This window comes from Bacteroides sp. AR29, from assembly GCF_900217715.1.
GTDB lineage: Bacteria > Bacteroidota > Bacteroidia > Bacteroidales > Bacteroidaceae > Bacteroides > Bacteroides uniformis.
In genome coordinates this window covers 57,672-115,342 of record NZ_OBMS01000002.1, presented here as the reverse complement: position 1 = coordinate 115,342, position 57,671 = coordinate 57,672, and the positions used below count along the sequence as shown (strand labels likewise).

Sequence of the window (57,671 nt, the reverse complement as noted above, 5' to 3'; positions counted from 1 at the left end):
GCTTCATCAGATTTTTCCGGACATCAGCGCCGCCACCTTCAAAAGCCATCTGCGCAAGGGGCGGGAGATGAAGAGCCGGAACTACAACATTCTTCCCAACCGCAACCGGCGCATCTCTTACATTCAGTATAAGGAAGCCAAGCGGTTACCCGTATTCAAGATGAACAAGTACAGAGGGGGGTTCCACGAACAGATATACAACCAGCGTAAAAAGCCGTTCGGTTCTTTGGCAGCCCAAACCCTGGGCCGTCTCTATGCCGATACAGCCATGGGAGCCCGTAACGGCATTGAACTGGCCTTCGACACCCTGCTGAAAGGACGGAACGGTATTACCCACCGTCAGAAGGTGATGAACAAATACCTGAATATCGTAGACCTTCCCCCGGTAGACGGTTGTGACATCATATCCACCCTCGACGTAGGCATGCAGGACATCTGCGAAAAAGCCCTGGTGGACAAGTTGAAGGAAATCAATGCCAACGTCGGGGTAGCCGTACTGATGGAAGTGGCTACCGGAGAAGTAAAGGCCATTGTCAACATGATGAAAGCCGGAGACGGCAATTACTACGAAATGAACAGTAATGCCATCAGCGATATGTTGGAACCGGGCTCCACCTTCAAGACAGCCTCCATTATGGTGGCACTGGAAGATGGCAAGATAACCCCGGATACCGAGGTAGACACGGGCAACGGTATTATGAATATGTACGGCAGCAAGATGAGAGACCACAACTGGCACCGGGGAGGTTATGGAAAGATAGATGTGACACGTATTCTGGAAGTTTCTTCCAATGTGGGCGTCTCCTACCTCATCGACAAGCACTACAAGGATAATCCGCAGAAGTTCGTGGACGGTTTGAAGCGCATGAGCATCGACCAACCGCTTCATCTGCAAATACCCGGTGAAGGGAAACCCAACATCAAAGGGCCTAAAGAGCGTTATTTTGCCAAAACGACTTTGCCGTGGATGAGTATCGGTTACGAAACCCAGGTACCTCCCATAAACATACTGACCTTCTACAATGCCATAGCCAACAACGGGGTCATGGTACGCCCCAAATTTGTGAAAGCAGCGGTAAAGGACGGTGAGGTAGTGAAAGAATATCCTACGGAAGTAATCAATCCCAAGATATGCTCCGACCATACCCTGACACAAATCCGCGAAATCCTTCGGAAAGTGGTATCGCAAGGATTGGCAAAACCCGCCGGCAGCAAGCAGTTCTCTGTATCGGGCAAGACGGGTACGGCACAGATTTCACAAGGAGCCGCCGGATATAAGTCGGGACGGGTGAACTACCTTGTAAGTTTCTGCGGATATTTCCCCTCGGAAGCACCCAAATACAGTTGCATCGTTTCCATCCAGAAGCCTGGGTTACCAGCTTCAGGCGGTCTGATGGCAGGTAGTGTCTTCGGGAAAATAGCAGAAAGAGTTTATGCCAAAGACCTGCGTTTTGACATACGCAGTGCCATAGACAGTACCACCAATGTGATTCCTCCCGTGAAAGCCGGAGAGATGAACGAAGCACTCCTTGTACTGAATGATTTGAAAGTGCCCGTTCAGAAACAGTTCTCTGGACAAAAGAAAAAGGAACAGTGGGGACATACACAAGCTGCTCCGTCGGCAGTCATCCTGCAAGACCAGGAACCGGCCTCGGGCACCGTGCCCAGCGTGGTAGGTATGGGAGCGAAAGATGCTGTCTACCTTTTAGAGAGTAAAGGACTGAAAGTAAGGCTAAACGGCGTAGGACGGGTGAGGAACCAGTCCATAGCAAGCGGTAGCCGGATAGTGAAAGGACAAACCATAGCCCTGACACTACGTTAACATGAGAATAAACAAGATTTGGATATACACTATATATAATAAGGTATGAGATTAAGTGATTTGTTGCAAACAATACAGCCGGTCCGGATTACCGGAAGTACAAGCATGGAGATAACGGGGGTGAATATAGATTCCCGCCTGATAGGAACCGGACATCTGTTCATGGCCATGCGTGGTACGCAGACCGACGGGCATGCCTATATTCCGGCTGCCATCGATAAAGGGGCTGTTGCAGTATTGTGTGAAGAATTGCCGGAAGAGCTTAAGGCCGGCATCACCTACATTCAGGTGAAAGACAGTGAAGATGCCGTAGGGAAAGTGGCTACCACTTTCTATGGTGACCCTACATCCAAGATGGAACTCATCGGCGTGACCGGAACCAACGGAAAAACAACCGTTGCCACCTTATTATATAATACTTTCCGCTATTTCGGCTACAAGGTCGGACTGGTTTCCACTGTATGCAATTACATCGACGACCTGCCCGTACCGACCGAACACACCACCCCGGACCCGATAACCCTGAACCGCCTGCTCGGAGAAATGGCAGATTCCGGCTGCAAGTATGCCTTCATGGAAGTCAGTTCCCATTCCATTGCCCAGAAGCGCATCAGCGGTCTGAAGTTTGCCGGCGGTATTTTCACTAATCTGACCCGCGACCATCTGGATTATCATAAAACGGTGGAGAACTACCTCAAAGCCAAGAAAAAGTTCTTCGACGAACTGCCAAAAGGAGCTTTCAGCCTGACCAACCTGGATGACAAGAACGGACTTGTGATGACGCAGAATACCCGTTCGAAGGTATACACCTACTCTTTGCGTAGTCTTAGCGACTTCAAAGGCAAAGTCTTGGAGTCTCATTTCGAGGGAATGTTGCTCGACTTCAACAATCACGAACTGGCAGTACGTTTCATCGGAAAGTTCAATGCCTACAACCTGCTGGCGGTATTCGGTACTGCCGTATTGCTTGGCAAGAAAGAAGAGGATGTACTGGTTGCCCTCAGCACGCTGCATCCGGTAACCGGCCGCTTCGATGCCATCCGTTCACCGAAAGGCTACACCGCCATTGTGGACTATGCGCATACTCCAGACGCCCTGGTCAATGTATTGAACGCCATTCACGGAGTGCTGGAAGGAAAAGGGAAAGTGATTACCGTTGTGGGCGCCGGCGGCAACCGCGACAAAGGCAAGCGTCCCATCATGGCCAAAGAATCCGCCCGCTTGAGCGACCGGGTCATCATCACCTCCGATAACCCGCGCTTTGAAGAGCCGCAGGACATCATCAACGACATGCTGGCGGGACTGGATAAAGACGACATGCAGAAAACCATCAGCATCACCGACCGCCGCGAAGCCATCAAGACAGCCTGCATGCTGGCACAGCCGGGAGACGTGATTCTCGTTGCAGGCAAGGGGCATGAGAATTATCAGGAGATTAAAGGCGTGAAACACCATTTTGACGACAAAGAGATATTAAATGAAATAATGTGCTGATATGCCAATGTGCTAATTGCCATGCGTCATGTAGGATATTCATTCCTTTACCAGCAGATATACCAGACTATCAATTAGCATATTGGCACATTAGCACATTAAACAATTAAATAATTAACATCATGTTATACTATTTATTTCAATGGTTAGACAAATATGACTTCCCCGGTGCGGGCATGTTTGGCTATACATCCTTCCGTTCGTTGATGGCAATCATTCTGGCATTGCTCATTTCGAGTATCTGGGGAGATAAGTTCATCAATCTACTGAAACGCAAGCAGATTACTGAAACGCAACGTGATGCCAGCATCGACCCGTTCGGCGTAAACAAGGTGGGAGTACCCAGCATGGGCGGTGTCATCATTATTTTTGCCATACTCATTCCTTGCCTACTACTGGGCAAATTGAGCAATATTTATATGATATTGATGCTGATTACCACAATCTGGCTGGGGTCGCTGGGCTTTGCCGACGACTACATCAAGATATTCAAGAAGGACAAGGAAGGCCTGCACGGTAAGTTCAAAATCATCGGTCAGGTAGGCTTGGGACTTATCGTCGGACTGACTCTCTACCTCAGTCCGCAGGTGGTTATCCGCGAGAACATAGAAATAGAGAAACCGGACGGACAGATAGAAGTGGTGCATGCCGCCAAGGAAATCAAGGCAACACAGACCACCATCCCATTCTTCAAGAGCAACAACTTCGACTATGCCGACCTAGTGGGCTTCATGGGTGAACATGCCCAGACAGCAGGTTGGATACTGTTTGTGATTATCACGATTTTCGTAGTTACCGCCGTCAGCAACGGAGCCAACCTGAATGACGGAATGGACGGAATGGCGGCAGGGAACTCTGCCATTATCGGACTGACCTTGGGAATACTCGCCTACGTATCGAGCCACATTGAATATGCCGGCTACCTGAATATCATGTACATTCCCGGCTCGGAAGAACTGGTAATCTTTATCTGTGCCTTCATCGGTGCACTTATCGGCTTCTTGTGGTACAATGCCTATCCGGCCCAGGTATTCATGGGCGATACGGGCAGTCTGACCATTGGAGGAATCATCGCAGTATACGCCATCATTATTCACAAGGAACTGCTGATACCCATCCTTTGCGGTATCTTCCTGGTGGAGAACCTTTCGGTCATCCTGCAACGCCTCTACTACAAGGCAGGCAAGCGGAAAGGCGTGAAACAACGTCTCTTCAAAAGAACACCGATACACGACCACTTCCGCACTTCCATGAGCCTGATAGAGCCGGGATGCAGCGTAGTATTCACCAAACCGGACAAGCTGTTCCACGAATCCAAAATCACCATCCGCTTCTGGATTGTGACGATTGTATTGGCAGCGATAACGATTATAACATTAAAAATTAGATAACAAACAAATGAAGAACTAAGAATGAAGAATGAAGAATTTAGCTGTACATCATCTCGCTGCATAGCGATTCTTCATTCATCATTCTTAATTAAAAAAGTATGAGTAGAATTGTAGTATTAGGAGCTGGCGAAAGCGGCGCAGGCGCTGCCGTACTGGCCAAAGTGAAAGGATTCGACACGTTCGTCTCCGACATGTCCGCCATCAAAGACAAATACAAGGAACTGCTGGATAAATACGGCATTGCCTGGGAAGAGGGACACCACACAGAAGAGCTGATTCTGAATGCTGACGAAGTAGTGAAAAGCCCCGGTATTCCCAACGACGCTCCGCTCATTATGAAATTAAAGGAAAAAGGTACGCCCATCATCTCTGAGATAGAGTTTGCGGGACGGTACACTGACGCAAAGATGGTCTGTATCACCGGCTCGAACGGAAAGACTACAACCACCTCGCTCATTTATCACATCTTCAAGAGTGCAGGCCTGAACGTCGGCCTCGCCGGCAACATCGGCAACAGCCTGGCCTTGCAGGTAGCCACGGAGCAGCATGATTACTACGTCATTGAGCTGAGTTCCTTCCAGCTGGACAATATGTATAACTTCCGTGCCAACATTGCCGTACTGATGAACATCACACCAGACCACTTGGACCGTTACGACCACTGTATGCAGAAATATGTGGACGCCAAATTCCGCATCACCCAAAACCAGACACCGGAAGACGCTTTTATCTTCTGGAACGACGACCCCATCATCAAGCGCGAGCTGGACAAGCATGGCCTGCGCGCCCATCTCTACCCGTTCGCTGCCGTGAAGGAAGACGGGGCCATCGCATACGTGGAAGACGGTGAAGTGGAAATCAACGAACCGATAGCCTTCAATATGGAGCAAGAGGAGCTGGCGCTGCACGGCACACACAACCTATACAATTCGTTAGCCGCCGGCATCTCGGCCAATTTGGCCGGCATCCGGAAAGAATATATCCGCAAAGCCTTGTCCGACTTCAAGGGAGTGGAACACCGGTTGGAGAAAGTAGCCACCGTACGCGGCGTGAGCTTCATCAACGATTCCAAGGCTACGAACGTAAATTCCTGCTGGTATGCCCTACAAAGCATGACCGGCAAAACCGTACTTATCCTCGGCGGTAAAGACAAAGGAAACGATTACACGGAAATCGAAGACCTCGTACGCGAAAAGTGCTCTGCCCTGGTCTATTTGGGATTGCACAACGAAAAGCTGCACGCCTTCTTCGACCGTCTGGGACTGCCCGTAGCCGACGTGCAGACCGGCATGCAGGATGCCGTAGAAGCAGCCTTCAAGCTGGCAAAGAAAGGTGAAACCGTGTTGCTCAGTCCTTGCTGTGCCTCCTTCGACCTCTTCAAGAGCTATGAGGACCGCGGCGATCAGTTCAAAGCATGTGTCAGAGCACTATAAGATACAGATGCCGTAACAGTCCTATTACGAATTCCGTAACAAGAACGGCAACTTTTAATTCTTTAATTATTAATTTTTAATTTGCGAAGCATTGGATTTATTAAAGAGCATATTCAAAGGCGATAAAGTGATTTGGATTATTTTCCTTTTCCTTTGCCTCATCTCCATCACAGAGGTATTCAGTGCTGCCAGTACGCTGACCTACAAGAGTGGCGACCATTGGGGACCGATTACGCAACACAGCATCCTCCTGATGGTAGGCGCCGTCATTGTAGTACTGGTACACAACATCCCCTATAAATGGTTTCAGGTGTTCCCGGTATTCCTGCTTCCGATATCCATCGGACTGCTGGCTTTTGTGATGCTGATGGGATTCATTACCGGCGACCGCGTAAACGGCGCAGCCCGCTGGATGACCTTCATGGGTATTCAGTTCCAGCCGTCGGAAATAGCGAAGATGGCCGTCGTCATCGTTACCGCCTTTATCCTCTCGAAAGGGCAGGATGAAGACGGTGCAAGTCCGAAAGCCTTTAAGCGCATCATGATTATTACCTGCATTGTCTGTGGCCTTATCCTGCCGGAAAACTACTCGACGGGAATGCTGCTCTTCGGAACGGTCTACCTGATGATGTTCATCGGGCGGGTATCTGCCAGGAAACTGCTGATACTGGGAGGAGGGATTGTGGCATTCGTAACAGTCTTTGTCGCCTTCCTGCTGGCCACGCCAGACAAGACATTGGAAAATATACCGATGGGGCACCGCTTCACCACTGTAAAATCCCGTATTGCAGACTTTACCAACAAGGAGGAAGTTCCTGCCGCCAAATTCGACATCGACGGCGACGGGCAAGTGGCACATGCCCGTATTGCCGTAGCTACGAGCAACGTTGTAGGCAAGGGTCCGGGAAACTCCGTACAGCGTGACTTTCTGAGCCAGGCATTCTCCGATTTCATCTATGCCATCATCATCGAGGAACTGGGACTGGTAGGCGGAATAGTCGTTGTGTTCCTTTATGTCTGCCTATTGGTGCGAGTGGGCCGTATCGCCAAAAAATGCGACCGCACTTTCCCCGCTTTCCTCATTACCGGAATAGCCTTGCTGCTCGTCACGCAGGCGCTGTTCAACATGATGGTTGCCGTAGGTCTGGCACCCGTCACGGGACAACCGCTTCCACTCATCAGCAAGGGTGGTACATCCACTTTCATCAACTGTGCCTACATCGGCATGATACTGAGTGTCAGCCGCTATACAGCCAAGCTGGAGGAACAGCGGATGCATGATGCGCAAGTGCCGATGCTGATAGATGCCGGAAATGCCGAGAACCCGGAACAACCGGCCGATAGCGAAGCACAGACAGCCGCCGAGCCGACAGCAAAGGTACTGAACAGTGATGCGGAGTTTGAATAACAGCCTCTCCCCCAACCCCTCCCCCGTAGGGAGGGGAGAAAAGAATAATTGAGTAATGGAGAGCATGCCAATAATACAAAAATAAAAAAGAACAAGAATATGAGTAAAGAGGCGAACAACTATACAACCAAAAGTAACTCTACCCCTCTCCCTACGGGGAAGGGGGTGAGGCTTATCATCAGCGGCGGCGGTACCGGAGGACATATCTTTCCGGCCATCTCCATCGCTAACGCCATAAAAGAGTTGTGTCCCGACGCGGAGATTCTCTTCGTAGGTGCCGAAGGAAGAATGGAAATGCAGCGTGTTCCAGATGCCGGTTACCGGATTATAGGCTTACCCGTTGCCGGATTCGACCGTAAACATCTGTGGAAGAACTTCTCCGTACTGCTGAAACTGATACGAAGCCAGTGGAAAGCACGGAGCATCATCAAGGAGTTCCGCCCGCAAGTAGCCGTCGGTGTAGGTGGCTATGCCAGTGGTCCTACGCTGAAAATGGCGGGCATGATGGGTATTCCCACGCTGATACAAGAACAGAATTCCTACGCCGGTGTCACCAACAAGCTGCTGGCACAGAAGGCATGCAAGATTTGCGTGGCCTACGAAGGTATGGAAAAATTCTTCCCGGCAGAAAAGATAATCATGACAGGTAATCCGGTGCGCCAGAACCTGCTCGGACATTCCATCCTGCACGCAGACGCCGTAAAGTACTTCGGATTGAACCCGGAAAAGAAGACTATCCTCATTCTGGGCGGCAGTCTTGGAGCGCGTACCATCAACCAGACATTGACTGCCGGACTGGATGTCATTCGTACCCACCCCGACGTACAGTTTATCTGGCAGACTGGCAAGATATACATTGACCAAGTCAGAGAAGCCATTACAGCCACTACGGGAGAAGCCGTACGTAACCCGCATATCAGTGCCATTCCGAATCTGTATGTGACGGACTTCATTAAGGATATGGCAAACGCCTATGCCGCTGCCGATCTGGTGATTTCACGTGCCGGAGCCGGTTCCATCTCCGAGTTCTGCCTGCTGCACAAGCCGGTCATCCTGGTTCCCTCACCCAATGTGGCCGAAGACCATCAGACCAAGAATGCGCTGGCGCTGGTGGATAAGGATGCAGCTATCTATGTGAAGGATGTGGAAGCGAAAGAGAAGCTGCTGCCGGTGGCGTTGGAGACAATCGCTAACCCCGAGAAGCTGCAAGACTTGAGCAAGAATATCGCCAAGCTAGCGTTGCCGGACTCGGCGACAATTATTGCGAAGGAGGTATTGAAGAGCCTCTCCCCTTGTCCCTCCCCCGTAGGGAGGGGGGAATAGATAGTACTGCTATCGTTCTTTTTATAATATCATACTTTTGGAAGAAGAGTTTGAAGAAAAAATTTGAATATGAATAAAAATATAAGCAATAGTAACTCATCTCCCCTCCCTACGGGGGAGGGGCAGGGGGTGAGGCTTGAAGCCATTCGCTCCGTTTATTTCGTCGGTGCCGGCGGCATCGGCATGAGCGCTCTGATACGCTATTTCCTCTCTAAAGGAAAGACAGTAGCGGGCTACGACCGTACGTCGAGCGAACTGACAGAACGTCTGATTACGGAAGGAGCACAGATACACTACGAAGAGGATATCGACCTTATTCCGGAGGAGTGCAAAGACAAGGCAAGCACGCTCGTGGTCTATACCCCCGCCGTGCCGCAAGGGCATGCAGAACTGACCTATTTCCGTGAAAACGGCTTCAACATACATAAGCGCTCCCAAGTATTGGGCATCATCACCCGCAGCAGTAAAGGCCTGTGCGTGGCAGGTACGCATGGCAAGACTACCACCAGCACCATGGCTGCCCACCTGCTGCACCAGTCACACGTGGGCTGCACCGCCTTCCTCGGAGGCATTTCGAAGAACTACGGTACGAATCTGCTGCTTTCCGCCACCAGCCCTTATACCGTTATCGAAGCGGATGAGTTCGACCGCTCCTTCCACTGGCTATCGCCCTGGATGAGTGTCATTACTGCCACCGACCCCGACCACCTGGATATATACGGCACCAAAGAAGCCTATCTCGAAAGCTTCCGCCACTACACCACGCTTATCCAGCCGGGCGGCGCCTTGATTCTGCACAAAGGACTGGAAATGCAAGCCGACGTACAACCGGGCGTCACCACCTATACCTACTCGCGCAACGAAGGCGACTTCCATGCCGAGAATATCCGCATCGGAAACGGTGAAATCTTCATCGACTTCGTGGCGCCTGACACCCGCATCAACGATATTCAGTTGGGGGTTCCCGTCAGTATCAACATCGAGAATGGTGTTGCCGCCATGGCACTCGCCCATCTCAGCGGTGCCACCGACGAAGAAATCAAGCAAGGCATGGCAAGCTTCCGCGGAGTGGACCGCCGCTTCGACTTCAAGCTGAAGAACGACCGGATTGTATTCCTCAGCGATTACGCCCACCACCCTGCCGAAATAGCCCAAAGCGTGAAGTCCGTCCGCGAGTTGTACCAAGACAAGAAGATAACCGTCATCTTCCAGCCCCACTTGTACACCCGTACTCGCGACTTCTATCGTGACTTTGCAGACAGCCTTTCCCTATCCGACGAGGTGATTCTGACAGAGATATACCCTGCCCGCGAGCAACCGATTCCCGGCGTGACGAGTCAGCTGATTTATGACAACCTCCGCCCCGGCATCGAGAAATGCATCTGTAGGAAAGAAGACGTCCTCAGCCTCCTCGCCCAAAAGCACACCGAAGTATTGGTAGTGCTGGGAGCCGGAGACCTGGACAACTATGCGCCCCAAATCACCCAACTATTATCAGAAAAATATCATGGTTAAAAGGATTCTACTTTCTATCGTTCTGTTGCTTGTCATTGCTTACCTGGTAGTGGCTGTCACAGCTTTCAACCGCAAGCCCACCTCGCAGGTGTGCCAAGACGTGGAACTGGTGATAAAAGACACGGTATATGCCGGCTTCATCACGAAGAAGGAAGTAGCTACCCTGCTGGAAAAGAAAGGCATCAGCCCCATTGGGAAAGACCTGGAACGCGTGCGTACCAAGACCTTGGAGCGCGAACTTGCCAAGCATCCCCTCATCGACCAGGTGGAGTGCTACAAAACCCCGAGCGGCAAGCTCTGCATCGAAGTGACCCAGCGCACCCCCATCCTGCGCGTGATGAGCGCCAACGGCGAAAACTACTATCTGGACAACAAAGGTACCGTGATGCCCCCCGATGCAAAGTGCGTTGCACACCTCGCCGTTGTAACCGGAAATGTAGAAAAGTCGTTTGCCATGAGGGATTTATATAAGTTTGGTGTATTTTTGCAAAAGAATTCTTTTTGGAATGCACAGATAGAGCAAATTCACGTATTGCCCGGCAAGAACATCGAGTTAGTGCCCCGTGTCGGCGACCATCTTATCTATTTAGGCAAGATTGCCGGATTCGAGAAGAAGCTGAAACGTGTAAAGGCATTCTACGAAAGAGGATTGAACCAGGTGGGTTGGAACAAATACTCCCGTATCAGCGTTGAATTTGATAATCAAATCATCTGCACAAAGAGAGAGTAGAGAAAGGGATTTACTAATAGTCCTTCTTTATCAAAGCGCAGCAAATAGTAAATTGTAAATAGTAAAATAGTAAATAAATAGATATGGCAACAACAGATTTCATCGCCGCTATCGAGTTGAGTTCTTCCAAGATTTCCGGTATCGCAGGAAAGAAGAGCAGTGACGGAAGTATCCAGGTGTTGGCTTATGCACGCGAAGATGCATCCCCGTTTATACACAAAGGGGCCATCTACAACATTGACAAGGCCGCACAAGCGCTGACTTCCATCATCAACAAGCTGGAAGGCCAGTTGAACAACTCCATCGCCAAAGTATATGTAGGCATCGGCGGACAATCATTGCGCACGGTGAGGAATGCGGTAAGCCGTACGCTGGAGGAAGAGAGCATCATTTCGCAAGAACTGGTAGACGAGATTTGCGACGAGAACCGTGATGTACCTCTGGTAGACATGAGTGTGCTGGATGTAGCCCCGCAAGAATACAAGATAGACAACACGCTGCATGTGGAGCCCGTAGGAGTTGCCGGAAGATACATCACCGGACAGTTCCTCAACATCGTGGCGCGTGCCTCGCTGAAGAAGAACCTCGAACACAGCTTCGAGCAAGCCAAAGTGGAAATTGCCGACGACCTGCTCGTGGCTCCCACTGCGTTGGCCAAAGCCGTGCTGACCGAAAACGAGATGCGTTCAGGCTGTGCACTGGTGGACTTCGGTGCCGACACCACCACCGTGCTGGTCTATAAGAACAATATCCTGCGCTACCTCAGCGTACTGCCGCTGGGTGGAAACAACATTACCCACGACATCACTTCCCTGCAAATGGAAGAGGAAGATGCCGAGAAGCTGAAACTGCAATACGGTGATGCCCTCTACGAGGAGGAAGAAGACGCCGAGACCCCTGCCGTATGCACGTCGGAAGACGGCCGTACCTTTGAACTGGCCCTGCTGAACAATATTATCGGAGCACGTGCAGAAGAAATTCTTGCCAACGTATGGAACCAGTTGCAACTTTCCGGCTACGAGGACAAACTTTTCTCCGGTGTTGTATTCACCGGTGGAGGAGCCAATCTGAAGAATCTTGAGAAAGCCTTCCATAGAGTGAGCAAGATTGAAAAGGTAAAGACCGCCAAGTTCGTACAGACCACCGTCCACACACGCAGCGACGAGCCCAAGAAGGACGGCATGCACAACACACTGCTGGGCCTGCTGGCTGCCGGCAACGAGAATTGCTGCCTGCAAGAGGTGAAGCCGGTGCAGCAGCCTGCCTCCAATGTTCCTCCCAAACCGGTCGACATATTCGTTGACGACGAAGCGCTGAAAGAGCAGGAAGCCGCCGCACGCGCCGCCAAGGCACAGCGCGAGAAGGAAGAGAAAGAACGCAAGGAGCGTGAGCGCAAAGAAAGGGAGCTGCGCGAAAAGGAAGAAAAGAAGAAGAAAAAGAAAGAAGGCCCCAGCTGGTTCGAAAAGACTTTCAACAAGCTTTCCAACGAAATCTTCTCGGACGACGATATGAAGTAATAATGTGATAATGTGCCAGAAAATTAAGTTATTATGGAAGATATAGTACAATTCGATTTCCCGACCGATTCACCGAAAATCATTAAAGTAATCGGTGTAGGTGGAGGTGGCGGCAATGCCGTGAACCATATGTACCGGGAAGGTATACACGACGTGACGTTCGTACTGTGCAACACAGACAACCAAGCGTTGAAGGACTCTCCCGTGCCCGTGAAGTTACAGCTTGGAAAAGAAGGCCTGGGAGCCGGAAACCGCCCTGCCCGTGCCCGCAAGGCAGCAGAAGAGAGCATCGAAGACATCAAGAATATGCTGAACGACGGCACCAAGATGGTATTCATCACTGCCGGAATGGGCGGTGGTACCGGTACGGGTGCCGCACCCATCATTGCACAAACCGCCAAGGAAATGGACATCCTGACCATCGGCATCGTCACCATCCCTTTCCGCTGGGAGGGCGACAAGAAGATAGACCAGGCACTGGATGGCGTAGAGGAAATCAGCAAGCACGTAGATGCCCTGCTGGTCATCAACAATGAAAAGCTGAGCGAGATATACAGCGAGCTATCCGTAGACGACGCGTTTGACAAGGCCGACGACACCCTTTCGGTAGCCGCCAAGAGTATTGCCGAAATCATCACCCTGCATGGAAAGGTGAACCTCGACTTCAACGACGTGAAAACAGTGCTGAAGGACGGCGGCGTAGCCATCATGAGTACCGGCTACGGCGAAGGTGACAACCGTGTCAGCGAAGCCATCAAGAACGCGCAGCACTCGCCGTTGCTGAACAACAACGACATCTTCAACTCCAAGAAAGTACTCCTCAACATCTCTTACAGTGCACAATACAAGCTGATGATGAGCGAAATGGACGAGGTGAAGGAGTTCATGAACCGTTTCAGCCGCGACTTCGAAACCAAATTCGGTATGGCCATTGACGACAAGCTGGAACAGAAAGTGAAAATCACCCTGCTTGCCACTGGTTTCGGTATCCAGGACATCCACATGAAGGAAATGGACGACCGCATCACCCAGCGCACCGCCGAAGAACAGCAACGCCTTGCCGAGCTGGAGGAGGAAGAGGAACAGAGACGCAACCGCCGCGAAGTGTACTATGGCAAGGATGCCAATGCCCGTTCCCAGCGCAGCCGCCGTCGCCATATCTATCTCTTCAATCCCGAAGACATGGACAACGCCGACATCATCAGCATGGTAGAGAATTCTCCGACCTATCTGCGTGACAAAAGCACGCTGAACAGCATCAAGATGAAGGCAGAGCAGGAAGGGCAGCTCGCCACCGAAGCCGCGCAAGAGGCAGAAGGCGGTGCAGGGGGAGTCATCACCTTCTGATTTTTCCGTTCCCGATATGTAAAACCATCCTCCTCCCCTTCGGGGGAACAGGAGTAAACCTATAACAATATGGATTTATTTGAAAAAGTCAGCGAAGACATTAAAACAGCCATGAAAGCCAAAGACAAAGTGGCTCTCGAAACATTGAGAAACGTAAAGAAAGTATTCCTTGAAGCCAAAACCGCTCCCGGAGCCAACGATACCCTGAGCGATGCAGATGCTTTGAAGATTATCCAAAAACTGACCAAGCAAGGCAAAGACGCCGCTGAAATCTATGTACAGCAAGGTCGCCAGGACTTGGCAGACGATGAGCTGGCACAAGTAAAGGTGCTTGAAACCTATCTGCCCAAGCAGATGAGCGCCGAAGAACTGGAGGCAGCCTTGAAGGAAATCATAGCCGAAGTCGGCGCCACCAGCGGCAAGGACATGGGCAAGGTGATGGGTGTAGCCAGCAAGAAACTTGCCGGACTTGCCGAAGGCCGCGCCATCTCAGCCAAAGTAAAAGAGTTGCTGGGATAAAGAAATACACTTCCCCTATCATATAAGCCGTGCTTCAACAGAGGGACTCAGCGTCCAAAGTCTGTTGAACACGGCTTTTTACATACCAATCCATATCCTCCCCCACAAGAGATTATACGCTATCTATCAACGCATTATATTTACCGACCGTTTACCATAAGATGTAAAAGCCGTTACCTAATGATGTAACGACGGTTACCCTATATTGAAACGGTCGTTACCCTATATTGTAACGACCGTTACAGCTTATCGTAACGACCCTTACAGCAGTAAGTAAAACTCCCTACTCCTATAATAAAGGCAGCGCACACTTATTGGGCCGTTACATCGACGATAATCAATCAAAAAGCTCCTTCAATACCTCAAGTGATTTCAATACCGGGAAATCCGGCAGATGCAGACGATAATATTCATTCATAATGTTCAGGCAGCGGGTACGCTCCAACCGGTTCATGGTGAAAAGATGCATCGTTTCATAATTCATGCGCATCAGCTGTGTCAGGCGGGCCGCCTCCTCGGGAGCGATGTAATTGGAATGGAGCTGCGGACGCAAGGGAGTGAAACAAGCATTCTGCAAATCGAAGTAATCTCCGGCATGATAATCCTCCAGGTTGGGATACAAACCGAGAAAACGGGAAAGGCGCATCAGGAAGACCAGATGGAAATTGGCAAACCCCTCCCTGCATTCATCCAGCCAGATGACGGAATGATACAGATAAGCAAACAGCGGACGGTTCTCTGCCTCCTCCCGGACGGCGCGATAAAGGAATTCCGAAAGAAACAAAGCGATGGCAGATTTGTAGGGATCGTAGGGAAGCGTGGCGAAAGGATAAAGAGACTTCGCCTCCTTCACCTTATATATAGTGGCATTAGGACGGAAATCGGCTTCAAGTTCCACCAATGCCAGCGGCTGGAAGAGTACCGGCTTCACCGCCGCCTTGCGCGAACGGGGTATGGACACCATGAAGGAAGCCCTGCCAGCCACCTCCGTATAGATGTCTGCAATGAGAGATGTATCCTTATATTTCAAGGTATGCAGCACAATTCCCAGTGTTTTCTGTAACATTCCCGATTTCTTTATCTGGTTTCAATCTGATAACAAAGCTACAAAAAAAGCCCGAAAGAAGAGAAACAAAAGGAGAAGAATAAAAAAACAAGGTAAGGAGTGCAAAAAGCAAAATCACGTATTATACTGATTTTCAATAAACAAAACGCTAGCCTATGACAAAAAGCAACAAAAAGATATATTTTTTTCTTGCGAATGTTTTGGTAATTCAAAAATAGTTTCTACCTTTGCATCCGCAAACGAGAAATAAAGGCTCTTTGCAAGAGCGGAAACGCTCATCAAAGGATGGCCCGTTCGTCTATCGGTTAGGACGCAAGATTTTCATTCTTGAAAGGGGGGTTCGATTCCCCCACGGGCTACAAAATAAAAAAATAAACGAATTAAAAAAGATTAGTCGAGATGGCAAATCATAAATCATCACTGAAGAGAATCAGACAAGAAGAAACAAGAAGACTTCACAACAGATATTATGGCAAGACCATGAGAAACGCTGTTCGTAAGCTTCGTGCTACTACAGACAAAGCTGCAGCAACAGCGATGTATCCGGGTATCACAAAACTGTTGGATAAATTGGCTAAGACTAATGTAATCCACAAGAACAAGGCTAACAACCTGAAGTCAAAATTGGCTATCTATATCAACAAGCTGGTTTAAGTTGACTGTTACACAAAAGATATTACAAGGCTGGACTTTTTAGTCCGGCCTTTCTCATTTATACCTCTCTATTTACCTGCTTCCACACAAGTTTCTTTTCTGTGCTAAAAAGCTGTAAACTACCCGAATTTATCCGTTTGTTTAGCACCATATCCCGAGGATTTTCACTATATTTGCTCTGTTATTACAATAAGGAAAAAAGATTATGACTGAAGAACAGATTCACTCCAATAACGGGAGCTATTCTGCCGAAAACATCCAGGTACTGGAAGGTTTGGAAGCAGTGAGAAAGCGTCCCGCGATGTATATTGGCGACATTAGCAGCAAAGGACTTCACCACCTGGTGTACGAGGTTGTGGACAACTCCATCGACGAGGCACTTGCCGGCTATTGCGACCACATCGAAGTCACCATTAACGAGGACAACTCCATCACCGTACAAGACAACGGACGTGGTATCCCGGTAGACTATCACGAAAAGGAAAAGAAATCCGCACTGGAAGTTGTAATGACCGTACTGCATGCCGGAGGTAAGTTCGACAAAGGTTCCTACAAGGTATCGGGAGGTCTGCATGGTGTAGGTGTATCTTGCGTAAACGCCTTGTCTACACACATGACTACCCAGGTTTTCCGTAACGGAAAAATCTATCAGCAGGAATATTCCTGCGGACATCCGCTCTACTCCGTCAAGGAAGTGGGCACAACAGACATTACCGGTACACGCCAGCAGTTCTGGCCGGACGATACCATCTTTACGGAAACAGTCTACAACTATGATATTCTTGCCACCCGCATGCGCGAGTTGGCTTACCTGAACGCAGGCATCAAGATTTCACTGACCGACCTTCGCGTAAAGGACGAAGAGGGAAATGCCAAGAAGGAAATCTTCTACTCGGAAGAAGGCCTGAAGGAATTTGTGCGCTACGTAGACTCCTCACGCGAGCACTTCATGAACGATGTAATCTACATCAACACCGAGAAGCAAGGCACACCGGTGGAAGTAGCCATCATGTACAACACTTCTTATAACGAAAATGTACACTCTTACGTAAACAACATCAATACCATTGAAGGGGGTACCCACTTGGCAGGTTTCCGCCGTGCACTGACCCGTACATTGAAAAAATACGCCGAAGACAACAAGATGCTGGAGAAAGCCAAGGTAGAGATTGCAGGCGACGACTTCCGCGAAGGATTAACTGCCGTTATCTCCATCAAGGTGGCAGAGCCTCAGTTCGAAGGACAGACCAAGACAAAGCTGGGTAACAACGAAGTGATGGGTGCCGTAGACCAGGCTGTGGGCGAAGCCCTCACCTACTACTTGGAGGAACACCCGAAGGAAGCCAAGCTGATTGTAGACAAGGTGATTCTTGCCGCCCAGGCACGTATCGCCGCACGTAAGGCACGCGAATCCGTACAACGCAAATCGCCGATGTCCGGCGGTGGCATGCCCGGTAAGTTGGCCGACTGCTCCAGCAAGGACCCGGAAGAATGCGAATTGTTCCTCGTCGAGGGTGACTCGGCAGGCGGTTCAGCAAAGCAAGGCCGTAACCGTGCGTTCCAAGCTATCCTGCCGCTTCGCGGTAAGATTCTGAATGTGGAAAAGGCCATGTGGCACAAGGCATTCGAGAGCGACGAAGTAAACAATATCATCCAGGCGCTGGGCATCCGTTTCGGCGTGGACGGTGAAGACAGCAAAGAAGCGAACATTGACAAGCTGCGCTACAAGAAGATTATCATCATGACCGATGCCGACGTCGATGGTTCTCACATCGACACGCTGATTATGACGCTTTTCTTCCGCTACTTCCCGCAAGTTATCCAGCAGGGTTGCTTGTACATCGCCACTCCTCCCCTTTACCTTTGCACCAAAGGCAAGGCGAAAGAGTATTGCTGGACAGACCAGCAGCGCCAGAAGTTCATCGACACTTACGGCGGCGGTTCGGAAAACGCAGTACACACCCAACGCTACAAAGGTTTGGGTGAAATGAACCCGGAACAGTTGTGGGAAACCACCATGAATCCGGAAAACCGCATGCTGAAGCAGGTGCATCTTGAAAATGCAGCCGAAGCCGACTATATCTTCTCCATGCTGATGGGTGAAGACGTGGGCCCGCGCCGCGATTTCATCGAAAAGAATGCAACGTATGCAAATATTGACGCTTAATAAATAATAAATAACCAACCTCACATCTTACAACGAGGAAGCCCCGGACGGGCAGGATAATCCTGCTGACCGGGGCTTTTCCTTTATCCCTCTTCTCCTCCAAAGAAGAGGCCCGTCTCCGCACGGAAGAACTATAGGATTCCTTGTTTTTTCATCTCTTCCACTACCAATTCCAGCTCTGCATACCAGTCCTCACCAAACTTACGGATAAGCGGCTCTTTCAGAAACTTGTACACGGGCAGATTTTCCTTTTGCCCCAACAGTATAGCGGCTTTGCAGACATCCCAACGATGATAGTTCACTGCCTTATAGAGTCCGTAGTTCCCCACCCTTATCGGATAGAGATGGCAGGATATAGGTTTGTAGAAGTTGGTCCTACCCTCACGGTAAGCCTTTTCGATGGCACAATAGCAACAGCCTTTATCATCATAGCAGGTAAAGACGCAATCCTTGTTGTTTACAATAGAAGTCACCAGGTCACCTTCACAATCGGTATAGACCACACCTTGCTCCTCTATCACGGTACGGGCTTCGGGAGAAAGCTCGTCCCAAATCAGCGGAAGCACCTCTTCCAGTTTCTCCACCTCGTCCAGCTCTACGGGAGCACCGGCATCGCCCTCAATGCAGCAAATCCCCTGGCAGGCACCCAAGTCACACAAGAACTTCTCGCGCAAAACATCGAAAGAAACCACAACATCACCAATCTGTATCATAATCGTTCTATTGAAAAAAGACGCGGATTATCCGGATTGCACAGACTCAACTTTAAGAGCATCCGTGGAATCCGTATAATCCGCGTCTAAATATTGTTACGGCTTTGACGCCTTACTTAATCAAATCCTTACCAGTCATTTCGGCCGGCTGCTCCATACCCAAGATATGCAGGATAGAAGGAGCTACGTCAGCCAATACACCGTTCTCAACCTTGGCGTCCTTGTTTGCAGTAACGTAAACGAAAGGAACGGGGTTCAGAGAGTGGGCAGTATTCGGAGTACCATCCTCATTCAGAGCATGGTCGGCATTACCGTGGTCGGCGATGATGATTACTTCATAATCGTTTGCCTTGGCAGCCTCAACGGTGTCTTTCACACATTCGTCGATGGCTTTCACTGCCTTCTCGATAGCTTCGTAGATACCGGTATGTCCCACCATATCACCATTGGCGTAGTTCACCACGATGAAATCGAACTTCTGGGTCCTGATAGCTTCAACCAACTTGTCCTTCACCTCGTACGCACTCATTTCAGGCTTCAAGTCGTAAGTGGCAACCTTCGGAGAAGGAACCAGGATGCGCTCTTCAGCATCGTAGGGAGTCTCGCGGCCACCGTTGAAGAAGAAAGTCACGTGTGCATACTTCTCTGTTTCGGCAATGTGCAGCTGGGTCTTGCCATTGGCAGCAAGATATTCGCCCAATGTGTTCTGTACATTCTCCTTATCAAAAAGGATATGTACACCCTTGAAGCTGGCGTCATACGGAGTCATGCAGTAGAACTGCAGGCCCGGAATGGTTTGCATGCCTTGTTCGGGCATATCTTGCTGGGTGAGGACAACGGTCAATTCCTTGGCACGGTCGTTACGGTAGTTGAAGAAGATTACAACATCACCTTCCTTGATGGTACCGTCGAAGCCACCGTTCACAATCGGCTTGATGAATTCATCCGTAACGCCTTCGTCGTAGGACTCCTGCATAGCCTGGACCATATCCGTAGCAACCTTGCCTTCACCGTTTACCAACAAATCGTAGGCAACCTTCACACGCTCCCAACGTTTGTCACGGTCCATGGCATAGAAACGTCCCACGATGGAAGCAATCTTGCCGGCAGACTTCTCGCAATGGGCAGTCAGCTGCTCAATGAAGCATTTACCGCTCTTCGGGTCGGTATCACGACCGTCCATAAAACAGTGGATGAAGGTATTCTCGATACCGTATTCCTTGGAAATATCGCAGAGTTTGAACAAATGGTCAAAAGAGCTGTGCACGCCACCGTTGCTGGTCAGTCCCATAAAGTGGATATTCTTGCCGTTTTCCTTTGCATATGAGAAAGCAGAAACAATTTCCTTGTTCTTCAGGATGCTGCCATCGGCACAAGCACGGTTAATCTTCACCAAATCCTGGTAAACGATGCGTCCGGCACCGATATTGAGGTGACCTACTTCAGAGTTACCCATCTGTCCGTCGGGCAAACCAACGTTTTCACCGCTTGCCTGAAGCTCGGAATGCGGATAAGCTGCCAACAGACTGTCCCAATACGGAGTAGGTGTATTGAAAATCACATCATCTTTACCTTGATCGCCGATGCCCCAGCCATCAAGAATCATTAAAAGGGCTTTCTTACTCATAATATTAATCGAATTTAATTGTATAATCTTTTTGTATGATACAAACGTTCTTTATAGTAGGAACCTGTTTTTGCGCTGCAAAGGTACAAAAAACAGCTGTTAAAGCGTACTGTTTCAAATGATTTATGTACTTTTGCCACGCTTAAAAAATAAAAAACAAGAAATATGGACGATTCAAACCCACGAACGTGCAATAGTATTCACCAATAAAACGAACGGAGACGTTGACTGCAATGCCTCTGTTCCAAGCTGAAAGGAGGCAAACAATGAGAAAGTATCTCTACAGTGAAAACGGCTTCACTGAAAAGGCCGAATGGCAACCCAACTGCTGGGTCAACGTAGAATGCCCGGACAACGATGATTTCAAATTCCTTACCGAAGAGCTGAAAGTTCCCGAATCATTCTTGGAAGACATAGCCGACGTGGACGAGCGCCCGCGTACGGAAACAGAAGACAACTGGCTGCTGACCATCCTCCGCATCCCGATGCAGAGCAACCAACGCGGCGTGCCGTTCATCACCGTGCCCATCGGCATTATCACCAATGACGGAATCATCGTTTCTGTCTGCTATCACCACACGGAGCTGATACCGGACTTCATCCAGCACACACGCCGGAAGAACATAGTCGTCAACAATAAACTGGATTTGATTCTGCGAATCATCTACTCTTCCGCCGTCTGGTTCCTGAAGTATCTGAAACAGATAAACAACGACGTGGCCACCGCCGAAAAAGAGCTGGAGAAAAGCATCCGCAACGAAGACCTCCTGCAACTGATGAAGCTGCAGAAGACGCTGGTCTACTTCAACACTTCCATCCGTGGCAATGAAGTGATGATAGGACGGCTGAAAAACATCTTTCAGGACACCAATTATCTGGATTTGGAATTATTGGAAGACGTGGTCATCGAGTTGAAGCAGGCATACAATACCGTGAACATCTACAGTGATATCCTGACGGGAACCATGGACGCCTTCGCCTCCATCATCTCCAACAATGTGAATGCCATCATGAAACGTATGACAAGCCTCAGCATTACACTGATGATTCCCACGTTGATAGCCAGTTTCTACGGCATGAATGTGGACATCCACCTGGAGAGTTTTCCGCACGCGTTTATTTTCATCATACTTTTGTCGGCAATATTATCAGCAATGACATTCGTATGGTTCAGAAGGATTAAGTGGTTCTAAACAGCATCATTGTCCGAAGTTCAGCGACAACTGCCCATCCCCCAAAAGATTGAACGTCAAGCGATGATAGGGTGTAGTGCCCCGCTCGGCAATGGCGGCACGATGTTTTCTGGTGGGATACCCCTTGTTATGATTCCAGTCATAATACGGATATTCCTCGTGAAGGCGGTTCATGTAGTCATCACGATAGGTCTTTGCCAAGATGGAGGCGGCAGCGATGGAAAGGTACTTCCCGTCTCCTTTGACTACGGTAGTATGCGGCAAGTCCCGATATTTTTTAAAGCGGTTGCCGTCTATCAGCAGATGTTGCGGACGGACATTCAGTTGGTCAACAGCACGATGCATAGCAAGAAAGGAGGCATTGAGAATATTGATTTTGTCAATTTCTTCGGGAGAGACGACGCCCACCGCCCAAGCCAGAGCCTCTTTCTCAATCACTTCACGCAAGGCATAGCGTTGTTTTTCCGTCAGCTGCTTGGAGTCGTTCAGAAGTTCATTCTTAAAGTCCGTCGGCAGAATAACGGCAGCGGCATAGACCGCACCGGCCAGACAGCCGCGACCGGCCTCATCGCATCCTGCCTCTATCAAATCTTTATTCAAATAAGGTAATAACATATATATCGCTATCTTTGAGGCACAAAGATAAATCTTTTCGGAAGGAAACCGGACTTCTAAGAAGAATTAATTAAATTTGCGGAAACAAGACGATGCCATGAAGAAAAACCTATGTCTACTACTCGTATGTCTTCTGTCAGCAGCTGCCCCACTGCAAGCTCAAGACATGCAGCAAGCACAGAAATTGATTGACCAAGCACAGAAATACCTGTACAACAACCCCAAACAAGCTTCCTACTATGCAGCTCAGGCTTCTGCCTTGTTTCCCGAAGATGAGCCCAGTGAGGTCCGCGCACAAGCCATGTTCCTTTATTGCCAGGCAGAACAGCTATTGGGCAACTTTGACTTGAGTCTCAAGAATCTATATGATACCCAGAAATACATCGATCCTGCAAACAAGCAACAAAGTGCCCAACTATACTCCCTCATGGGACGTGTCTACAGTAAGCTGGGAGACTACAACAAAGCCATAGAACTAAACGACAAGGCAACCTCCATATTCAAAGTCATCGGTGATTCCACTTCTGTAGCCGGATGCTATAACGAACGTGGAGTCATGCACCACTTCATGAATGAGTTTGTTGTTGCCGAGCGTTTCTTCCAGCGTGCGCTGGCCATCAACCGTGCCCAACGAAACCTGAAAGAGATTGCAACCAACCTGAACAACCTCTGTCTGTACCGGGGAAATACGGAAGAGAAACTTTCTTTCATCCAGGAAGCCATCACCATCAACAAGAATCTGGACGCCCAATGGTCTCTTGGCGAAAACTATAACAACATGGGGAAACAGTATTACTATGACAAGCAATACTCCAAAGCCTTGGAAGCCTTGCATAAAGCCTACGAGTATGCCCACAACATCGGAGCCCGCGAACTGATTTGCGACAATTACGAATATTCGTCCATGGTATATGCAGCTATAGGTGACTATGCCCAAGCCTATAAATACCTGGAGAAAATGCAGCACCTGAGCAAAGAGCTACAAAGCAGTAACAAGCTGCGTAACATTGAGCAGGAAATCTCCTATAAAAGATATCAAGACCAGAAGCATGCCACTGAAATGCAGGAACAAATCTATGAAATAGAACTGCTGAAACGCAATCTATGGCTCTTGGGCAGCATACTTATTCTCGGTTTGGCTGTCAGTATCTTCTTATATAAATGGTATAAACGTAGAAAAGACCTGCAACTGATTGAAACCCGCTATCAGCTGGAACTCTCCGAACGCGAAGTATCCGAACTGAAACTACAACAGCAAGAAATGGAACTGAAAAACGTGCAGAGTGCTTTGGATGACAGCCGCCAGGAGGTTACCAGCTTTGCCGTGTTCCTAAGAAGCCGCAATGAGCTACTCGACAAGATACGTGGAATGATTAAAGAGGGTTATAAAATGGATAACCAAACACTCATTCCCCACCTGAAGAAAGTGAATGCCTTCATCAGCCAATATCAAAGCGGAGATAAGACAAACAGTAGCTTATTGCTGAATATAGAAGAAAAGAACAAGGAATTCCTGGACCGGCTCGCACTAAAGCATCCTAATCTGACGCAAGGTGAAAAATACCTAGCAACTCTATTACGCGTCAATCTGTCAACCAAAGAAATCTCCATGATAACCGGTACCATTCCCAAAACAATCAATATGAACCGGTATCGTTTACGCAAATCTTTGAACTTATCCACAGAAGAAGACTTGGTTGAATACCTTCAGAGTTTCTAAAAACGAAGCCAAAGAGAAAAGCTCTCTTGTAGATAGATTATATTAGAATATAATACTATTATTCAACGATTTAGCAATCGGATTGTAGATTAAATAACAGTACTTTCAACCCCCTTTGTAGATATTTTATAGATAAAGGTCATAGCCAACCTTTTAATTATATCGCTTCCTTTGCCCTTGTGAAAAACAAAGTATTAACCTTAAAAAACTTTATCACACATGGGTAAAATTAAACAGTATTTCTCAATGCAAAGAGTATTACTACTTGCCTTACTCTTTGTATGTCTAGCGCCGCTAAGTGCATTAGCGCAAACCATCCAGCTAACCGGTACCGTAACCGATACCAAAGGAGAATCTCTTATCGGTGCCAGTGTCCTGGAAAAAGGAACCAGTAATGGTTGCATCACCGACGTTGACGGCAACTTTACGTTGACAGTCTCTCCCAAAGCAACTATGGTAATCTCTTATGTGGGTTATGTAACCCAGGAAATTCCCCTCAACGGGCAGAAGAACATCAAAATAGCATTGAAAGATGATTCTGAAATGCTGGATGAAGTCGTAGTCGTAGGTTACGGTACGATGAAGAAGAGTGATATGACCGGTGCCATTTCTTCGGTGAAAGCGGAAGATTTGATGAAGCGTGCCACTACCAGCGCAACCGAAGCACTGCAAGGTAAAATTGCCGGTGTAAGCGTTTTGAAATCGGGAGGTAATGCAGGTGCAAGCATTTCTGTAAAAATCCGTGGTATCAAGACTATGGGTGACAATGAGCCGCTTTACATCATCGACGGGTATCCTGGTGACATCAACACCATCAATCCGCAGGATATCGAATCCATGGAAATCCTGAAAGATGGTGCCGCCGCTGCCATTTACGGTTCTGTGGCCGCCAATGGTGTAGTCATCGTTTCTACCAAGAACGGAAAGGAAGGAGAGCTGAAAGTTTCCTTTAATACGTATATGACGGTCAACTCGGTAGCCAAGAAGTTCGACATGCTCAATGCAGACGGCTACTTGAAAGTGCACAACATGATGTACGAGAATGCAGGAACAAACAAGCCCGCTTATCTTACGTACAAGAATGGACAGAACCCTACCGGTGCCGATACAAACTGGCAGGATGAAATGCTCCGTACCGGTATCGCACAGAACTATTATGTAAACCTCATCGGAGGTTCTGAAGTTGCCAAATATTCACTTTCTTATGGGCATGCCGACGAGAAGGGTATCTTTAAGGGTAACTCTTACATCCAGGATAATGCCCGCCTGAAACTGAATGCGCACAAATATATCTTTGATTTCGATGCGAGCTTGAACTTCAAGGTCACACAAAGCAAACAGCCCCAGTATTCCTTGAAAGAAATGTACTCCATTTCGCCACTGGTGCCCGTTTACGACGAAAACCAGACATACGGATACGGTCTGACCGACATGTCGGTAGACGGTACCAAGATGGAATTCCCAACCAACCGTAATGTCATGGCAGACGACCATTACAAAGACAGAAAATATACGGGCTACGACATTACCGGCAATATCGGTCTGACCATGAAGCTCGCCCCGTGGCTTACATTCAAAACAAGCTATACGTACGACGGTTACTACTACAACGACCGTTATCATCGTGCCAAATACGAAGCCAATGCACAAGAGCCGAGCCTCTATCCTTATAACTACGAGTACAACTCATACTATCGTAAGCAAACATTCGAGAATGTATTGACCTTCATGAAAGACTTCGGCAAGCACTCCGTTACTGCCATGGTAGGTAACTCCATCATTTCCGCCCATCAGGATAAAAGTTCTGTCAGCGTGGAAGGCAAGAAAACCGAATATGATGTAGTAGGCGGCAGTCTGAGTTCCAGCGAGGTTCCCGGCGGATTCTTCGACCCGACATCTCCCACAATCGATGCAGGTATCGGCGGTACATTTGCCGGCACAGGTACTTTCTACGATTACAACCGCGCTTCTTTCTTCGGACGCTTCAACTATTCATACGCCAGCCGTTACTTGCTGCAAGTGACTGTACGTTCCGACGGCTCTTCCAAGTTCGGTAAAAACAACCGTTGGGGTACCTTCCCTTCCGTAGCAGTGGGATGGAGAATCAGCGAGGAAGATTTCTTCCCCAAAAACACCCCTATCAGCAACTTGAAGTTCCGCGCCAGCTGGGGACGCCTGGGTAGCGAGAGTGCACTGGGCTACTATTATGCGCCAACAATGAGTAACAGCAACACCCAATGGATGAGCTACATACAAGGTGGTAATCCTTGGGCCGGCATGTCCAACCTCTATCTGGTAAACGACGATTTGCGTTGGGAAACTACCGATACCAAAAACATCGGTTTCGACTTCGGTCTTTTCAACAATAAGTTGAGCGGTAGCCTTAACTACTATTACAACACAACGGAAGACTTACTGATTGAAAAAGTCATGCCGCCTTCTGCAGGTATCTACAATCCTACTGTCAACGTAGGAAAGATGGTAAACAAAGGTTTCGAGCTTGAATTGAACTATGGAGACAACATCAACGGTTTCGACTATAATATCGGTTTCAACCTTTCTACCATCCACAACGAAATGTTGAAGGCAGACCCGAACCAGGTACTTTATGGTTCTGCCTGGAAGGGTGACGGCCACTTCGTAACCCAAACACTGAAAGGTTATCCGGTAGCCAGCTTCTGGCTGTATCAGACTGACGGCATATTCCAGACTGATGCAGAAGCTGCTGCTTACGTAAACAGTGCAGGCGAACGTCTCCAGCCGAGTGCCAAAGCCGGTGATATCCGCTTCAAGGATGTAGACGGCAATGGAAGCATCGACTCCGGCGACAAGGTATATTCCGGTTCCGGTATTCCCAAGGTGGAAGCCAACTTGTCATTCAGCGGTTCCTATAAGAACTTTGACCTTTCCTTCCAGTTTGGCAGTGCATGGGGGCACAAACTCTACAACGTAAACCGTCTGTATTATGAAGGAATGGACGCCGGTAGAAACTACTTCACAAGCACCATGAATGCATGGACACCGCAAAACGCAGGAACAAGTATGCCAAGAGCTGTACTGGGTGACCCGAATGAAAATACCCGTGAATCCGATCGCTTCCTCGAAAACGGTAACTTCGTCCGCCTTCGCCAGTTGCAGTTAGGATACAGCTTGTCCAGAGCTTTAGCTAAGAAAATGTATCTTGAAAAATGCCGCCTCTATGTCAGTGGAGAGAATCTCTTTACCATCACTAAATATTCCGGTATCGACCCTGAATTCTCTTCAAGCATTCTGGACACCGGTGTAGACTCCTTTGTATACCCGTTCACCCGCTCATTTGTAGTAGGTCTGCAAGTTACATTCTAATCACCATTAAAAACAAGAAGACAATGAAAAAAATTATATATATAGCCTCTTTCTTATGCGCCGCCTTACTGGCAGGATGCGATGATTTCCTGACGACAGAGTCTCCCGACTTTTCTACAGACAAATACTGGAGAGATAAAGCCGATGTAGAGGCAGGTCTATCAGCGGTATATGGCCAGCTGGATAACCGCACCGGCTCTTACACGGTTGCAGAAGTCAAGTTTGTTGTGGAAACCTTCCGTAGCGATGAGATGGTAAAAGGCCAGGACGTCAACAACTATCCGGAATGGGCTGCATTGTACGGATTCACCTACAACAATGAGAACTCCAGCATCAAAGAATACTGGATGAACAATTACAATGGCATCAACTACGCCAACAACGTATTATACGGTATTGACAAAGTACAGACCAGCGGTGAGAAGATGAGTGCCGATGACGAGAACCATCTTACGGGCGAAGCTCTGTTCCTGCGTGCCTACTATCATTTCAAACTGATTATGAGCTGGGAGAAAATCATTATCCGCAATGAATATCTGACCGGAGAATCCCAGACTCACAAAGCATTGTCTACCAGAACGGAAGCATGGGACTTTATCTGTACTGAACTGGACAAAGCAGGCAGCATGCTGCCACAAGACCGCCCTTCTTCCGAAGCGGGACGTGTAACCAAAGGAGCAGCCTACTCTTACCTGGGATGGGCTTACTTGACCCGTGCTTATGAAGAAAGTGACAAAAAGGCCGAATACCTGGGGCTGGCAGAAGCCGCTTTCAACAAAGTGACCGGCTACGAACTGGAGTCCGACTACGGAAGCATGTTCGACGGAACCAACAAAAATTGCAAAGAGTCCATTCTGGAACTTCAGTTTACCAACAGTACGGCCGACGGTACTTTCCACAAGCACGTACTCCACTTCTGGGTGGCTCCGGGCAGCATGTCCGGTTGGGACGAAATCCGTGTCAGCGACATGATGTACAACGAATTTCTGAAAGAAGGACGCATTGCCGAAGGTAACATGTACGATGCCCGTGCCTATGGTTCCATGATGTTTGATGATCCGTATTACTACGAAGGCGGGCACATCCTGGGGTACAATTACGATGACATCTATGATGAGAATTCCGCCACCCGATATAATTACCGTAAATACATGCCTTCAACTTGGAGCGACTACGCACAAAACTACGTAGGTACCAACATGCCACTGATGCGTTATGCCAATGTATTGCTGATGAAGGCTGAAGTCTACAATGAACAAGGTCATCCAGAAAAAGCCATTCCATTGATTAACGAAGTACGTAGCGTGCACGGCAAGCTGCCTGCCATGACCGGAAGTGACCAAGCTGCTGTTAAAGCGCAAATTGAGCATGAACGTCTGGTGGAATTCACACTGGAAAACTCACGCTTCTACGACCTCCGTCGTTGGGGCAAACTGGACGAAGCCATGAAGGCTGACGGCAGAACCGGATTCAGTGCATCTACCCACTCCTTCCTGCCCATTCCTCTGATGGAGATTCAGACCAACAATGAAATAAACGAATAATCCTTTTCTCCAAATGGTATATCGAGGCGGCATTCGCCCCGGCAATGCCGCCTCGTTTGCTTTGAAAGCTTTATCTTTGCACCTGCAAAAATAGACCATACTATCTTTGCCACTAAAAAAACGACATAGATATGTTTACAATCATCGGACTAATGCTCACGGGAATGCTGTTGGGCTATCTCTTACGGAAACGGGACTTAAAGAAAATCCACCAAATCATCACCCTGCTCATCTGGCTGCTGCTGTTTATCCTCGGCATCGAGGTCGGAAGCAACGAGCAAATCATCAAGGGGCTCCATACCATAGGTCTTGAAGCTGTGATACTCACCCTGGGAGGGACCTTGGGAAGTGTTATCGCTGCTTGGGCACTCTGGAGAGCCTTGTATAAAAGGAAAGGAGGCAGGGCATGAAAGGAAGTCTTATCATTGTGGGCTTTTTTGTATTGGGTACGATTTGTGGTGTGTGCCATCTGCTGCCTTTTGATATTGCAGAAACCAATATCAGCTACTACGCGCTTTGCGCGCTGATGTTCAGTGTAGGGTTGAGCGTAGGCAACGACCCGCAGACCCTGAAGAACTTCCGTTCACTCAATCCGCGACTGGTATTCCTGCCCATCATGACGATACTGGGAACACTGGCTGGTTCGGCAGCCGTCAGTCTGATTCTGACACACCGTTCTATAACGGACTGTCTGGCCGTAGGCTCGGGATTCGGCTATTACTCGCTCTCCAGCATCTTCATTACCGAATACAAGGGAGCCGAGCTGGGCACCATCGCCCTGCTTGCCAATATCAGCCGGGAGATTCTGACACTGCTAGCCGCCCCGTTGCTGGTACGATGGTTCGGAAACCTTGCCCCCATCTCTGCCGGAGGAGCCACGACGATGGACACCACACTACCCATCATCACACGGACAGCCGGACAGCAGTTTGTAGTGGTTTCCATCTTCCACGGGTTTGTGGTCGATTTCAGCGTTCCGTTCCTGGTGACATTGTTCTGCTCGATATAGGGCTTTTACCCTCTTTTGACAGACACCGGTCTCTGACAAGAGCCATTTTTATATCACTAAATCCTATTAATAATGAAAACCAAACTTTATACCTTTCTCCTTTCTTCGCTGCTTTGCACCGATGCCCTGGCCGACAACGAGCCGTGGCAGAACCCGCAAGTCAACGAAATGAACAGAGAGCCGATGCACGCCCACTTCACTCCATTCACGAATGAAGCCAACGCACTGAAACAACGTGCCTTGCCTGCCGACGTACGGTTCGACGTAAATCCTGCAACAGAACGCCGCATCACGCTGGACGGCACCTGGAAATTCCTTTTCTCAAAGAACAATGACCTCTGCCCCAAAGACTTCCACAAGCCCGGATTCAGTACCCGCAAGTGGAGCAAAATAGAAGTTCCTGGAAGCTGGGAGCTGCAAGGGTTCGATGCGCCCATCTATACAGATACCCGTTATCCGTTCCCACCCAATCCGCCCTACGTGCCTGCCGACTACAACCCCGTAGGCGCTTATATCCGCGAATTCACCGTCCCGGCAGGTTGGGAAGGCATGGACGTTTTCCTCGATTTCGAAGGAGTGGAGTCTGCCTACTATGTATGGGTAAACGGCGAATTGGCGGGTTATGCTGAGGACAGCCGCCTGCCGTCGCACTTCAACATCACCAAGCTGCTGAAGAAGGGCAACAACAGACTAGCTGTAAAAGTATTCCGTTATAGCGACGGTTCCTACCTGGAAGGCCAGGACTACTGGAAATACAGCGGCATCGAACGGAGTGTTTATCTCTACGCCCGCCCCCAGAGCCGCGTCAAGGACTTCCGGATGACAGCGGAACTGATAAACAACTACAAGGATGGCGAACTAAAGCTGGATGTATTCCTCCATCAGCCTAAAGCCGGAGAAACGGTGGAAGTGAAGGTAATGGACAGGGACAAGGTTATCTATGACCGGAAAAAGTCCATAACCTCTGCCACAGACACTTTGTTTACCCAGCAGCAAGTGTTCACGAATGCACGAGCCTGGAATGCCGAAACACCGAACACCTACACGCTGGTAGTCAGCACCTTTGATGCACAAGGGAAACCGCAGGAATCCTTTACGCACCTTTTTGGCTTCCGTACCGTGGAAATGATGAACGGCATGCAGATGATTAACGGCCAGGCCGTCCTCTTCAAGGGGGTGAACCGTCACGAGCACGACCCGCACAAGGGACGTACCATCACCGTGGGGTCCATGATACACGACATCCAGCTGATGAAGCAGTTCAACCTGAACGGTGTACGCAACTGCCACTACCCGAACAACTATGCGTGGTACGAGCTTTGCACAGAATTCGGACTTTATATGGTAGACGAAGCCAACATCGAGAGCCATGGCATGATGTTCCACAAGGATGAGACCCTTGCCAACTATCCCGACTGGGAGGTGCCTTTCATGCAGCGGATGAGCCGTATGATTGCACGCGACCGCAACTACTCTGCCATCGTGACTTGGTCCATGGGCAACGAGTCGGGCTACGGCAAGCACTTCGAAACTCTGTATGACTATACCAAGAAGATAGACCCCACCCGTCCCGTACAATATGAAGGGGGTGGCTACAACTCCAAGAGCGACATCTATTGCCCCATGTACGCACGCATCTGGAGGTTGCGCCAACACGTGAACCAGCGTGATGCCCGCCCCATGATTCTCTGCGAATATGCCCATGCCATGGGTAACAGTGTAGGTAACTTCCAGGACTACTGGGACTTGATTTACAAGTACGACCAGCTGCAAGGCGGTTTCATTTGGGACTGGGTGGACCAGACGTTTGCCATCAAGGACGAGAACCAGCGCGACATCTGGGCTTTTGGCGGCGACATGGGATTTGTAGGTGTCGTCAACGACTCCAACTTCTGTGCCAACGGCCTGGTTGCTGCCGACCGCACCCCGCACCCGCACATCTACGAAGTGAAGAAGGTATTGCAATACATCCACTTCGAACCGCTTGCCTTCACCCCGAACAAGATAAAGGTCACCAACTGGCACGATTTCATCGGATTGGAAGGATATACCCTCCGCTGGGCAGTGGAATGCGACGGCAAGACCGTTCAGAACGGTGAGATGGATTTCCCCAAGATTGCTCCCAAAAACTCTGCCAACATAGAATTGCCACTGAAAGCGCTGCCTGCCGACGGCAAGGAGTATTTCCTCACACTTCGTGCATTCACCAAGCACGAAGCGCCATTAGTACCGAAAGGACACGAGGTTGCCATCGAACAATGGGAACTGCCTTCCGTCCCGTCAGCCAAAACCGTTCAGCCGGTGGAGGGAACGTTGACCGTAAACCGCAACAACGAAGCATTGACCGTGAAAGGCAATAACTTCCAGGTAGCTTTCTCTACCCGAAACGGTGAAATGACAGAGCTGAACTACAACGGAAAGAATCTGATTAAGGAAGGGCTGCAACCCAACTTCTGGCGCCCGTTGACCGATAATGATATTCCAAATGGGCACCTGATACGCTGCGGCACCTGGAGAAACGCCGGACGCGATGCCAAACTGCAGAACATCGAAGTTGCAGAAGCCGGACAAACGGCTACTGTCACTGCGACCTACCGCATGGAAGAACAAGATGCTGATTTGCAGACTCTCTACAAAATCACTCCCGACGGCAAGGTTCAGGTAACCATGCACTTCACCCCCGGCAAGAAGCCATTGAGCGAGATGCCTCGTCTGGGCATGCGCATGATACTCCCTGCCGAATATGAAATGATGACCTGGCTGGGCCGTGGTCCGCAAGAGACGTATGCCGACCGCAAGACGGGAGCCTTGATAGGCCTATACAACGCAACAGTCTGGGAACAGTACCATCCGTATGTACGAGCCCAAGAGACGGCCAATCATTGTGACGTACGCTGGGTGGCCCTACGTAATGCAACCGGCGAAGGCCTGCTGGTAGTGGGCGAAGAACCGTTGAGCGTAAGCGCCTGGAACTTCCCGATGGAGGACATTGAATACCGTCCCTCACAGATGGAGCGCCGCCACGGTGGAAGCATCCAGAAGAAAGATATGATATGGCTCAACATCGACCACAAGCAGATGGGCGTAGGCGGTGACAATACCTGGGGAGCACAAGTTCATCCCGAGTACACCATCACTCCGCACGAATGGAAATACAGCTTCACGCTCGCCCCTCTCGCACCGGAGGATGATGCAGCGGAACAAGCGCACAAATAACCGTTAAATACCTCATTCATATGAAATACAAATTTATACGCATACTCTGCTTCACATTGTTGGCCGCAGGCATCGCAGCCTGCACCCCCGGCATGAAAAGCACTACGGAGAAACGGTATGCCTTCGCCGACATACTGGACATCTCCTACACTCCCGACACCCTGCACCGCTGCTATGGTTGGTTCACCGACGCCGGCTCGTGGATGGGCTTCACGCTGCCCGAACGGCAACAATGGGTCAACGGCTTCTGCGGCCCCTTCAGCCTCGATATGTTCCGCCGCCAGTGGATGGCACAGTCAGCCGCCGTCGTAAGCTTTGCCAAAGATACACAAGAGATTTTTGTTCCGGATTCCACTTGCTATTACCCCGGCGAACTCTATATGTCGGCACATTCCACCCACGGGAGCATCACACAACGGCTCAACTTCACAAGTGCCTCGACCGCCTTGCTGCGCATCGAAGCCGACACGGCTGAAGACCTGCTGCTCTCCGGTAGCCAATGGGGCAAAGACATCACCGTCAGCGTAGAACAGAACTCCGTCATCGCCCGTCATCCCAGTGGCGAAACCGTAACCGTGACCTTCACTCCTAATGTAGAGCTGGCCAAGACCGACAATAACTATACAGCCCTCGTCCGCTCTCCGCGCTACCCTGTCAACGTAGCCATCTCTTTCTTCACTTCCGAAAAAGAGATGACTGCCAACCTGCAAAACCTGCCGAGCCTGCTCAACAATCCCGCCCCCGCCCTGCAAGCCAATGCCGAACGTTGGGAAGGTTACCTCACCAAGATACTGCGCAAGGACATGAAGCCCGAATATGACCGTATCGCCGTGAAAGCCGTCACCACGCTCATCTCCAATTGGCGGACACACCGCGGTGGATTGCTTCACGAAGGTATCATCCCGAGCCATGCCGTAGGCTATTTCGTCGGCTTTTGGGCATGGGATAGCTGGCGCTTCAGTGCCGGAACCGCCAAATTCGACCCCGAACTGGCCAAGAACAACATCCGAGCCATGTTCGACTACCAGCAACCGGACGGCATGATTATCGACTGTATCTACACCGACCCCTCCGAGAACAATGCCCGTGACAGCAAGCCTCCCTTGGTATGCTGGGCTGTCGATGAAATATTTACCCATACGGGTGACACCGCCTTCGTTGCCGAGATGTATCCGCAACTGCTCTCCTATTATAGATGGTGGTACGAGAAGCGCGACCACAACCGCAATGGCATGTGCGAGTACGGTGCTACCGACGGAACACTGGAAGCTGCCGCCTGGGAAAGCGGCATGGACAACGCCATCCGTTTTGACGGCGCCGTGATGCTGAAAAACGAAGGCTACGAGGATGCCTGGAGTATGGATCAGGAGAGTGTGGACTTGAACGCTTATCTGGCACTGGAATGCAAACTGCTGAAGAAATTCTCCAGCCTGCTGAAGATACCTTTCGACGCACCGGACTACAGTAGCCAGGTAGCCGACTATTTCTTTGACAAGAACATCAACTTCTTCTGCGATCGCCGCCTGAAGGACGGTTCATTCATCGAAGAGCCGGGCTGCGAAGCCTACACTCCGTTGTGGACCCGGATTGCCACACAAGCGCAAGTGGACAGCATGCTGCCCATGCTTCAAGATACGGCAAAGTTCTCCACGTATATCCCCTTCCCGACCATTGCCGCCGACAATCCCAAATACAATCCGCGCGGCTACTGGCGTGGCCCCATCTGGCTGGACCAAACCTACTTTGCCATCCGCGGACTGCGCAACTACGGCTACAACCGGCTGGCAGATGAATATACGCTGCAAGTCTTCGACCGCCTGAGTGGGCTGAAAGAGGGTGCTCCCATCCACGAGAACTACGGAACCCATACCGGCGAACGCCTGAAAGCTCCCCATTTCAGCTGGAGCTCCTCACATCTGTTGATGATGTACGACGATTACGGTAAGTAAACCGGGATTCCATATATGTCATAACTCACCACAGATTACACAGATTCACGCAGATTTTTTTAGTTTATTGATATCTGACATATTTATCTGTGTGAATCTGTGTAATCTGTGGTGAGTTATGACACTTTCATGAAGAACAAAAGCGATATGATTATTATCGGTAAACCTGCACCGGAAGCTCTCCACGCAAAGCTCCCAGCGCATTCATTACCAATGCTTCCAATTCGTCTTCTCCGGGATAGACGTGGACAGGGGCAAGAAAAGAGACACGCTCCTGCAACCGCGAAGTGATGTACTCGGAATGTGCCATACCTCCCGTAAGCAGAATGGCGTCCACCTTGCCATAAAGCACAACAGCAGCACCGCCTATCTCCTTGGCAATGCGGTAAATCATGGCATCAAGCACCAAAGCGGCATGGGTGTCTCCCTCAGCGATGCGCCTCTCTATGGCGGGAATGTCGGTAGTACCCAAATGGGCGGCAAGTCCCGCCTTGCCGGAAATACGTTTCTTCAGTTCTTCGGTAGTGTAACGCCCCGAGTGACAAAGGTCTATCAGTTGCCCGGCGGGCAGGGTACCTGCACGTTCGGGCGAAAAAGGACCGAAACCGTCGAGGGCATTGGGCACGTCCACCGCACGGCCGTGGCGGTGGACTCCTACGGAAACGCCTCCACCCAAGTGACAGACAATCAGATTGAGGTCTTCGTAATGCACGGGAGCTTCGGGCTGCAGGGCACTACGCTCGGCAGCATAGCGCCGGGCGATGGCTCGCTGGTTCAAGGCGTGCCAGATGGTGATGCTGGGCATCAGAGGCGAACCGGTGATGCGTGCCACATCGTCCAGTTCGTCCACCACGCCGGGATCGGCTATGAAAGAGGGGCAGCCGGGCAGCATGGCGGCAAGTTCGTGGGCTATCAGACAACCTAAGTTGCAGGCGTGGGTACGCATGGCGTGGAGCATATCGTCCAACATGGCATCGTTCACGGCATACACACCGCCAGGAATGGGTTTCAACAATCCCCCACGGCCGACGATGGCATCGAACTTAAAGGGAATGTCATTGGCCTCCAGCGCTTCCAGCACCAAGTGCTTGCGGAATTCGAACTGGTCGATGATGCGGGGAAATTGGGAAAGCTCCTCCACCGAATGCCGGATGTTGAGTACCAGACGGGGAGTTTCATCCTCATAGACAGCAATTTTTGTCGAGGTGGAACCGGGATTTACTGCCAGTATTTTCATTGATTACGATTTACAAATTACGAACTACAAATTACTAATTACAATCAAGGTTCTTTCACCCCGCTGGTCAGGCAAGCCATGGCAATGCTGTAATATTTGGACAAACCGGAATCGCTACGCGACGGTAATACCACCGGACATGAGGGTCCTTGCAGCAACCCGGCCATATCGGCATGAGAAAACAGAGATACAGCCTTATAAAAAGCATTGCCCGATTCGATGTTTGGGAATATCAACACATCCGCCTCCCCGTCAATCGGTGATACAATGCCTTTGATGTTACCGCTCGTCTTCTCACAAGAGGTCTTCACATCCAGCGGGCCGTCGATGATGACATTGCCGAACTCTCCGGCTTCCGCCAGTTCTACAATATTCACATAGTCCAATGAATGGGGGAATTTGGCGCTAACCTTCTCCGTGCAATGAATCAGCGCGATGCGTGGCTGCTCTATCCCGAAATGGCGGCAAGTATGGATGGCATACCAAATCATTTCAATGCGCTGTTGCAGTGTCGGGCGGGGAATGACCGCAGCATCGGAGAAAAAGAGCAGTTTATCGTAAGTAGGTATCTGCATCACGGCCAGATGGGTCAGAATCTTTCCTTTAGGCAACAAACCATGTTCCTTGTCCAGAATGGCACGTAGCAAATTGTCGGTATTGATGATGCCTTTCATCAGGATGTCCGCTCCACCCTCGCGTACGATACGCACCGCCTCACGTGCAGCCTCATCGGAATCTTCTATATGCAAGGTACTGACATATTGAGGATATTTCTTCAAAGTGGGATATTTTTCCAATATGGCAGAATCGCCAATCATCAGAAATTCCGCAATCCCCTCCTCCAAGGCACGGGATATGGCATATTCTGTATTAGGGTCATTGGCACAGACTACCGCAATACGTTTCCTCTTATTCAAGGTTTTCAGGTGGGCTGTTAACTGGGCAAAGTTCCGTATCGGTTCCATAACGTTAGATTTTTAGCAAATATCTAAAAAAATGTCGAGAAATACAGCATTTGCCCCGTTGAAATTTTATATGTTTAATATCATTTTGATATGTTCACCACAGATTACACAGATTGACACGGATTTGAACAGAATTTGAATTACTCTGTTGATTATATATCATATATAACCTCCCTCTCTTCTGTTAAAAATCCGTGTTAATCTGTGATATCTGTGGTGAATTGTGTACTTTTGCCCAAAATAGATTGATAATATATATGGGTAGTCTTATTTTCCCTCCGTATCTGCAGGAAGGTGACCGTGTCATTGTTCTCTCCCCTTCCAGCAAGATTGACAAATCTTTCCTGAAAGGCGCCTACAAACGTTTGAAGTCCTGGGGGCTGGAAGTCGTATTCGCAAAGCACGCGGGGAGTTCCAACGGAACGTATGCAGGAAATATCCGGCAACGCCTCGAGGACCTGCAGGAAGCCATGGACGATGAAGAAGCCAAAGTCATATTCTGTAGTCGGGGCGGTTACGGAGCCGTGCATCTGATAGGCAAACTGGATTTTACCAAGTTCAGGCAGCATCCCAAATGGCTCATCGGATTCAGTGACATCACCGCCCTCCATAATCTGTTCCAGCAGAATGGCTTCGCGTCGTTGCACGCCCCCATGGCGCGCCATCTCACAGTAGAACCGGAAGACGACTTCTGCACACAAGCACTGAAGGATATACTATTCGGGCAGGCATTGGGAGGAACCGAAGCATTCAGTTATGTCTGCCCGGGGCACAAACTAAATCATAAGGGAGAGGGAAAAGGCGTGTTGCGCGGCGGCAATTTGTCTGTGTTCTACGGGCTGCGTGGTACTCCTTACGATATTCCCGCCGAAGGCACCATCCTCTTCATCGAAGATGTGGGAGAACGCCCACATGCGGTGGAACGCATGATGTACAATCTCAAACTGGGAGGTGTCCTCGACAAGCTTTCCGGCCTCATCATCGGACAATTCACCGAATACGAGGAGAACAAGTCCCTGGGAAAAGACCTATATGGCGCATTGGCCGATTTGGTGAAGGAATACGATTACCCGATATGTTTCGATTTTCCCGTCGGACATGTCAGCATGAATGTACCGCTGATAAACGGCGCTGCGGTAACACTGAAAGTTGGAAAGAAAGAAGTGAAACTAAGTTTTAATACAGAAAGAGAATGAAACGGAATTATACATTCATCCCGTTGCTGCTGTTGCTGATTGTAGCGATAGTGGCATGCAGCAACAACAGCAGCAAGTCTGCAGCCGATAATGACAGTGAGGGCGATGCGACCAAAGCGACTGTCCAAGTGCCTCAGTTCAGTGCAGACAGTGCATATCAATACATACAGACCCAAGCGGATTTTGGTCCGCGCGTGCCCAACACCGCCGCCCACAAAGCCTGCGGAGAATTCCTTGCCAAGAAGCTGGAAGAATTCGGCGCCAAAGTATACAACCAGCATGCCGACCTGGTGGCTTACGACAACACCATCCTGAAAGCGCGCAATGTTATCGGCGCCTATAATCCGGAAAGCAAAAGGCGTGTACTGCTCTGTGCCCATTGGGACAGCCGTCCTTATGCCGACCAGGATGCCGACAAGACGAAGCATCACAGCCCTATCCTGGGTGTGAACGATGGAGCCAGCGGTGTGGGCGTATTGCTCGAAGTGGCCCGCCAACTACAGCAGCAGGCTCCAGCCATAGGCATCGACATCATCTTCTTTGACGCCGAAGACTATGGCATCCCCTACTTCTATCAAGGTGCATACAAGAACGACACTTGGTGCCTGGGCTCGCAATATTGGGGACGAGTACCCCATGTAGACGGCTATAATGCCCGCTACGGCATCCTGCTCGACATGGTGGGTGGAAAGAACGCCACCTTCTACAAGGAACAGTTCTCTCAAAGAACCGCCGGTAAGTACGTGAACAAGATATGGAACACAGCCCACCGCCTGGGCTTCGGCAACTTCTTCCCCAAAGAAAAAGGCACCGAAGTGACAGACGACCATATGTATGTATACAACCTGCGGCAGATTCCCTGCGTAGACATCATCAACTATGACCCGAACTGCGACACCGGCTTCGGTGACTTCTGGCACACGATAGACGACACCATGGACATCATCGACAAGGGCACTCTCAACGCAGTGGGACAGACCTTGCTGGAAGTCATCTACAATGAGAAATAGACCATCAAATAGTAAATCGTAAATAGTAAAATAGTAAATCCCATGATAAGTATCAACGAAGTACAAGATGAAGTAATTGCCGAATTCAATGATTTCGACGATTGGATGGACCGGTACCAACTTCTTATTGATTTAGGAAACGAGCAGGAACCGCTCGACGAAAAATACAAGACGGAACAAAACCTGATTGAAGGTTGCCAGAGCCGCGTATGGCTGCAGGCAGACGAAGTGGACGGAAAAATTATTTTCCAGGCCGAAAGCGACGCACTGATTGTGAAAGGAATCATTTCACTGCTTATCAAAGTACTCTCCGGGCACACACCGGATGAGATACTGAATGCCGACCTCTATTTCATTGATAAAATAGGACTGAAGGAACACTTGTCGCCCACCCGTAGCAACGGACTGCTGTCCATGGTAAAGCAGATGCGAATGTATGCGTTGGCCTTCAAAGCGAAAGAAGGGAAGTAAAGCATCTGATAAACACAATAAAGAAACAGTAGATTTAGAAGTTCTCTATCTCTACTGTTTTTATTATATTATGCTCGCATCTTCATCCCTACATATACCAAATAAGCCGCTCCTGCACATACTATCAAAATAGCCCCGAATTGTGCTGCAAACAAATCAGACAGCAGCCCCATAAATAGAGGGAAAATAGCTCCACCTATCAGTCCCATAATCATAAGTCCCGAAATCTCATTCTTTTGCGATGGCTTATGCAACAAAGCCTGTGAGAAGATGATAGAAAATATATTCGAGTTTCCTAATCCCACAAAAACAATCGAGACATACAAAAGAACCTTACCATTAAAAAACAGCAATCCTACCAAGCCCAACAACAAAAAAGCAAGACTTACCTTAAAGAATTTCCTGCTGGAGCAATGTGCCAGAATAAATACTCCGGCAAAACACCCCACCGTACGGAACAAGAAATAGGCACTGGATGCATAACCTGCTTCCGACAAATCAATACCTACACGTTCCATCAGTATCTTAGGAAGTGTCATATTTATGCCAACATCCATCCCTACATGGCAAACAATGCCCAAGAAAAGGACCAAAATAACGTTATCGGCCAATAGGGATAAACACTGCATGAAAGAGGACTCTCTCTCTTGCTTTTGTTCTTCTATCGAGACAGCAGAGAGCCCGATAGCTGAAACCAATGCAACAATAAAAAAACATGGAAACAGATACAACCAATTTCCAAACCTCAGTAGCATACAACCAGCGATAATCGGCCCCAAAAAAGAAGCAATGGCTTTCATGAACTGCCCTAACGTCAATGAACTCGCCAGCCTATCTCCACTTACAATATTAGCCAAAAGAGGATTCAGCGATACCTGTATCAGAGTATTCCCTATCCCCAACAGAGAAAAAGAGACTAACATCATCCCCAAACTATAATCCAGACACGGGAACAGTAACGCAATAGCTGTAATTACAACGCTCAATAATACAGTCTTACGACAGCCAATCCTATTCATTAGCATACTGGTAGGAATAGAAAGCAGGAAGAACCACAGAAAGACCATAAAAGGAAACAAATTAGCAATAGAATCCGAAAGATGAAAATCAGCTTTTATGTAGTTCGTAGCAATACCTACTACATCCACAAAACCCATGACGAAGAAGGATAACATGACAGGAATGAGTAGCAGAAACTTATTCTTGGTTTTCATAGCAGAATATCTTGTATTTCTATTTCAGATGAAGATTATAATCCTGAAGTGCCCTATAGAAGGCGTTGATATTCTCCGGCGCTACATGGGGAGGCACATCACATCCGGTAGATAGAACAAAATTCCGATGTCCGGATGTCTTGCCAAGCAATTGCGTAGTAGCAAAATAGACACCTTCCGGAGTACCCATCTTCATACAGCCTACCGGGTCCAGATTTCCCATTACAAGCACATCGTCCGGGCATTCCTCTAAAGTGGCCGGCATATCTATCCGATTACCAAAATGCAGGCCAGCTGCTCCGGTTTCAACCATTGCACCGGTACAATGTCCCGTATTGCCGCAATTATGCAATACAATCATAAACGTGTCGTCCTGCACCGCTTCTACAATCTTTTTAATAAAAGTTGAAGAATAGGTAGAACAATCCTCTGCTGATATCAATCCTGCTGCAGGTTCTGCAATCACGACTCCACCTACGCCGGTTCTCTTAATTTCCTTGCAATAATTCAGCAGAAATTCACTACACTTTTCCAGAAGCAGCATTACCATATCCGGATCAGTATAAATGGCAGTCATGATTTCCGTCATTCCCATCAACCGTCCTGCCAAAGAATAAGGGCCGATGCAACCCGCCAGAATCGGCTTATCCTGAATAGCCTCAGCCGACAAACGATTCACAAGAAGATACTCTGGCAAACGCCCCTGATCCATACCCGGAATATTTAACTTTTCCACATCATCCATATCCGTCACCAAATTACCTATCACACTCGGCACTTCATTTTTCGGAAAAGTAACTTCTGCCCCAAAAGCTTCAGCCTCAACAGTCAAATCCATGATAACAGTTGCAGCAGCAGAAGGATACATATCATATAACTTCTTGACAGCCTGGAAGTGTATATTCCCATTAGTAACAGCATCAATTACCTGGTAATTACAGAACTCAATGCCCGGATGAGTCATTATAGGTATTGCAACCCGTTCCCGTCTATCCATCAGGTCACGGGCCCATTGTGTCATATTTATCATAGCTATTTCTTTTTTCGTTTATAACAGGATTGCATATTACAGACAGCACAACCATATAGGTTTCTCTTCACATGTTCTCCTATTCCTATTATCCCACTAATTGATTTTATCGGAGTCATCAGAAAGCATTCAGAAAGTGTTATATTACAAGGATTATCACCTAAAAGATGAAAGATGCTTTTTTGGTCAGAAAGCGGCCAGCCACAATAACCCGGACTGAAACGCCGGGTATGAGACAAAACGCTCAATTCTGCCTGAAGAACATTTTCCATATAATCTCCGGTCTTTTCTACAATGCAAGAACCTATTGCACTAACCAGATATTCCTCAAAAACATCATTTCTTGTCACTGCTTCTTTCATTACCTTTTCTAAATGCTCGCCTGCTGTAGCTGCAAATACAGCGAATGCCGTAGCACCTTCCATAATGGAAGAAATTATTGAACCCACATTCAGCAAAGTATCTCCTATCCATATAACCTCCCTCTCTACCTTTCCCGAATAAATCCGATAAACAAACCGGGACATGACTAAAGAAGCCGGATCGTCCAACAATAAATCAATCTGCTGCTCGACAAAGGAATCGGCGTCTTTAATACCATATCCCATCTCCCTCAGCACATCACGGTTCGTAATATTCAGCTTATCAAAAGGCACCTCATGCACATTCATGGCGGCTGACTAAATCATCTAATATTTCTACCAAAGCTTGAGGTTCTTCCGTATAATAATCTATACCTATGCTTTTAGCAAATTCCTCACTTACAGGAGCACCTCCGGCAAAAGTTATCACACACGGATTTTCCTCCTTAATTGCTACATTAATTTTTTCCATGTTGACCATAGTAGTAGTCAACAAGGCAGACATACCGACAAAAGCATCAGGGTTCTCCTTCACAGCAGCAACAAACTGCTCTGATGTAACATTGATACCTAAATCAATAACCTCATAACCATTTCCCTCGAGCATCATCGATACTAAATTTTTGCCAATGTCATGAAGATCTCCTTCTACTGTACCTATTATAAATTTCCCCTTGCGCTTCACTGAACCGTCTGCAAAATACTTTTTCAAAAATCCCATGCCTATGCTCATAGCTTTAGCACTCATCAGAACCTGAGGTACAAAAACTTTGTTATCTTTGAACTTTACTCCGATATTGTTCATTCCCGTAATTAAACCGGCAGTAAGAATTTCATTCGGAGAAATTCCGGTTGCCAATGCTTGTTGGGTCAATTCGTCCACCCCATCTTGCTCTTTCAAAAACGGGGGATATGGGACTTTACGATTCAATTTCCCATATTCCACACAAACCGCTATTTTATTTAAAATATCATTCATCGCTATACTAATATTTACCGTTTGCTTCTCTTCTACGTATTTCTTTTACAGCATCTACCATTGCTTTGAAGCCCTCAATCTGCATATAGTCAGGTATGGAATTCCCTGAACCAAGTCCGTAACCTTTAGCTTTGGCACGGAAATGGGTTCCATCTTCCAGCACCTTCTTATACACTTCATCATAGGGATGCAAAATCAGATAATTCATATCAAATCCGCCAAATAGTCCAATTTTATCAGAATAATTATCAATCCAAGTATCATACGGAGCTATCTGATCTTCATTGGAATGTTTTGCATCAATCCCCATGTCAATAATATCCGGCATAACTTCAAAGATATTACCACAACTATGCAACAAGAATTTCTTGTTGCCGGCATGGATTATATCAATGACTTTTTTATGCTGAGGTAGAATGAATTGCCGGATTGTATCAGGCTCCAACATAGTAGCAGTACGGTGCCCAAGATCATCTCCCATACGGAAAAACACAAAAATATCACTATATTCACGTACCATTCTGGCCCACAACTTCTGATACAGTTCTCCTATCTTGTTGAACAAGTCAGAAAAAAGCTCCGGATCAAGATATTGCATGACGCATAGACTCTCATAACCAACCAGGTCTTGTGCAGATTCAAAAATACCATATCCGCACCCACCATAAGCCTTCATTCCGACCGGCATCACTCTACGAATAGCTTCTAATCTTGGAGAATATTTCTCCCAGAAAATTGCAGGCAACTCGTCGAAAGGATACTTCTCAAAATCATCACGTGTCTGGATAGGCCCTAATTTTCCACCCAAGATGGCCCCATGCCCCGGAAATATCTCACAAATGGCTGCTTCGTAGTCGAAAGCATCGTAGGTATGCCCTTTCCAAAAAGATATGTAGGTCGAGAAATAATCATCCAAATCAGCGTCTGACTTACAATTGTCTATTGACAGTTCACATCCCAAGCACTTGGCAATGAATGGAGGATCAATATGATGCTCATACAGAGGTAGATAATCGGGACGTTGATTATTCAGCACTTTCAGAATATTAGTATAATCAGGCTGAAAAACATTCATCGTATTGTTATTCATCAATCTAAACTCTATTTATTATTATAGTCTATCACTACTCCATTCACCAGGGTCTTTTTGCCCTCATAGGTGATTTTTCCTTCCGTTGGAGCCAGTACCAGTATCATCGCCTCATCAGCGGGCATACTAAACTTGAATTTGCCTTTTACAGACTTGGCGATAAATTTATTGGAAATGGCATCATACACATCACAAGATATTGAGCCTAAGCAAATTTCCACCTTTTTGCTTACAGCATAAGGATTATAAAATAAATAACTCGGATATCCTTTTTCATGGAAGAAGTCTGTTTTCAACAAATCAAACTTCAAGATAGCTTCCACATTTGTTTTCTCCATAATACCACCCAGATAGCCTACAGAAGCTGAACTATACAGTGACAAATTCGTTTCAGCCCATCCGTAAGGCACAGCATCTCCCGTAGCAAAAGGACTTTTTCCATCTTTATATTGACGAACCGCCTCGTATGCTATATAAGAATTAGGATCATATTTACGAGACCATTCTGCACAATCCTGATTCTCAATCGGAAGATATTTTGAATAGAATAAGCGGTTAGCATTTGCAGAATTAAGCAGGAACTTACCAATAGCACGTGCATAACGATCGTCGTAACGTACCAGTGGAGCTAAGATACCCATTTGTTGGAATGCATTCATAATGAAAGCAAAATCACCCCAAGTTGTTTCACCTTCTTTACTTATAGCTGCCATCATTCCTGAAACATCCATACCACCCCAGTTACCTACAACAGTTCCCCAACCTAATGTATGCTGCCATCTTCTGAGTGGTCCTACGTCAAAACACCAATTCAATATCTTATGTAAATCATAATTTGTACCTAGCTCAGCATTCATACGGGCAGCATTGATGGTACCATACAAATATTGCAATTCATAAGACGGATTAGAGGTAAAACTAGAGAAACGTTCCATACAAAGTTTTGCCGCATCCAAATATTTCTGTTCGCGTGTCTGTGAATAAGCCATATAGAAAAGCCAGCCCATAGCACCGGCTGCTTCAGGTTCAGGTACACTTCCCAACAAAGGTTTCATCGTGTCAAAGTTAAATGCACGGAAATTCGTATCAGGCAATGTACCTTTCTCTGCATCGCCTCCCAATGCCTTTACACATTCCAGCCAACGGTCAGCAACAATGGTGAATTCCTCCTTAAAATTACCGACTTCAGGATACAAAGCATAGAGTTGATAAAACAGTATGTTGGGAATCAACTCATACCACCAGTCATATCCAGTCACTGCACTAGTCCGATTTCCATATAGGTTTAGTCCATTTTTGCAATTAAAGAACTCTTCGGACATCAAAACCCAATTCTGACCGAAAGAATTAGTCTTATCTACCCCACACAACGTTGCTCCAACAATTGACATAAACGTATTGATAGATTCTGTCTTCAAGGTATCGGTAGATCCGACAAAAGTGTATTGCAAATAGCTTTTACGTCCGGGGAAATTAGTAACATCCGAAGTAATTCGGGTTAACGGAAGATATTCTCCTTTCTTTGTTACATCATAAACCAGTGAATCATAACCAATCGCAACTTGCTTCCAATCGCGCATTATATAAGGTTCCGGTTTATTAGGCATTAACTCTATCCTATCGATTTTGAGTTGCTGTCCAAGCATGGCAGGAGCTATTCCCACCAAGAATAATATAGATAATAAATTTCTTTTCATTAGTATTATTGATTTAGATAAGGGCTATGAGCCAAACATGTATAATATTCACTACCACCATAATAAAACCACCACTTACCGTCGTGTAACGTTAGCCCATTGAAAAAGATGCAATCGCTGAATGATGAAATTGGAGTATAGGGAACATCCGCAGAATAACCATTTTCATAAGGATAATGCGGATTCGCCATCAAAACCGGTGCAGGCAGGTAATCCAAGGGTTTTTCAGGGTCTTTCTTAGAAAGAAGCACTTCGCCAATAGCATAGAAATGCCCGGTATGGTTACCTCCGGTAAACAATACAATGCGGTCAGGATCTGAACTTACATGATTGCATAAAGCAAAACAGCCTTCACCACCTGGCCAAGAATTCGGATTCTCTTTAGATTCCCATTTTATCAAGTCGTCCGAATAAGCAATCAGACCATCGTTCAAATACATAATATATTTGCCGTTCACTTTCACAGCCTCATTATGAGGATTCTGTAAAACAACTCCGTTACGATGAGTACGCTTTGCTTCAGGAAATACAATTCCCACTTTAGTCCAATGACGCAAGTCTTTTGAAGTAGCAAGGAATGTACCATTCTGTTTCAGATCTTTTTGATTTTCCCAGAACCACTGATTACAGAACAAATAGTAAACATCGTCTTTTCTGACCAGATTTACATCCTCATAACTATATTTACGGTCTTCACCGGTCCTGAAAAACGGACTATTAATTGTATCTTTCACAAAATGAATGCCATCCGTACTTGTAGCAAGGCCTATATCACAAATATAATCAATTGGAGTATTCTGTTCTATGTCAATTGGTTGTTCCCCTCTATATACATAGTAGAATACGTCATCCTTTATGATGATACTGCCATTATGCACACCTCCGCCATAACGACCCTTATCCCAACACCCTGGTGAAGGATACAATACGGGATTATGTTCATACTTGGTGCAAGGGCCTATTGCCCAAGGATATGTTTTATACATGTCAGTAGGCACCTGGATATCTTTCGGAAAAGTTCCCCACCAGCGCTCCGTACTATAAGAATAATGATGCCACGCTTTTTCATTATCTTTATTAGGAAACTGCCATTCAAATATCCCTTCTTGATTATTGTAATCTGTAATTTTCTCCTTCGTCCCACTACAAGAGGATAAAAGCGCCACACTCACAAGTAAAAAAAGTCCTTTTTTCATGTTCATTTCTATTTTAATTAATAATTGGTTATTCTTTGTAAGGAGCCTTTGCGAGACCAATTTGATGGTCGGCAGCTCCATAGTAAAGGTACCACTCTCCATCATGCAAAGTCAATGATTCGCAAAACAAGGTATAGTGGATAAAGCCCTTCTGTTCATAAGGTTCTGTAGGAACCATATAAGGGTCTTCCATTATCTCTACAATTTTCTCCGGATTGTCTTTCTTTATCAAACTTTGCCCTAAAGCATAATTCCATGTCATCTCGCCGTTTCCACCATTATGTCGGCTTCCGAGGAAAAGGATGATATTCTGTTTCGTCGGTTCATAATCTGTCATAGCCATACAAAACTCCCAAGGATAAAAGCCTTTTGGAATAACATTCTCTATATCTTTAATTTCCCAATGTATCAGATCTTCCGAATAACAAATATGTGCCGTATCATTTCCTGAACAGTACAAAACATATTTGCCATTGATTTTCACCGGCCTGTTCGATGGATCTGTAAGGATAGCGCCATTCTTGATATTTTTAATGTCCCAATCTCCCCAGATAGGGCCATGCTTAGTCCAATGTTTCATATCAGCAGAGGTGGCGACACAGAGCCAAAAACTGTGTTTGTCGGCACAATATGCCGTATAATAAACATAGTATGTTCCATCCAACTCAATCAAACGAGGATCTTCCAATCCGCCAGGAAGCTCATAATCAAACTCCGCTTTCAACACCGGATTATTAGGATAGCGCTTCCAATGAATACCGTCTTCACTCTCAGCAAAGCCTATTTGTGACCGATAATGTTTAAACAGAGTCGTATCGCTATTCTCACCACGATATAACATCAAAAATCTATTATCTCTTACAATAACAGCTGGGTTATAGGCATTTTGCGATTCCCAAGTACCGAACTTACCTTGCGGCTTCATAATCGGATTACCTTCGTATCTCTTGAATGGGCCAATAGCCCATTCAGGATACTTTTGAGAATAAACCGAGCTTGTTATTGCCCCCAACATTGTAAGCCCCAAAAGACTTAGAAGCAATTTATAGTAACTTACTTTCATCTTAAAATTATTTTCATCAATTAATAATTAGGATTTTGAGTCACAATATTATTGGTTCTATCTATTTCGCTTTGAGGGATAGGCAATAAATAATCTCTGTTTTCCTCAAAACGAGCACCTTTGGTTGTATTATATTTCGTTGCATACGCTTTCATGACTTGCCCGAAACGCTTCTGGCGGATAAGTTCTTCTCTTCTCCAACCTTCCATAGCCAACTCACGACGGCGTTCCTCCCAAATTCTCTGCCGAAGTTCATCCTTATTGGTAGTAGTTATATCCGGTAAAGAATTAGGTGTAGTAGCCGGAATATATACCTGCTTATCTCTTCTGGGATCTATCGGATCTGTTTCACGTGCTCTCTTACGAACTTCATTCAAATAAATCAATGCCTCACCGGATTTATTATTTTCATTCAGTGCTTCAGCATAGAGCAACAAAATATCAGCATAACGGATAAACCGGATATTATAAGAAATTAACCATACATCCCAGCCTATCTTATCTACTGCAGGTACAGTCATTTTATAGTCGTGATACCCTGTAGGAGAAACAGAGTTATTCTGCTCTTGTGTATCCCCAGCATAACGATCACCCGTATGAGTAAATACATAAGTAAGTCTTGGGTCATCAGCATCATACGCATCCCACAAATCTTGCGATGGACAATGGAAACCATAACCGCCATAACCGGCCACCGCCCCACGACTCGTGAAGAAATGAGGCACATTAGTTCCGGTACCTACATTCTTATTATACATCTGATTGGGAATTTCAAAAACAGATTCCGAACTGTTCTCATACTCCTTGAACCAATTATAGCTATATTGAGGCAGTAATTCATACTTTCTCGAATCTACAATCTCCTTGAGTACCTTCTCCGCTTCCACATAATTGAATGTAAACATATACGTTTTAGCTAACATGGCTCTTGCCATTCCGCTGGTCACACGATATTGTTCATCAATAGAATACTCACCCTTTGCCGGTAAATTTTTGGCATCCGTTAGATCTTGAATAATAAGTTCATAAATCCTTTCTTTAGGAGTACGTTCAGTAATAGTTACTGCGTCCGGAGTTGTAGGCTCTGTTATCAAAGGTACATCACCGAAAGAGGTAACCAAGAAATAGTAACCGAATGCACGAAGTGCTTTGGCTTCATTGACATATCGTTTCAACAATTCAGTGTCTCCTTGAGCGGACGGAGCATAATAAATCACATCATTAGCTCGATTTACCAAACCATACAATAAACGCCATCTTCTAGCAACCTCGGCATTACTAGGCTGAGTAATAAACTGTTCCATATCATACATTTCAGCCATATCTCCCTCACTACCACCGCCTTTCAGAGCGTCATCCGTAGTGCAATCACCTATCAGGTAATGGTCCAAAGCATACTCATTCCATTTGACTCTCAGCTGTAAATAAGCTCCGGTCAGAGCCTCACCAATTTGCGTATCTGTCTTATAAAAAGTTTCACTCGTTTGTTGTCCATAAGTTGTTGTATCCAATAAATTGGAACAACTGGAACCAGCAATACCTAATGAAAGTATCAACGAATATATTAATTGCTTTTTCATGATATTTCTGTATTATTAGATTAAAAATTTGCATTTATACCCAAAGTTATCACCCTCGAAGTTGGATAACGAGTATTATCATATCCCATATTCAATGGATTATTTGAACCGATTTCCGGATCGATACCGGAATATTTAGTGAATGTTAATAAATTCTGACCACTTACATAAATTCTTAAAGATGACAGAACTTTCATCTTTTCACAAATTTTCTTAGGAAGATTATAACCCAACTGAGCATTCTGCAAACGCAAATAGGAGCCATTCTCAACAAACCAACTGGAGCCATTACCATAGTTCTTATTTTCGTCAACAGTACTGATACGAGGATAAGATGCATTATCTCCTTCTTTTCTCCAAGCATTAGTATAAGCCTCTTTCAATGCATTCTGAGCGGAAGCCATACCAAATGACTTTGTTCCATTCCAAATATCATTACCCAAAGTTCCCTGAAATGCCAAAGACAAATCAAAATTCTTATAGCTTAATCCAACATTGAAGCCATAAATCAAATCCGGATTCGGGTCACCTATGAAAGTACGGTCTTCATCATCAATAGCACCATTGCCACTCAAGTCAGCAAAAATAAAATCACCCGGTCTGGCATTAGGCTGGATTTTCTTTCCATCCTTCACGTAATTATCTATTTCTGCCTGATTCTGGAAAATACCAATTTGTTTATATCCAAAGAAACGTCCGATAGGGCCACCTACATAAGTGCGGCTGACAGAACCTGTCAAGTAATAGTTCTTATCTGTAGTCAATCGTGTTACTTCGGTTTTATAGGTCGATAAGTTGACGCCAATGTTATAATTTAAGCCACCAACGTTATTTCTATAATTCAGATTCATCTCAAAACCTTTGTTCGAAACATCGCCTGCATTACTCCACGGGCTGTTAGGATAGGAAGAGAACTCCGGCATCGGCACTTGCAACAACATATCCTTTGTTTTTTTCACAAAATAATCAAAAGTCAAATCCAAGCTATTATTGAATAATGTCAAGTCGACACCAAAGTTAAGCTGCTGGCTTGTTTCCCATTTAATCTCCGAGTTGCCGATGTTCTTTGGAAGATACCCTTGAACAAAATAATTTCCATAGTACCATTTATCATCCACACCTCCACCAATCAAAGTCAAGGCTGCATTGTTGTTGATGCGTTGGTTACCATTTTGTCCCCAGCCGGCTCTGATTTTCAAATTATCCACAACATTTTCCCAATGCAAATTCTTGAAAAACTCTTCATTACTAATTCTCCAGCCTAACGAGAAGGAAGGGAAATATCCCCAACGGTTACCTTTGGCAAACCTGGAAGAGCCATCAGTTCTAAAACTTACCGTTGCTAGATAAGTATCATTATAATTATAGTTGATACGTCCCAAATAAGACAATATCACACTTTCTGCTTTTGTTCCACCGGCTAAATCACCGGTAGTTTGCGAATCAAGTACATGGAAAGCATCATCATTACCCGGTCCTCCGGTTTTATAGGCATTAGCTGTTTCGCTCGTGTACTTCTCATAAGTAGTAGCTACCATAGCATTCAGTGCATGCTTCCCAAACTTCACATCATAATTGAATTGATTCTCAACTATCGAATTGAAAACAATGCCATTATTCTTCGTCAATTGAGTGGTAGTATTATACTTATCTTCTTTATTCGCCATATTGTTTTCTGTGAAAACAGAAGAATATATTGGCTTAAAGGCCGTATAAAGACTATGGTTCCTCTCAAAACTATATTGGAAACGATAACTGAATCCTTTAAACAACTTAACGTTTGCGAAGACATTTCCATATACATTCAAATTACTTGTATCACGATCAAATAAATTAAGATATGCAACCGGATTCGGATTAAACGCAAACTCGGTAGGAGCATACTTATTATATTCATAATCTGGAATAGAGGAATCTACTAAAGGATTAATGACCGGAGTAAAAGGATCGGCTTGTATGATAAAGTCAAAACGAGGCAAAGAAGAAGTATCCTTTGACTTGGTTTTAGCCAAACCAACGTTGGCACCTATCGTAATAAGGTCCTTCACGATATCATACTCCTGATTCAAGCGTAATGAAATGCGATTAAATTTCGTAGTAATAATGGCACCTTCATCATCCAAATAACCAATACTTAAAGAGGAGCGCATCTTATCCGTACCTTTTCGTATGTTTAAGTTATAATTCTGGTTCAAACCAGTCTGTGTCGCTTCATTCCACCAGTTCGTATCATATCCTCTCTCATACTGCCTATCGAATTTAGGATCTAAAGTCTGACCGGCATTCTTGTAAGCCTCATGCATAAATGAGTGAAACTCTGTGCTATTGCACATTTCAAGTGCTTTATAACTACTCTTAAAACCGACATAAGCATCCAAAGAAACAGAAGTCTTACCTGATTCACCTTTCTTTGTCGTTACCAGAATTACACCATTAGACCCTCTCGAACCATAAATAGCACAAGCCGATGCATCTTTCAATACCTCGATACGATCAATATCCGAAGGGTTCAAATTATTCAAGTTATCCAACGGCTGCCCATCAACAATATACAAAGGATTATTATCGTTGACAGACCCAAGACCTCTGACACGCACAATAGCACTTTCACCAGGCTGCCCAGAACTGGAAGAAACAAATACACCTGCCGCTTTTCCGGTTAATAACTGTGATACATTAGAGACTGCGTAATTTTTCACATCCTTAGAAGATACGGAAGAAATTGATCCCGTCAAATCACTTTTCTTTTGTGTACCGTAGCCAACAACTATCACTTCATCCAAAAGATTCATATCTTCCTTCATAGCGATATTGATTACACTTCTTCCCTTAACTGGGATAGACTGTGTTTCATATCCTATATAAGAAACAATCAATGTCCCTTGAGGGTCAACATTCAGTGAATACGTACCGTCCAGGCTAGTAATAGTACCCGTCCCTGCTCCTTGAACTGCAATAGCCACACCTGAGAGGATTTCTCCTGATCTGGAATCTTTTACGACTCCACTGATCTTTGTTTGGGCAAATGATGTCAAGACAAGACAAAATACACCCAATAAAACCAAAAATGTCCTTTTCATGCTGTAATGATTTAAAATTAATAACTATATAAAGGTTTACATCTAAACTCTATTTATCTCGATAAGCTTTTCCTGCCGGGATTTCAATCACCAAACACGCCTGATCGGCAGGGATGCTTATTTCACAAACCCCATTAATATTTTTTTGTAAATAAGCATGTGTCAACTTATCATATAAATCAACTGATCCGGAAGATTTATAAATGACTTTCTTATCTTCCTTATAGGGATTGTAATACAAATACACCGGATACTCCTCATTTGCATAAAAGTCCGTGCAATTACAATCTAAACGGAGAATGCCTTCCACATTGGTAACATCTACTATCGCTCCCAAAATACCTACCGGAGAAGTACTATAAAGACTAAACATCGTTTCAGGGGGATTGGCCGGGTTCCAGCGAGGACCATCACCAATCCCCATAGGGCTAATACCTTTCAAAGCCTTATTGCCATAATTATCCTCTGCTATTAACCCCTCATAAGATACAACTCCGCGGGTAATATCCTTTAGTTCAGGTAACCATTGGTGTTTATCATCCAGCTCATCCGGGAAAAATAAGCGGCAGGCATTTGCGTTATTCAACATCCATTTACCTATTGCACGCGCATATTGTGGCTGATATTTTACTAACGGAACTAATGGCCAAGCCATTTTAATGCTATTCATCAAAAATGCATAACTAGAAGTAATACTTCCTTGCAGCCCACTGACATCGTAATCGCCCCAACGCCCTACAATAATCCCCCACCCGGTTCGTCCTTTTTTACTGACACAACCGTCAAAAGCCCAGTCAATCATTTTAGTAATATCATATTGAGTCCCTTCCTCGGCATTTAAGCGGGCTGCCGTATAGATGCCCAATGGCAATAAAATCTCATAAAAACGACTTTCTTTCTGAGCATGTAGCACGTCTATTGCTGATTTCGCCCCTTCCAGATAACGAGGATCTTTATATTTCTGATATGCTGAATACAGCACGTAACCATGTCCTCCAGCCGCATCTTGCTGGTAAGGAATATTGTTTACCATACCTTTCATCTGACCATAGTCAAAAAAAGAATAATCATAATTCCCACTCAAAACAGAATCTGCTTTGTAGAATTGTTCTGCAATTGAACGCTGTATTCTATCAGCCCCATCAATATCGGGATATAAATCACAAATTGCATAAAACAATGCATTAGGCAATACGTCATACCACCAGTCGCGCCCATAACCTCCGCCTTGCAGTGCTACATCCGGACAAGTATTATTCATCATGATATTCCAACCAGTATCAGAATTGAAGTAGTTCTGGATCATCTTTACATAATTGAATCCATCCTGCCGTGATTTGTCTATTCCAATCAAACTCGCCCCAAGAATGGCAGCCATTGAATTAAGGCTCTCATGAAACTCGCCATCATTATGGTTAGGTCCTTGGCGTACATCATGAATAGCTGTATATATCCCAAACGTTACTTGGGGAATATTTCTTTTTGCACTATCCAACCAAATTACCGGACCGCAAGGAAAGTCCGAATCATAGTCAAATGCAAATGCATCAAAATCTTTAGCCTTCTGCTTCCAGTCCAGCATTTTATAAGGAGTAGGAAAATTCGGCATAGCATCTATACGTGCAATATTTTCTTGCACGACCGGTTTCACTTGTGCACAAGAGGATAATAAACCGGCCAGAATTGCTGATAGAAAAAGAGTTGTGTATTTCATATTAGTATCAATTTTTATCGAGTAACTTTTATAATGTATTTAGCCAATGGAATTGAAAGCATCTGTAGCAATGCAACAATAATCAGAGCATATTTCAAAGCAAAAATTTCGGAGACAAACCAAGCTAAGACGATAAAGAGTCCCAATCCTGTTGCCCGTCCAAAGAACAAACCAATCTCATGACTCATGATATATGTGTATTCATTCCTCTTCTCCTTCTGAGAAACAATATCAATGCAGTGCATCATAATCGGATAATAAGCCAAATCATGCAACGGCTGAAAGAATACTTTACACAAGATAAACACAATGACACCAACCGCAGAGAACAGAATTCCATTCACTAAAGTGCCAATAAAGAATATAATAATACCTATAGAAAAAATAATAATACGGTGTTGAGGGCGTGAAACTCGCCCTAAAACATAGACTATAATAGCGGTTAATAAGCCTCCTAATCCCTGAATGACTCCAAGTTCGCCCTCAGCACCCAGAAGATACATAACCAAAATAGCAGGAGCCGTCACGAGGAAACCTTGTACCAATCCTTTCAAAGAAGCAAGCAACAACATCTTATTCCAGACAGGTTCAAACTTCACGTATAGATACTTCTTCTGTTCTGGGTTATGAAAAGAGCCATGGAATAGAGTTATACATGCAATAACCGTGATGACAAATACAAACAGCGTAACAATACGGTAAGCACCATTCATATCTATTTCTATATCGTTCCAATGAAGTCCGGCAGCCCATACCAAAAATCCCCCTACCCCAATAGGTACAATAATAGAACAAACCGAGAAAAAGAAAGACTCCAAACCAAAGAAATAGTTACGATTAGCATCATTTGTCGAATTCAAAGCCAACAAATATCTGTTTGCCCAGAAGAAACCAGATGCGATTCCCATAAACAATCCTGCAACAAAAAGTTCACCGAAGCCCATTGTCTTCAACCCCATCATAACTACCATTGAAAGTCCACTGACCAGAATGCCAAAAGCATATAAATGTTTTACCTGGAATCTTTTCAATAGTTCCCCATTAATAACAGAAGCCACAACAATACCAACATACATCGCCAACTGATACAGAGCTACATAAGAAGGATTATTGGTATTGCGCATAATATAAGCCCCTACAAATATTTCCACTACTGGTAAGACAAATGCATAGAACATATTTGTCAGCAACAGAATCTGCATATTATACGGTTGCTGTTTAAAGAACGTGAACTCTTTAGTAATCTTTGATAGCATAGTGTTTTTCAATTAAAAAGTAAGAGTCTGCAATATCTCATTAATGGAAAACGTAGCTCCACAAATCACCTCATCGCTAGCACCATAATACATATAAACAGTATCTCCTTCCACATAATGTCCAATAGTGAAAACTACATTTCCGAAAAAACCAGTCTGTTCATAAGGCATGACAGGTTCCATTATCGGTTCTTCACTGCGTGCCAAAACCACTGAAGGATCATCCAAATCAAGCAATATAGCCCCCAAACAGTAGCGATGTTCCTTTGTTGCACCATGGTATATCTCCAGCCAACCTTCAGATGTCTTGATAGGAGGTCCTCCGGCACCCAAACGAGCCTCATCCCACATACCTTCCCGCGTAATGGCTATGCACCTATGATTCCCCCAATGCACTCCGTCAGGAGATTCGGCCAACCACATATAATTACCGCCCAGCTCCGGACTGCTGGGACGATGAAAAGCATAATACTTTCCATGAATCTTTTCTTCAAAAAACACGCAATCTTTGTTATGAGGAGGAAATATCATGCCCTTACGTTCAAAAGTTTTCCAGTCATTCGTAATGATAAGCCCCACCCCTACAGCAATCGGGGAGACTTCTGTATATGTCAGATAATAACTATTCTCTATTGTTGCAACTCTGCAATCTTCTATACCGAAACTTTCTAAAGCCCCTTCACCATAAATAGGTTGAAACTCATATTCTTCAGAGAACCGGATACCATCTTTACTGAAAACCGGACGCAGATAAGATAAGGTAGTCAGATAATTCTGTCCCTTATACTTTATAACGCGAGGGTCGGAAGCGTCTAGTTGCGGATCATTCTTATCGAAAGTCAAGACTTCTATATTACCGAATTCATTATATACCGGAAAGCTGATTTTTCCTTCTTGCTGCTTAGGCCTCTCGGCAACCCGCAACAACAACCCGATTTTTCCATTCCATCTAAATACTCCGGGATTCAGTAAACAAACAATTTCCATGCCGCTAATCTTAGCTTTCAATTTAGAAGGTTCCAGCAATGGGTTTTCTTTAAAACGGTGTGCAATATCCATAGTTTTTCATTTATTGATTTGCACAAAATAAACAACTTAATGGCATGCAAAAGGTATGCTCCACTTGCAAAGGAGTATACTAAACTGACAAAGATACCATATGTAAAGGGAGTATACTATTTTGAATAGCAGGAAGACTACCATACTACTTTTTC

The 57,671-nt window shown here is 46.5% G+C and carries 44 protein-coding genes and 1 tRNA gene (2 of these 45 cut by a window edge); 25 read left to right on the top strand and 20 right to left on the bottom strand.

The window, feature by feature from the left end:
* The 11 genes from CSD97_RS00420 to CSD97_RS00370 form a co-directional block, all read left to right on the top strand.
* Window positions 1-1,822, top strand: partial view of a penicillin-binding transpeptidase domain-containing protein gene (locus tag CSD97_RS00420; RefSeq protein WP_061411071.1) — the 3' portion only. The gene continues 317 nt to the left of window position 1, outside the view; the window shows 1,822 of its 2,139 coding nt (coding positions 318-2,139); the start codon falls outside the window, past its left edge; its stop codon occupies window positions 1,820-1,822.
* Between the two features lie 45 nt (window positions 1,823-1,867).
* Window positions 1,868-3,316 (top strand): UDP-N-acetylmuramoyl-L-alanyl-D-glutamate--2,6-diaminopimelate ligase, encoded by a 1,449-nt coding sequence (locus CSD97_RS00415; protein ID WP_009037699.1) that lies wholly within the window; start codon window positions 1,868-1,870, stop codon window positions 3,314-3,316.
* A 122-nt stretch (window positions 3,317-3,438) separates the two neighbouring features.
* Window positions 3,439-4,707 (top strand): phospho-N-acetylmuramoyl-pentapeptide-transferase, encoded by a 1,269-nt coding sequence (mraY, locus tag CSD97_RS00410; RefSeq protein WP_005830392.1) that lies wholly within the window; start codon window positions 3,439-3,441, stop codon window positions 4,705-4,707.
* 98 nt (window positions 4,708-4,805) lie between these two features.
* Entirely contained in the window at window positions 4,806-6,140 is a 1,335-nt protein-coding gene (gene murD / locus CSD97_RS00405) for a UDP-N-acetylmuramoyl-L-alanine--D-glutamate ligase (RefSeq protein WP_057097762.1), read from the top strand.
* Between the two features lie 91 nt (window positions 6,141-6,231).
* Entirely contained in the window at window positions 6,232-7,548 is a 1,317-nt protein-coding gene (locus tag CSD97_RS00400; protein ID WP_005834555.1) for an FtsW/RodA/SpoVE family cell cycle protein, read from the top strand.
* 99 nt (window positions 7,549-7,647) lie between these two features.
* Window positions 7,648-8,871, top strand: a complete 1,224-nt coding sequence (gene murG / locus CSD97_RS00395; protein ID WP_005834552.1) for an undecaprenyldiphospho-muramoylpentapeptide beta-N-acetylglucosaminyltransferase — start codon at window positions 7,648-7,650, stop codon at window positions 8,869-8,871.
* 69 nt (window positions 8,872-8,940) lie between these two features.
* A complete protein-coding gene (gene murC, locus CSD97_RS00390; protein WP_229122345.1) occupies window positions 8,941-10,386 on the top strand; it encodes a UDP-N-acetylmuramate--L-alanine ligase in 1,446 nt (481 codons plus the stop codon).
* Window positions 10,379-11,116 carry a hypothetical protein gene (locus CSD97_RS00385; protein ID WP_005830403.1) on the top strand — a complete coding sequence of 246 codons (738 nt, stop codon included), beginning with the start codon at window positions 10,379-10,381 and terminating at the stop codon, window positions 11,114-11,116. The genes murC and CSD97_RS00385 overlap by 8 nt, the downstream gene beginning before the upstream one ends.
* An 83-nt stretch (window positions 11,117-11,199) precedes the next feature.
* Window positions 11,200-12,633 (top strand): cell division protein FtsA, encoded by a 1,434-nt coding sequence (gene ftsA, locus CSD97_RS00380; protein ID WP_008662688.1) that lies wholly within the window; start codon window positions 11,200-11,202, stop codon window positions 12,631-12,633.
* Between the two features lie 33 nt (window positions 12,634-12,666).
* Complete coding sequence (gene ftsZ / locus CSD97_RS00375) at window positions 12,667-13,980, top strand: cell division protein FtsZ (RefSeq protein WP_005830408.1); 1,314 nt, start codon at window positions 12,667-12,669, stop codon at window positions 13,978-13,980.
* A gap of 69 nt (window positions 13,981-14,049) precedes the next feature.
* The gene (locus tag CSD97_RS00370) at window positions 14,050-14,499 is read left to right on the top strand and encodes a GatB/YqeY domain-containing protein (protein ID WP_005830410.1); all 450 of its coding nucleotides are present in this window, start codon (window positions 14,050-14,052) and stop codon (window positions 14,497-14,499) included.
* A gap of 337 nt (window positions 14,500-14,836) precedes the next feature.
* On the opposite strand, the gene recO is transcribed toward CSD97_RS00370, so the two are convergent.
* Window positions 14,837-15,565 (bottom strand): DNA repair protein RecO, encoded by a 729-nt coding sequence (gene recO / locus CSD97_RS00365; protein WP_005834546.1) that lies wholly within the window; start codon window positions 15,563-15,565, stop codon window positions 14,837-14,839.
* A gap of 287 nt (window positions 15,566-15,852) precedes the next feature.
* Between recO and CSD97_RS00360 the strand changes: the two genes are divergently transcribed.
* The 3 genes from CSD97_RS00360 (at window position 15,853) to gyrB (ending at window position 18,386) form a co-directional block, all read left to right on the top strand.
* Window positions 15,853-15,924 (top strand) — tRNA-Glu (locus CSD97_RS00360).
* 40 nt (window positions 15,925-15,964) lie between these two features.
* Complete coding sequence (gene rpsT / locus CSD97_RS00355; RefSeq protein ID WP_016272441.1) at window positions 15,965-16,219, top strand: 30S ribosomal protein S20; 255 nt, start codon at window positions 15,965-15,967, stop codon at window positions 16,217-16,219.
* A 205-nt stretch (window positions 16,220-16,424) separates the two neighbouring features.
* Window positions 16,425-18,386 carry a DNA topoisomerase (ATP-hydrolyzing) subunit B gene (gene gyrB / locus CSD97_RS00350; RefSeq protein ID WP_005830422.1) on the top strand — a complete coding sequence of 654 codons (1,962 nt, stop codon included), beginning with the start codon at window positions 16,425-16,427 and terminating at the stop codon, window positions 18,384-18,386.
* A 131-nt stretch (window positions 18,387-18,517) separates the two neighbouring features.
* On the opposite strand, the gene CSD97_RS00345 is transcribed toward gyrB, so the two are convergent.
* Window positions 18,518-19,099 (bottom strand): DUF3109 family protein, encoded by a 582-nt coding sequence (locus tag CSD97_RS00345; protein ID WP_005830425.1) that lies wholly within the window; start codon window positions 19,097-19,099, stop codon window positions 18,518-18,520.
* Window positions 19,100-19,211: 112 nt separating this feature from the next.
* A complete protein-coding gene (gene gpmI / locus CSD97_RS00340; RefSeq protein ID WP_098031814.1) occupies window positions 19,212-20,726 on the bottom strand; it encodes a 2,3-bisphosphoglycerate-independent phosphoglycerate mutase in 1,515 nt (504 codons plus the stop codon).
* A gap of 266 nt (window positions 20,727-20,992) precedes the next feature.
* Between gpmI and CSD97_RS00335 the strand changes: the two genes are divergently transcribed.
* Window positions 20,993-21,919 (top strand): magnesium transporter CorA family protein, encoded by a 927-nt coding sequence (locus CSD97_RS00335; RefSeq protein WP_098031813.1) that lies wholly within the window; start codon window positions 20,993-20,995, stop codon window positions 21,917-21,919.
* A gap of 6 nt (window positions 21,920-21,925) precedes the next feature.
* Here CSD97_RS00335 and CSD97_RS00330 read toward each other — a convergent pair whose 3' ends face one another.
* Window positions 21,926-22,534: a ribonuclease HII gene (locus CSD97_RS00330; RefSeq protein WP_098031812.1), complete on the bottom strand. Its 609-nt coding sequence runs from the start codon at window positions 22,532-22,534 to the stop codon at window positions 21,926-21,928.
* A gap of 97 nt (window positions 22,535-22,631) precedes the next feature.
* Here CSD97_RS00330 and CSD97_RS00325 point away from each other — a divergent pair, with 97 nt between their 5' ends.
* The 7 genes from CSD97_RS00325 (at window position 22,632) to CSD97_RS00295 (ending at window position 35,317) form a co-directional block, all read left to right on the top strand.
* Window positions 22,632-24,254 carry a tetratricopeptide repeat protein gene (locus tag CSD97_RS00325; protein WP_098031879.1) on the top strand — a complete coding sequence of 541 codons (1,623 nt, stop codon included), beginning with the start codon at window positions 22,632-22,634 and terminating at the stop codon, window positions 24,252-24,254.
* Between the two features lie 219 nt (window positions 24,255-24,473).
* The gene (locus CSD97_RS00320; protein ID WP_098031811.1) at window positions 24,474-27,599 is read left to right on the top strand and encodes a TonB-dependent receptor; all 3,126 of its coding nucleotides are present in this window, start codon (window positions 24,474-24,476) and stop codon (window positions 27,597-27,599) included.
* Window positions 27,600-27,622: 23 nt separating this feature from the next.
* Window positions 27,623-29,143 (top strand): RagB/SusD family nutrient uptake outer membrane protein, encoded by a 1,521-nt coding sequence (locus CSD97_RS00315; RefSeq protein WP_057097764.1) that lies wholly within the window; start codon window positions 27,623-27,625, stop codon window positions 29,141-29,143.
* Between the two features lie 131 nt (window positions 29,144-29,274).
* Window positions 29,275-29,553: a LysO family transporter gene (locus CSD97_RS00310; protein WP_057097774.1), complete on the top strand. Its 279-nt coding sequence runs from the start codon at window positions 29,275-29,277 to the stop codon at window positions 29,551-29,553.
* Entirely contained in the window at window positions 29,550-30,152 is a 603-nt protein-coding gene (locus tag CSD97_RS00305; RefSeq protein WP_005830487.1) for a lysine exporter LysO family protein, read from the top strand. The genes CSD97_RS00310 and CSD97_RS00305 overlap by 4 nt, the downstream gene beginning before the upstream one ends.
* A gap of 72 nt (window positions 30,153-30,224) precedes the next feature.
* Window positions 30,225-33,368 carry a glycoside hydrolase family 2 TIM barrel-domain containing protein gene (locus CSD97_RS00300; protein WP_098031810.1) on the top strand — a complete coding sequence of 1,048 codons (3,144 nt, stop codon included), beginning with the start codon at window positions 30,225-30,227 and terminating at the stop codon, window positions 33,366-33,368.
* A 20-nt stretch (window positions 33,369-33,388) separates the two neighbouring features.
* On the top strand, window positions 33,389-35,317 hold the full coding sequence (locus CSD97_RS00295; protein WP_008662663.1) for a trehalase family glycosidase: 1,929 nt from the start codon (window positions 33,389-33,391) through the stop codon (window positions 35,315-35,317).
* 154 nt (window positions 35,318-35,471) lie between these two features.
* Here CSD97_RS00295 and buk read toward each other — a convergent pair whose 3' ends face one another.
* On the bottom strand, window positions 35,472-36,554 hold the full coding sequence (buk, locus tag CSD97_RS00290) for a butyrate kinase (protein WP_005830498.1): 1,083 nt from the start codon (window positions 36,552-36,554) through the stop codon (window positions 35,472-35,474).
* 44 nt (window positions 36,555-36,598) lie between these two features.
* Window positions 36,599-37,519 (bottom strand): phosphate acyltransferase, encoded by a 921-nt coding sequence (locus CSD97_RS00285; RefSeq protein WP_005834523.1) that lies wholly within the window; start codon window positions 37,517-37,519, stop codon window positions 36,599-36,601.
* A gap of 257 nt (window positions 37,520-37,776) precedes the next feature.
* On the opposite strand from CSD97_RS00285, the gene CSD97_RS00280 reads away from it, so the two are divergent.
* The 3 genes from CSD97_RS00280 to CSD97_RS00270 are packed head-to-tail and all read left to right on the top strand — an operon-like array spanning window position 37,777 to window position 40,196.
* The gene (locus CSD97_RS00280; RefSeq protein WP_005830507.1) at window positions 37,777-38,715 is read left to right on the top strand and encodes an LD-carboxypeptidase; all 939 of its coding nucleotides are present in this window, start codon (window positions 37,777-37,779) and stop codon (window positions 38,713-38,715) included.
* Complete coding sequence (locus tag CSD97_RS00275) at window positions 38,712-39,725, top strand: M28 family peptidase (RefSeq protein WP_005830510.1); 1,014 nt, start codon at window positions 38,712-38,714, stop codon at window positions 39,723-39,725. Before CSD97_RS00280 ends, CSD97_RS00275 begins: the two co-directional genes overlap by 4 nt.
* Window positions 39,726-39,770: 45 nt before the next feature.
* The gene (locus tag CSD97_RS00270) at window positions 39,771-40,196 is read left to right on the top strand and encodes a SufE family protein (RefSeq protein ID WP_098031878.1); all 426 of its coding nucleotides are present in this window, start codon (window positions 39,771-39,773) and stop codon (window positions 40,194-40,196) included.
* A 68-nt stretch (window positions 40,197-40,264) separates the two neighbouring features.
* On the opposite strand, the gene CSD97_RS00265 is transcribed toward CSD97_RS00270, so the two are convergent.
* The 14 genes from CSD97_RS00265 to CSD97_RS00200 all read right to left on the bottom strand — a co-directional run.
* On the bottom strand, window positions 40,265-41,410 hold the full coding sequence (locus CSD97_RS00265) for an MFS transporter (protein WP_098031809.1): 1,146 nt from the start codon (window positions 41,408-41,410) through the stop codon (window positions 40,265-40,267).
* 19 nt (window positions 41,411-41,429) lie between these two features.
* On the bottom strand, window positions 41,430-42,446 hold the full coding sequence (locus tag CSD97_RS00260) for a uroporphyrinogen decarboxylase family protein (RefSeq protein WP_173675093.1): 1,017 nt from the start codon (window positions 42,444-42,446) through the stop codon (window positions 41,430-41,432).
* Window positions 42,443-43,111 carry a vitamin B12 dependent-methionine synthase activation domain-containing protein gene (locus CSD97_RS00255; protein ID WP_098031807.1) on the bottom strand — a complete coding sequence of 223 codons (669 nt, stop codon included), beginning with the start codon at window positions 43,109-43,111 and terminating at the stop codon, window positions 42,443-42,445. The genes CSD97_RS00260 and CSD97_RS00255 overlap by 4 nt, the downstream gene beginning before the upstream one ends.
* Entirely contained in the window at window positions 43,098-43,781 is a 684-nt protein-coding gene (locus CSD97_RS00250; protein WP_098031806.1) for a corrinoid protein, read from the bottom strand. Before CSD97_RS00250 ends, CSD97_RS00255 begins: the two co-directional genes overlap by 14 nt.
* 7 nt (window positions 43,782-43,788) lie before the next feature.
* A complete protein-coding gene (locus CSD97_RS00245; protein ID WP_244284003.1) occupies window positions 43,789-44,871 on the bottom strand; it encodes a uroporphyrinogen decarboxylase family protein in 1,083 nt (360 codons plus the stop codon).
* 11 nt (window positions 44,872-44,882) lie between these two features.
* Window positions 44,883-46,568, bottom strand: a complete 1,686-nt coding sequence (locus CSD97_RS00240; RefSeq protein WP_130080319.1) for a hypothetical protein — start codon at window positions 46,566-46,568, stop codon at window positions 44,883-44,885.
* A 5-nt stretch (window positions 46,569-46,573) separates the two neighbouring features.
* Window positions 46,574-47,764: a hypothetical protein gene (locus tag CSD97_RS00235; RefSeq protein WP_159461922.1), complete on the bottom strand. Its 1,191-nt coding sequence runs from the start codon at window positions 47,762-47,764 to the stop codon at window positions 46,574-46,576.
* Between the two features lie 28 nt (window positions 47,765-47,792).
* Window positions 47,793-48,827 carry a hypothetical protein gene (locus CSD97_RS00230; protein ID WP_098031802.1) on the bottom strand — a complete coding sequence of 345 codons (1,035 nt, stop codon included), beginning with the start codon at window positions 48,825-48,827 and terminating at the stop codon, window positions 47,793-47,795.
* A gap of 20 nt (window positions 48,828-48,847) precedes the next feature.
* On the bottom strand, window positions 48,848-50,407 hold the full coding sequence (locus tag CSD97_RS00225; protein ID WP_098031801.1) for a RagB/SusD family nutrient uptake outer membrane protein: 1,560 nt from the start codon (window positions 50,405-50,407) through the stop codon (window positions 48,848-48,850).
* Window positions 50,408-50,427: 20 nt separating this feature from the next.
* A complete protein-coding gene (locus CSD97_RS00220) occupies window positions 50,428-53,487 on the bottom strand; it encodes a TonB-dependent receptor (protein WP_098031800.1) in 3,060 nt (1,019 codons plus the stop codon).
* Between the two features lie 49 nt (window positions 53,488-53,536).
* Window positions 53,537-55,201 (bottom strand): hypothetical protein, encoded by a 1,665-nt coding sequence (locus CSD97_RS00215; RefSeq protein ID WP_098031799.1) that lies wholly within the window; start codon window positions 55,199-55,201, stop codon window positions 53,537-53,539.
* Window positions 55,202-55,215: 14 nt separating this feature from the next.
* Window positions 55,216-56,457: an MFS transporter gene (locus CSD97_RS00210; protein ID WP_098031798.1), complete on the bottom strand. Its 1,242-nt coding sequence runs from the start codon at window positions 56,455-56,457 to the stop codon at window positions 55,216-55,218.
* A 12-nt stretch (window positions 56,458-56,469) separates the two neighbouring features.
* Window positions 56,470-57,516 carry a glycoside hydrolase family 130 protein gene (locus CSD97_RS00205; protein WP_098031797.1) on the bottom strand — a complete coding sequence of 349 codons (1,047 nt, stop codon included), beginning with the start codon at window positions 57,514-57,516 and terminating at the stop codon, window positions 56,470-56,472.
* Window positions 57,517-57,661: 145 nt separating this feature from the next.
* A protein-coding gene (locus CSD97_RS00200; RefSeq protein WP_098031796.1) for a hybrid sensor histidine kinase/response regulator transcription factor crosses the window boundary here: on the bottom strand, window positions 57,662-57,671 show its 3' portion. 4,013 nt of this gene lie beyond the right edge of the window; only the last 10 of its 4,023 coding nucleotides appear in the window; the start codon falls outside the window, past its right edge; its stop codon occupies window positions 57,662-57,664.

Coding starts and splice junctions, on each gene's coding strand:
- CSD97_RS00415 (WP_009037699.1), top strand. CDS start 1,868: ATGAGATTAAGTGATTTGTTGCAAACAATACAGCCGGTCCGGATTACC.
- mraY (WP_005830392.1), top strand. CDS start 3,439: ATGTTATACTATTTATTTCAATGGTTAGACAAATATGACTTCCCCGGT.
- murD (WP_057097762.1), top strand. CDS start 4,806: ATGAGTAGAATTGTAGTATTAGGAGCTGGCGAAAGCGGCGCAGGCGCT.
- murG (WP_005834552.1), top strand. CDS start 7,648: ATGAGTAAAGAGGCGAACAACTATACAACCAAAAGTAACTCTACCCCT.
- murC (WP_229122345.1), top strand. CDS start 8,941: ATGAATAAAAATATAAGCAATAGTAACTCATCTCCCCTCCCTACGGGG.
- CSD97_RS00385 (WP_005830403.1), top strand. CDS start 10,379: ATGGTTAAAAGGATTCTACTTTCTATCGTTCTGTTGCTTGTCATTGCT.
- ftsA (WP_008662688.1), top strand. CDS start 11,200: ATGGCAACAACAGATTTCATCGCCGCTATCGAGTTGAGTTCTTCCAAG.
- ftsZ (WP_005830408.1), top strand. CDS start 12,667: ATGGAAGATATAGTACAATTCGATTTCCCGACCGATTCACCGAAAATC.
- CSD97_RS00370 (WP_005830410.1), top strand. CDS start 14,050: ATGGATTTATTTGAAAAAGTCAGCGAAGACATTAAAACAGCCATGAAA.
- recO (WP_005834546.1), bottom strand. CDS start 15,565: ATGTTACAGAAAACACTGGGAATTGTGCTGCATACCTTGAAATATAAG.
- rpsT (WP_016272441.1), top strand. CDS start 15,965: ATGGCAAATCATAAATCATCACTGAAGAGAATCAGACAAGAAGAAACA.
- gyrB (WP_005830422.1), top strand. CDS start 16,425: ATGACTGAAGAACAGATTCACTCCAATAACGGGAGCTATTCTGCCGAA.
- CSD97_RS00345 (WP_005830425.1), bottom strand. CDS start 19,099: ATGATACAGATTGGTGATGTTGTGGTTTCTTTCGATGTTTTGCGCGAG.
- gpmI (WP_098031814.1), bottom strand. CDS start 20,726: ATGAGTAAGAAAGCCCTTTTAATGATTCTTGATGGCTGGGGCATCGGC.
- CSD97_RS00335 (WP_098031813.1), top strand. CDS start 20,993: ATGAGAAAGTATCTCTACAGTGAAAACGGCTTCACTGAAAAGGCCGAA.
- CSD97_RS00330 (WP_098031812.1), bottom strand. CDS start 22,534: ATGTTATTACCTTATTTGAATAAAGATTTGATAGAGGCAGGATGCGAT.
- CSD97_RS00325 (WP_098031879.1), top strand. CDS start 22,632: ATGAAGAAAAACCTATGTCTACTACTCGTATGTCTTCTGTCAGCAGCT.
- CSD97_RS00320 (WP_098031811.1), top strand. CDS start 24,474: ATGGGTAAAATTAAACAGTATTTCTCAATGCAAAGAGTATTACTACTT.
- CSD97_RS00315 (WP_057097764.1), top strand. CDS start 27,623: ATGAAAAAAATTATATATATAGCCTCTTTCTTATGCGCCGCCTTACTG.
- CSD97_RS00310 (WP_057097774.1), top strand. CDS start 29,275: ATGTTTACAATCATCGGACTAATGCTCACGGGAATGCTGTTGGGCTAT.
- CSD97_RS00305 (WP_005830487.1), top strand. CDS start 29,550: ATGAAAGGAAGTCTTATCATTGTGGGCTTTTTTGTATTGGGTACGATT.
- CSD97_RS00300 (WP_098031810.1), top strand. CDS start 30,225: ATGAAAACCAAACTTTATACCTTTCTCCTTTCTTCGCTGCTTTGCACC.
- CSD97_RS00295 (WP_008662663.1), top strand. CDS start 33,389: ATGAAATACAAATTTATACGCATACTCTGCTTCACATTGTTGGCCGCA.
- buk (WP_005830498.1), bottom strand. CDS start 36,554: ATGAAAATACTGGCAGTAAATCCCGGTTCCACCTCGACAAAAATTGCT.
- CSD97_RS00285 (WP_005834523.1), bottom strand. CDS start 37,519: ATGGAACCGATACGGAACTTTGCCCAGTTAACAGCCCACCTGAAAACC.
- CSD97_RS00280 (WP_005830507.1), top strand. CDS start 37,777: ATGGGTAGTCTTATTTTCCCTCCGTATCTGCAGGAAGGTGACCGTGTC.
- CSD97_RS00275 (WP_005830510.1), top strand. CDS start 38,712: ATGAAACGGAATTATACATTCATCCCGTTGCTGCTGTTGCTGATTGTA.
- CSD97_RS00265 (WP_098031809.1), bottom strand. CDS start 41,410: ATGAAAACCAAGAATAAGTTTCTGCTACTCATTCCTGTCATGTTATCC.
- CSD97_RS00255 (WP_098031807.1), bottom strand. CDS start 43,111: ATGAATGTGCATGAGGTGCCTTTTGATAAGCTGAATATTACGAACCGT.
- CSD97_RS00250 (WP_098031806.1), bottom strand. CDS start 43,781: ATGAATGATATTTTAAATAAAATAGCGGTTTGTGTGGAATATGGGAAA.
- CSD97_RS00245 (WP_244284003.1), bottom strand. CDS start 44,871: ATGAATAACAATACGATGAATGTTTTTCAGCCTGATTATACTAATATT.
- CSD97_RS00240 (WP_130080319.1), bottom strand. CDS start 46,568: ATGAAAAGAAATTTATTATCTATATTATTCTTGGTGGGAATAGCTCCT.
- CSD97_RS00235 (WP_159461922.1), bottom strand. CDS start 47,764: ATGAAAAAAGGACTTTTTTTACTTGTGAGTGTGGCGCTTTTATCCTCT.
- CSD97_RS00230 (WP_098031802.1), bottom strand. CDS start 48,827: ATGAAAGTAAGTTACTATAAATTGCTTCTAAGTCTTTTGGGGCTTACA.
- CSD97_RS00225 (WP_098031801.1), bottom strand. CDS start 50,407: ATGAAAAAGCAATTAATATATTCGTTGATACTTTCATTAGGTATTGCT.
- CSD97_RS00220 (WP_098031800.1), bottom strand. CDS start 53,487: ATGAAAAGGACATTTTTGGTTTTATTGGGTGTATTTTGTCTTGTCTTG.
- CSD97_RS00215 (WP_098031799.1), bottom strand. CDS start 55,201: ATGAAATACACAACTCTTTTTCTATCAGCAATTCTGGCCGGTTTATTA.
- CSD97_RS00210 (WP_098031798.1), bottom strand. CDS start 56,457: ATGCTATCAAAGATTACTAAAGAGTTCACGTTCTTTAAACAGCAACCG.
- CSD97_RS00205 (WP_098031797.1), bottom strand. CDS start 57,516: ATGGATATTGCACACCGTTTTAAAGAAAACCCATTGCTGGAACCTTCT.